This window comes from Georgenia satyanarayanai (assembly GCF_900116375.1).
GTDB lineage: Bacteria > Actinomycetota > Actinomycetes > Actinomycetales > Actinomycetaceae > Oceanitalea > Oceanitalea nanhaiensis.
The window spans coordinates 110664-165284 of the sequence record NZ_UETB01000004.1; the positions used below are offsets into that span (position 1 = coordinate 110664).

A 54621-nucleotide genomic window follows, 5' to 3' on the forward strand; every position below is an offset into this window, starting at 1 on the left:
GCCTTCTTCGAAGACGGTGGAGGTGGTGAAGACGTAGAGGTTGTCGCCGTCGTTCTGGCCGGTGGTGGCTGAGATTCCGTCGCGGGGGCTCTTGCCGGGGCGGGTCCATCCGTGGCCGGGGCCGAGGCGGTGGCCCTTGGTCCAGCCGTGGGGGGTGAGGATGTCGTCCCAGGTGGCGCGGGCGTTGTAGTCGTCGCCGGGCCGGAGGGTGTCGCCGTCGTCGGGGCGCGGGGAAGTGGTTGCGGTGCGCGCGACCGGTGCCGGGGTGTCGTCGGGGGGCATCTGGTCGAACATGGCGGCGACGGCGTGGAGGGCTTCGCGCTCGTCGAGGGTGATGGTGGGCAGGGTGTCGGGGCCGCCGATGAGGTGGGTCCAGGCCTTGCCGGTGGGGTGGGTGCGTCCGGAGCTGGGGGCGAGGACGGTGAAGCCGCCTTCGCCGCGGGTCTCGATGAGGACTTGGGGGACGCGGGCGGGGGTGAGGCGGTCGATGGTGGCGAGGCGGCGGGCGCGGACGTCGTCGTTGGGGTCGGTCTGGGCGTCGGCGCGCAGGCGTGCGATGTGCTCGTCGAACTCTTGGGGGGTGGAGGGGCGGCGGGCGAGCTTGGTGTTGCCGGGGATCTGGCCGTCGACACGGTAGAGCCAGTGGTAGCCGCCGGAAGGGGTGGTCTCGAGGTAGCCGGCGGTGACGCGTCGCCAGAGGTCGGCGAGGCCGTTGTCGGTCATGGCGGTGGCGAGTTCGGCGGCGAGGTGGGTGGCGCGGCCTTCGATCTCGAGCATCTCGATGTTGCCGGACACCACGCCGGTGATGATGCCGAAGCCGTCGTAGTCGCCGGACGCGAACCAGGTGCGGAGCTGCTGCTCGTCGGGGCGTTGCTGCTGGTACTGGGCCCAGAACGCGGCGGGGGCTTTGGAGCCATCGGTGCGGGTGGGTACGACGGAAGCGCCGGCGGCGTGCCAGGCGAGGGCGGTGTCGAGGAGAGCTGGTGGGGTGGTCATCGGTAGCCTCCGGGCATGACTGAACTGGTGACCGTCTGGATCCCTGTGGCGGCTGTGGTGATCTCGCTGGCTTCCGGAGCAGCTGCATGGGTCGCAGTGGCGTACTCGCGGGGGCAAAAGGACGCCACGGAACGGCAAGCGGACGCCGCTGAGGCGCAGGTGGAATACATGCGGCGGCAGGTCGAACTGATGGAGACGAAAGCGACGCCAGGCGCGATCGCTGTCGTCGACGTCCGCAATCGCGTGGCGCCGTGGTCGGTGTCGCACTTCCGAGGGGACACGTACAGCCTGATCAACGGCGCGACGCAGCCTGTGTACGACGTCGTCTTGGAGGCCCCGGAGAATTCAATCCACCGAGGGCCATACCGCTGGGACCGACTCGACCCTCGTGCGTCGGTCACCTTCTTTCTGGCGTTCGGCTTCGGTGGTTCCGGCAGACAGGTGACGATCCGTTGGAAGTGGGACCCGGAGGGGGCCGAAGAGTCGTGGACGACTGCCATGCCCGCGAAGGGCTGAGGGGACCTGTAGCTGCTGCCCGCGCACATCAAGCGGCCTGCCCGGTGATGGCGGAGACGACGGTGGCGATGAGGTCGCGGGCGGCGGGTGGGGTGACGGCGTTGCCGGAGAGCTTGACCTGCTCACGGCGGTTGCCGCGCATGACGTAGTCGGCGGGGAAGGCCATGGCCTGCTTGATCTCGTGGGGCTCGAGCATCCGGAAGTAGACGTCGTCGACGTTCACGGTCGGGCGCTGGGCGGTGAGCACGGACTGGTGGCCGGCGGTGGTGACGGTGCGGACGGGCTCGGTGGCCGGGGTCGTCATCTCGGCGCCGCCGCCGTTGTTCCGGTGGATGAGAGCGTGATGGTTGCCGGAGGCGGTGACGGTCGCGAGCGCCTCGGAGGCTGGTCGGGCGACGGAGCCACCGCCGCGGAGCTCGGCGAAGAACGGCGGGAACGCCAGGCCCTCGGTCTCGCGGGTCGTGCGGGTGCGTGCGACCTCGTTGGTCGGGCGGGCGTCGTCATTCCAGGTGCCGCCAGCAGGGACCATCAGCGGGTCGTAGGCGATGCCCTTGGAGACGGTGGTGTGGACGGCGCGCAGCGGGTCGCTGGCCGGCCACGCGCGGATGTATCCGTCCTCGCGGCCGTAGGCGGGGTGGCGGGGGTTGGTGGCGTCGTAGGTGTTCCCCGCCGCCTCGACGGTGAGGGGCGCCCAGTAGCGGTCGATGCCCATCTGGATGCGGCGCATCGTCTTCTCCGCGAGCGGGCGGCCGCGGTCCCCGATGCGGGTGCCGGGGAGTGACCAGTCGATGATCGAGGACGCGGGGAGCCAGCCGGGCTCGACCTGCTGGCCGCGGCAGGAGACCTTGGGGCAGCGGTAGACGTACTGGGTGCGGTACCGGCCGGTGCGGGTCCCTGGACGCTTCCACGCCTGCATGGCGTCGACGACCTCGTCACAGCTGGGGCAGTACGCGCGGGGGCGCTGCATGCGCTCGAAGTCGGGGGCCCGCTCGCCCTTGCGCCAGAACGCGATGTACACCCGGTCGCGAGACTGCGGCGCGGGGAGGCCCATCACCTGCGCGTGCATGCTGTTGAGGCTGATGATCCGGTGCTGGTAGTCCATCGAGTGCATCGCGGCGAGCCACGAGTCGAAGAGCCCGCCGCGGATGCCGTGGGCGCTCGACCAGTCGACGACCTCGACGACGTTCTCCACCAGGATCGCCCGGTACTCGTGGGCCTCAGTGAAACGCACGACGTCCCACATCGTCGCCCGCGAGCGCTCAGCGGCCTCGTCGGGCAGGACCTCACCGAAGATGTCGGGCTGGCGGTGGAGCTTGCGGCCCTTCGCGCGGGAGTGGTTCGTGCACTCGGGGCTGGCCCAGAGCAGATCGGTCGCCGGGACGTAGCGCGGGTCGGTCTGGGAGATGTCGGCCTGCAGGTGGTCGGTGTCTGGGTGGTTCGCGTTGTGGGTCTCGATGGCGAGGTCCCAGTGGTTCGCGGCGAGGCGGACGGTGACTCCGGGGACGCCGATGGCGCCGGTGGAGGAGCCGCCTGCTCCGCAGAACAGGTCGGTCATGGTGAGGTTCGCGCTCAAGGCCGCGGTCCCTTCGTCGTCGTGATCGTGGGTGGTCGGTGGGTGGTGCCCCGCCCTCGACTCGCACGAGGGGTGTGGCTGCTTCGGGGCGGACGTGCCGTGAGGTTCAGGCGGGCCAGCCGCGGAACAGCGGCGCGGTGATGCCGCCCTCGACCTCGTCGACGACGTCGTTGAACGCCTCCTCGAGGACGTCCTCAGGGCGGTCGAGGGCGTAGCCGAGGAGCAGGTGGCCGTCGTTGATGCGATACCGCAGCCGGGCGGTGACCTTGTAGCCGGCGGAGCCGTCGTAGGGCTGCAGGCCGAGGGTGAACCGCTCGGGGATGGTGAGCTGCCCCTTCTTCCCGGCCTGGGCGTTGACGGTCTCGCGGTACTCGAGGACGACCTCGCCGGAGGAGAGCCGCTGGCTGGACTCGAAGTCGACCTTCTTCGCGGCCTTGAAGGTCTGGACGACCTCGAGCATGTCGGCGGGCTTCGGATCGACGATGTCGATCTGCCGGTCCTCGATGTGCTCGGCGAACTGCGCCTGGCCGAGCATCTTGCCGTTGAGCTGCTCCCACGCCTGCCAGGAAGGGGTCTTGCGCAGCGCGAGGGTGACGCGGTGGTCGCCATGCCCGGGGTTGCCGTCGGCCTTCGGGGCGTGCCCGTTGATGACGCCGACGATCTGGCCGCGCTCGCGGTCGGCCCAGACCTCGGTGTGGACGGTGGAGTGGCGGTCGAGGTAGGCGTTGAAGGAGTCGGCGTCGCGCACGGTGACGATGCCGCGCTTGCGCGACGGGTACGGGTTGAGGGGCTCGCGGAGCTCGTCGAGGTCGACGACGTTGGTGGTGCCACCGAGCGGGGTCGTGATGGCGTAGAACCGGTTCTCGTCCGGCTCACCGATGGGCTGCGGGGTGGTGGCGGCCTGCGCGAGCTCGGCGACGACGTCGCCCTCGACCCGCTCGTCGGTGCTGCCGAGGGCGCGGTCGCGGTTGTCGGTCGTGGTGGTCATGCGTGCTGCTCCTTCGGGTGGGCCTCGGTGTCGGTGAGGCGGGGGGCTGGGACCTCGCGGAGGGAGTCGAACGGCAGGGCCGCGGGGTCGTCCTTGGTGAGGTTGTGGTGCTTGTCGGCGTGGAAGATCGACTTGCGGCGGTCGTGCTGCGGGAGGGAGAGCTTCACGGCGTCGGAGACGATGAGGGCGTCGCCCTCGGCGCGGTCGAACGGGGCGACCGTGATCTGGAGCGTGAGGGTGCCCTTCTTGCCGGTGTCGACGACGGCGCTGACGAGGTCGCGGAGGTTCTGGGAGAGCTCGTCGTGGGTGCGGCCGGACTGCTGTTCGCGGAGCCAGTCGGCGAAGGGGCGGATGACGGGGTCGTCGATCATGGGGTGGTGCTCCTTCCGGGGTGGTGGGGGCGGTGCCGCGGGGAAGTCGGCACCGCCCCCGGGAAACGGGGTCAGGCGGCGTTGCGGATGGCCTGGACGACGGAGAGGTCCAGGCCGGTGGCGGCGGCGATCTGGTCGTCGCCGAGGCCGACGGCGATGAGCTGCTGCGCCTGGGCGGCCGGGTTTGCCGCCGGGGGCGCGGCGGCCGCCGGCGGGGCGGCCGGTGCCGGGGTGGCGGGCTGCTGGGCCGGTGCCGCGGGGGCAGCGGCCGGCGGCGGCGTGGTCGCGGTCGGCTGGTCGGCCATGAGGGCGGCGTTCCCGGCCGGCGTGTACCGGATCTGCCAGAACTTCCGGGACCGCTTGTCCATCGGGTCCTCGCGGTGCGTGAACTCGACGTGCAGCTGGCCGCCGACCTCGAGGCCGGGGGCGCCGGCCTCGCGGATGGCGCCGCGGACGGCCTCCTTGAGGTAGCGGCCCTCGATGTAAAAGGTCCGCTTCCCGTCGTCCTCGGCGTTGTCGCGCTCGTTGGTCTGGACGGTGACGAGGATCCCCATGATGGGGTCGCCCGACGGGTAGAACTTCGGGGAGCCGGCCCCGGGGTTGTTCTTGTCGTAGTCGCGCTCCTGGCGGGCCTGCGGCGGTTCGGTGATGGTGCCGACGCGGGGCTGGCCGGGGTTGGGCTGGTCGAACTTCCAGGCGGGGTTGCCGGCGCCGCCGCCCATGAGGATCGCGTTGGCGTCGTAGGTCGTCTGAGACATCTCGGGTGCTTCTTTCTGGTGTGGTGCCGCGTCAGGCGGCGGGGGTGGCCCCGGCCGCGGGCGCGGTCGGGGAGATGAGGAGTCCGGCGAGGTCGTCGCCGGGGGGTCGGTGGCCGGGCTTGGGGATGCCGGCGCCGTCGGGGAAGCGCGAGCAGTCATGGCAGCCGGGGTCGCGCGGCAGGGCGGTGATCCACGCATCCCGCGCCTCGACGGAGATGGACGCGAGGGCGGTGAGGTTGGTGTGGAGCCGGTTCGCGCGCTCGAGCGCGGCCTCGGCGCGGGCCCGGTCGTGGGGGGCGGTCCACCAGATCGCGTCGTTGAGGGAGACGGCGTTGCGGGGCAGGTAGGCGATGGCGACGTGGTCGACGCGGATGCCGGCGTCGTTCCAGCCCTTGGCGTAGAGGTCGGCCTGTGTGCGGTAGACGGGGGAGGGGCCGCGCTTGGCGGCGCGGAGGGTGGTGACGCCGACGAGCTTCCAGTCGACGGTCATGCCGACGTGCAGGTCGAGGAGGTCGGTGGAGCCCCAGATCTCTTCGCCGCCGATGTGGCCGACCATGACGGGTTGCTCGGCGAGGTACCGGCGGCCGGTGGTGTGGACGGCGTTGCGGTCGTTCTCGGAGCGGATGAACAGCTCCTCGAGCTGGGCGTGCATGGCGGTCCCGACGTAGGGGAGCCAGGGGACGCCGTCGTCGGTGCGGGTCCAGCCGGCGAGCTTGGCGGCGAGGCAGTGGTCGCAGGGGGTGCCGAGCTCGCTCGGGCCGATGCGCTTCTGCAGGGAGCGGGGCTGGTTGACGATCTCGTGCTCGATCGTCTGCCGGAGCTCGCGCAGCGCGGCGGCCGGGTCGCCGCCGACGTAGGGGGCGTGGATCGGGGGCAGCGTCGCGGCGGTCATCGGTGCTCGCCTCCGTTCATGGCGAGGCGGTCGATCTCGGCGGCGATGAGGGCGCCGGCCTTGACGAGCTCGCGGACGCGGTCGTTCGGCGTCGGCTTCCAGTAGTGCCACGGCCACGGCCATACGGGCGCGACCCGGGTGCGGACCGGGCCCTCGGGGGCCGCGTAGCGCACCGCGGCGCGAGCGAGCACGCCGTCGGGGTGCTCGGCGTCATGCTCGGGCGTCCAGCCCTCCTCTTCGACCTGACGGCGACGCTCGGCTGCGATGAGAGCTGCGCCGTCGGTCGTCGGGGTTGCCTCGAGCGCGGTGCGCGCGAGGGCCTCGAGGTCGCGGGCGTACAGGGCGTTCCCGTCGACCTCGTCGATGCGGCCGTCGCCCCACGCGCTGATGAACTCGCGGACGCGCTCGGCGGCCTCGGTCGGGTCAGGCACCTCGTAGTCGTCGGGGTCGATGCCGCGGGGCTGGTCGGTGGTCACTGGACCTTCACCACCGGTGCGCCCTCGACCATGAACGGCTCGAGGTTGACCTCGGCGATGTGCTTGCGCACCGCGGTCGTGTTGATGGCGGGCCGGTACAGCTCGGGCCGCTGGGTGACGGGGAACGCGGCCTCGATGGCCTTCGCGTCGAGCCGGCGGGGCCGGGTGACCGTGACCTTGTAGTCCCCGACCGAGCCGCCGCCGGGGAGGAGCTCGACGAGGAGTGCCTTGATCTGGTCCTGGCGGTCCTTGATGTGGTCGGCCTGCTCGGCGAGCTGGGTGTACTCGTCGGCGAGGATCTTGGCGCGCACGTCGGGCGCGAGGGTGGGGTCGTCGGTGGTGGTCATGCTGCTGTCGTCTCCTTGGTCGGGGTGGGCGCTTCGATGAGGGCCATACGTAGGGCGGTGCGGCCGGCGTCCCCGGTGACGAGGAGGCGGGCGGTCACCTCGGGTCGGGCGCCGTGGGTGACGCCCCACAGCACGTTCCCGATGGCGGTGAGCTGTTCGGCGGCGAGGGTGGCGCGAAGGTCCGCGAGGGCCTGGGCCTTGAGGTCGTCGAGGGACGTGTGGTGCACGTCGGTGATGGGCCAAGTGGCCTCGAGCTCGTAGGTGACGCTCATCGGACGGCCCTGGGGAACATGCCGCGGGTGCGTGCCCGCTGACGTGCGAGCCGGATCGCGGACGGCAGGTTGTTCCTGCGGCGGCCTTCGTTGAGCTGGTCGTCGGCGTCGAGGGTGTCGAGGGTGAGGCGGACTTCTGTGTGCTCGGCGAACCCGGCGCAGTCGCAGTGCTGGCATTCGGTGTCGGGGCCGGTGTGGTCATCGAGGGGGTGGTCGCAGTAGCAGGGCTCGATCTCGCGGTCCTCGGGCTCGGGCGCCACGTAGGTGCGGGGGCGCCGGTCGAGCTGGGAGACGAACGCGGCCACGTTGTTGTGGTGGGCGGTGACGGCGGGGTCGGTGGCGGTCATCGGTCGTTTTCCTTGGTGAAGGTCATGACGAGTGCGAGGCGTGCCACGAGTCCGATACCGGTCCCGGCGATGACGGCGGGCCAGATGGTGCCGTCGGCAGTGCAGATGCCGACCGTGCAGAGAGCAACGGCGACGGCGAGGGTGATGAGGCGGCCGAGCATGGGGGCCTCGGGGGCGGGGCGGCCGTAGAGGCTGTCAGGTGCGTGCCCGAACTCGGTGTCAGCCACGACGGGCCTCCTCGGTGGTGTCGCGAGAGCGGGCGGGGAGGAGCTCGGCGAGGACGTCGGGGTCGATGTCGTCGAGGCCGGACAGGGCGCGGGGGTCGCCGTCACCGCGGTCGAGGTCGCGGATCGCGTGGAGGAGGCCCATCACGCACCACCCGTCGTGCTGCCGGCGCTGGCGGATGCGGCGGCCCACGCGGCGAGGACCTCACCGGTGAGGTCGGGGCGGCCCTGTTCGTACAGCCAGGCGGCATCGGCGAGCGTGAACTGCATGAGCGCCGGGATGTGGGGGTGGTCGGCGCTCTCGACGATGGCACGGAGTGCACTGTCGGCGACGCGCCGCAGCGGGTCATCGCTCGGGACGGGCACGGGACGGGACGCGCGGGGCGCGGCCGGATCGAAGCTGTGTGGCGTCGGCGACGTCTGTGTCGGGTTCATGGGAGGCTTCTCCTTGTCTGGTGGCCCGTCGCTCGGCTGTGGTGGTTGTGGCGAGCGGGCCACTGGTCTGTCTCGGGTCAGGCGGGGCGGCGTCCGCGCCGGCGCCTGTCAGTGGCGAGGCGGTCCCCGCCGGTCTGCTGCTTCTTCCACTGCTCGATGTCGGCGCGGGAGAACCGGCGGTAGCGGCCCGCCTTCCACGAAGGGATACGTCCCTCGCGTGCTGCCTGCTCGACCCACGACTTCGGGACACGGAGCAGAAGCGCGACCTCGCCGCTGAGGAGCACGTCGTCGTTGGTAGCCATGTCAGGCGATCCCCTGGCGAAACCACCCGCGCAGTGCGTCGGACATCAGACAGCCTCCGTCCATGCGCGAGGCACGTAGTCGGTCGTGATGGATCCCGACGGGAGCCCGTAGGCGCCGGCGATGAGGTCGAGCATCTGCTGCGATGCGCCCCTGTGACCGTTCTCGATGGCAGAGATGCCTCCGCGGGTCGGGGGCTTGACCTCAGGAGGCAGTTCCTCCGAGATGCGATCGATCAGCTGATCGATCGTGAGCCCGGCGACCGCGCGAAGGGCCGCAAGTGGGACATGGGGCGGTGTCACGCGCCGCCGTGCGGTTTCGTACTTCGATTGAAGCATCGATGCTGTGGTCATGCTTCGAAGATAGGGCAAACCCAAGTGCAACGCAAGGACGGTTGGGGGCAAACTTGCTCCGACCTGCAGAACCACAGCGCTGTAGTCCAAGGACGGCACTGCTCACGCTGGTGTCGTTTGCCTCGGAGCGCTTGGGTTTGCCAAAGATGTCGGGCAGGCTTTGGTGCATGTCATCCGACCTCAAGCGCTTCGCGCGGATCGTCCTCGACCGGCGCAACACTCTCGGCCTCTCGCAGGTCGACGTGTGGCGCGCCGGCGGGCCATCGAACAGCACCCTCACAAAGATCGAGGGTGGCCTTCCGCCTGAGCCTTCGAACGCCACACTTAGGAAACTCGACGTCGGCCTACAGTGGACGCCTGGCTCTGCACGGTCAGCCCTGTCGGGCGGGGACCCCACGCCCCTGATACAGGAGCCGCGGCCGTTCCGCGAGACGCCCCGACTGCCCGCCGACGAGGTGCAGGTTGATTACGCGGCGAGATGGCTGCACGAGCGCATGGCCGAACTGAGTCGATCCAGCCAGACCATGGACGACGCTCGAGCCATCGCGACTGAGATGTTGGAGCTCCAGACTGAGACTGAGTTGTTCGTGAAAGCGATCGAGCGAGCGATCGAACTCGAGACGCCTCGCGAAGACGTGGAGCAGGCGATCGTGGGCGCGATGGCGCTCTACATGGGAAGCGGCGCCTACGGCGCGCTGTCTCGCACTGACTCCTCTGCGGCGATGCGCATCATCAACCGCCTCGGGGAACTGCGGTCGGTCAACGACCAGCGTCCAAACTCGCCGAGTGCGTTCGCAGTGCTCACAGGCCGAATCAATCGAAAAGAAGGTGAGTCCGGTGGCAACACCGCCCCCAGAACCGAGGCCGGCGGTGCCGGCAACGATGTCCACACCCTGAGCCGGCACGATCAAGTGGCAACCCTTGACCTGTCACGGGTTGCACGCCCCGGCACTCCCGGGAACATGCCCGACACCATCACCGGTGAGGAGTCCCAGGACTCGGGGAACGACGACCCTGCATGACCGGTCGCGACATCTTTGTCTACGCAGACGAGACGGGGAACCTCGACTACGGCGGAGCAGGCAAACAGGGCGCCAGCCCGTACTTCGGCTTCGGGACCGCCATCTTCGACGGCGACCACAGCGTGGAGATGTGGGACGGCCACGTCCTGCGGACCAGCCTCGCTGGTCGTGGTCACGACATGGCCAACGGGTTCCACGCGAAGGACGACCTGTGGGAGGTCCGCAATGGCATGTTCGCGCTCCTTCGCACGCAGGAGCCTCGGATCGACACGACCTTCCTGTTGAAGGCGAACGCCTACCCCAACGTGAAGGCCGCCGGCGAGATGCGGCTGTACAAGATGGCCTGGTACCTCCACCTCAAGTACATCTGCCAGAACGTCACCACGACCGACGATCGCCTCTACGTGATCGTCGGCTCGATGGGCACTAAGAAGCGCAAGGTCGCGGCTCAGGAGGCCGTCGCCGACGTGTGCAACCAGATGCATCGCGACATCACCCTCTGTATCTGGCCCGCGGCCACAACCTGGGGCCTGCAGGTCGCCGACTACGCGCTATGGGCCGTTCACCGGCGACTCGTGGGAGGCAAGCTCACAAACTACGAGGAGGATGTGGAGCCGCTGGTGAAGTCGATCTTCCGACCATGGGGCACGGCATAAAAATGGCCGGCTATCCACAAGGGGAAGAGATCACTCTGACCTCTTGTCGCCGGCAAGTCCAGCATGTCACAACTGGGCACCACTTGTCATGGCTTGGCGCCACTTGTCGCGACACGGCGCTGCCCAGCCTGGCTTAGCGCTGCTCAGCGTTGCATGTCGGACCTCACGTCTACGGTTGCCGATCATGTGGCATCCCTGGCGTCGGCTCCGTGCCCTCACGCACGTCGACCTGCATTAGCGCCCTCTTGACGGGCTCCTCGGCGCCACCAACGGCCGGGACCTCATCGTCATGGACCCGCGCCAGTCCCAGGTTCAGCGGCGTTGCACGATCGCCCACGAGGTCGCCCACATCGAGCTCGGCCACACCGGCGGGTGCACCCCGTTCGAGGAGGAAGCGGCACGCCGGCACGCGGCACGCCGGCTCATCGCCATGCCGGACCTCCTCGACGTCCTGTGCTGGACGGAGGAACTCGAGGAGGCCGCGGACGAGCTGTGGGTAGACCTCGACACGCTCAAGGCGCGCCTCGACGCGCTGACGGCGGGGGAGCGCGCCGCGCTGTGCGACCTCTACGAGCGATTGGACCGCGGGGCCTAGGCCTCGAGCTCGGGCAGGGCCCCGACCATCGACAGGGCAGCGGCGCGCGCGGCGCCCGCGTGCGCGTCCGGGGCGAGGTGCCCGTAGATGTCGCTGGTGGTCTTGATGGACTCGTGCCCCAGGCGGCGCTGCACGACCGTGAGCGGGATCCCGGCCCTGATGAGGTTCGAGGCGTGCGAGTGGCGCAGCGAGTGCAGGTCTGGGCGCTTCGTGATGCCCGACGCCTCCACGGCCCGCTGCCACACCCGGGGGCGGAACGCCTGCTCCCACACTCTGCCGCCGCCCTGTGCGGTGAATGCGAACTCCACCGGTCGGCGCCCGGCCAGATGGTCGCGCAGGAGGTCTACGAGGGGGCCCTCGATGGAGATGGTGCGTAACGCGCGCCTCGACTTCGGGGCGCCCAGGTAGTCGCCCTGCTCACCGCGCTTCCACGCCTGCCGCACGTGCACCAGGCCTTGGTCGCCATCGAGTTCGATGGACCCGACGAGGAGCGCGGTGGCCTCACCCCACCGCATGCCGGTGCCGTACAGGGTGGCGACGAGCGGCCGGTAGTGGTGGGGGATGTGGGCGTAGATGGCGGTGAACTCGTCCGGGAGGAGGAACACGCGGCCACGGTCGGCGTGGTCGGAGGGGACGCGGATGCCGCGGGCCACGTTCCCGGGCACGTGCCCGTCCTCGACGGCCGAGGCGAGCACGGCGGACAGGAGGGAGTGGGCGTTGCGGATCGACTTGGGGGAGTAGGTCACCGCGGCCGGCTCGGCGTGGCCTGCGCGGGAGGCGCGCACGCGGGCGCGGCGGGACCGGTCGGTCTCCTGGCCGCGCTGCCAGGTGATCCACTCGGTGACGTGGTCACGGGTGAGGGCGTCGAGGGGGTAGTCGCCCAGGCGGGGCAGCCAGGTGCGGGCGGCCTCGCGGCGGTACCCGGCGACGGTGCCGGGAGTGGCGTGGGCGGCGACCCGGCCAAGGTGGGTGTCCAGCTGCGTGGCGAGCGTGGGCGCGGTGGTGGTGCGGGAGCGGGCCTCGAGGATGGCGTACCCGGCGGCGGGGCCGTGGCGGTCGAGGATGTCTATGGCGTCCTGCGCTGCGGCGGCGGTGCCGTAGGTGAGGGGCTTCTGGCGGCCGTCTAGGCGGAAGACGACGCGGTAGGACGTCGATCCGTCGCGGTTGGTGCGGGTCTGTAGTGATGCCATCGGGGCTCCTCCTGGGTGCTCCTGACGGTCCTATCAGGCCCCTCAGACATCCCCGGTGTTACCCGGTGGTGTTACCTGAAAGAGAAGGACCGGCGGTTTCCCTTGGGATTCCGCCGGTCCTACTGGGGTGAGTGACGGGACTTGAACCCGCGACATCCGCGACCACAACGCGGCGCTCTACCAGCTGAGCTACACCCACCATGCACGCCTCAGCGAGGCGCAGCAGTCACCCACTGTAGCCGCTGGACCCCGGCGGTGTGGAATCCGGGTGGCTCAGGGGGCGGTGATGCGTGTCTCACCAGACCGCTCGGCCGCCTTCGCGGCCAGCGTCGCGACCTCGGCCGCGGTCGGGCTCGACGTCACCGCCTCGGCGGCAGCCTTGACCGTGGGCGTGTCCGGGCCCTCGCCCTGGGGCCACAGGACGGCGCGGTAGTAGCGCAGCTCGTCGATGCTCTCGAGGATGTCCGCCAGCGCCCGGTGACCACCGTGCTTCTGGGGGGAGTGGAAGTAGGCACGGGGGTACCAGCGGCGAGCCAGCTCCTTGATCGAGGACACGTCGATGATGCGGTAGTGCAGGTGCTCGACGAGCTGGGGCATGTCGCGCTCGAGGAAGGTGCGGTCGGTGCCCACCGAGTTGCCCGCCAGCGGTGCCTTGCGCGGCTCGGGCACCCAGCGGCGCACGTAGGCGAGGACCTGCTCCTGGGCGTCGGCCATCGTCAGCCCGGCGTCGAGCTCCTCGAGCAGACCGGAGGTCGTGTGCATCTCGCGCACGACGTCGCCCATCTGCTCCACGGCGCCGGCGGGCGGCGCGACGACGAGGTCGATCCCCGCGTCCACCGGCCGCAGCTCGGAGTCGGTGACGACGACGGCGACCTCGATGAGCGCGTCACGGCTGAGGTCCAGCCCGGTCATCTCGCAGTCGATCCAGACGATCGGGTCCTTGATGGTTGCAGGCACCGTCCCACTCTAGGTGGACGTCTGCGAAAGCCACCCCTTGACCCGCATTGAACGAGCGTTTAATCATGCTGAACATGAGTTCAACGCCCGGCGAGGAGCTCACCGCCCGCTCCCGGATCCTCCGTGCCGCCGTCCGCCGGTTCGCCGCGGACGGCATGGCGGCGCCACTGCGCGCGGTCGCCGCGGACGCCGGTGTGAGCGCGGGCCTGATCATCCACCACTTCGGCTCGCGCGACGGGCTGCGGGAGGCGTGCGACGCCCACGTCCTGGCGGTGGCCCGCGAGAACAAGGCCCCGGTGCTCGGCGGTGGCGGCGGAGCGGCGGCGATGCTCACGCAGCTGGCGCAGGTCGAGGGGTATGCGCCGGTGGTCGGTTACGTGCTGCGCCGGCTGCAGGCGGGCGGCCCACTGGCCACCCAGCTCGTCGACGGCTTCGTCGGCGACGCCGTCGAGTACCTCCGGCAGGGGGAGGCGGCCGGCGTCGTGCGGCCCAGCAGGTATCCCGAGGCCCGTGCGCGGGTCCTCACCGAGCAGGCGCTCGGCGCCCTGCTCCTCCAGCTGCCCGCCCAGCAGGAGCACCTCGACCTCGACGAGCTGCCCGCCTGGCTGCGCGCCTACTCCGAGCGCATCGTCGGCCCGCTCCTCGAGGTCTACACCGAGCCGTTGCTCACCGACCGGTCCCTGCTCGACTCCTACGTCGAGAGCCGCACCGGCCACACACCCGAACCCTGACAGGAGACACGATGTCGGACACCGCCATCCTCGCGCGGGACCTCGTCAAGACCTTCGGTCCCACCCGCGCCCTCGACGGCTTCTCGCTCCACGTCCCGGCGGGGCAGGTCACCGGCTTCCTCGGCCCCAACGGGTCGGGCAAGTCGACGACCATCCGCGTCCTGCTCGGCATGCTCCGCGCGGACTCGGGCACCGCGCAGGTCCTCGGCCGGGACCCGTGGAGCGACGCCGTCGCCGTCCACCGGCGCCTCGCCTACGTCCCGGGCGACACGAGCCTGTGGCCGAACCTCACGGGCGGCGAGGCGATCGACGTCCTCACCCGGCACGAGACGGGCACCGCCCACCGCCACCGGCGCGCCGAGCTGCTCGAGCGCTTCGAGCTCGACCCCACCAAGCGGACGCGCACCTACTCCAAGGGCAACCGTCAGAAGGTCGCGCTCGTCGCGGCACTGTCCCGCGACGCCGAGCTCTACCTGCTCGACGAGCCGACCTCCGGCCTGGACCCCCTCATGGAGGCCGTCTTCACCGAGGAGGTCCGACGCCTGCGGGACCGGGGGCGCACCGTGCTCCTCTCCAGCCACATCCTCGCCGAGGTCGAGAAGCTCTGCGACACCGTGACGATCATCCGCGCGGGCCGCGACGTCGAGAGCGGCACCCTGGCCGAGCTGCGCCACCTCACCCGCTCCACCGTCACGGCCACGACGACGGCGGACCTCGACCGCGTCCGGCGGGCACCGGGGGTGCACGACCTCGCCGTCGACGGCGGCCGGCTCCGCTTCGACGTCGACGACACCGCCGTCCCGCAGCTGCTCCCCGTGCTCGCTGAGCTCGGCGTGCACAACCTCACCATCACCCCGCCCTCGCTCGAGGACCAGTTCCTGCGCCACTACGGCGACGAGCCCGAGCACCAGACCACAGGGCGGAGGGCCGCACGATGACGACGACGAGCACCGCCCCGGCCACCACCGCGCACGCGAGGGCCGACGGCGGTGAGCTCCTCACCGGCACGGGCCGGCTGCTGCGCCTGTTCCTGCGGGTCTCGCGCCGGCAGATCGTCATCTGGGCGCTCGCCTTCGCCGCCCTCGTCGCCGGCTCGGTGGCCACGCTCGAGGACACCTACCCGGACGCGCAGGCGCTGCAGGCCCGCGCCGCCCTCATGGACAGCCCCGCCGCCGTGATGATGACCGGGCCCGCGTTCGCGCTGGACGACTACACCTTCGGCGCGATGCTCGCCAACGAGCTCTCGCTGTGGGTGTTCCTGCCGGCCGCGATCATGAGCGTGCTCCTCGTCGTGCGTCACACCCGCGGCGAGGAGGAGTCCGGCCGCCTGGAGATGCTGCGCTCACTGCCCGTGGGCCGCTTCGCACCGGCGCTGGCCGCCGTGCTCACCGTCACGGTCGCCAACCTCGCCGTGGGTGCCGCCGTCACGGGCGCGCTCGTGGGGACCGGGATGGCCGTGGCGGACTCCGTGGCGTTCGGCGTCGCTACGGCACTCACCGGGCTCCTCTTCGGCGCGGTCGCCGCGGTCACGGCGCAGCTCACCGAGCACGCCCGGGCCGCCTCCGGCATGGCGCTGGGGACGGTGGCCGTCGCGTTCCTCCTCCGCGGGATCGGCGACGTCATCGAGCCGCAGGGCTCCTGGCTGTCGTGGCTCTCGCCCTTCGCGTGGGCGCAGCAGACCCGCCTCTACGTCGACCTGCGCTGGTGGCCGTTGGCGGTGTCGGCCCTCGTGACCGTCGTGCTGCTCGGCCTCGCGGTCTCCCTCGCGCGGCAGCGCGACCTCGGCGCCGGGCTACGGCCCGCCCGGCCGGGCCCGGGCGCCGCGTCCCGGTCGCTGCTCGCACCCACCGGCCTCGTCCGGCGCCTTGTGTCCGGCACCTTCGTCGGCTGGGCCGTAGCCCTGTTCCTCTTCGCGCTCGCGTTCGGGACGCTCGCGAGCTCCCTCGAGGGCATGGTCGCCGACACCCCCGCGGTGGGGGAGTGGATCGACCTCGACCTCAGCGACCTCACCCGCTCCTTCGCGGCGGTCATGCTCGGGTTCCTCGCCGTCGGGCCCGCCGCGCTCGTCGTCTCCGGGGTCCTGCAGCTGCGCGCGGAGGAGCGGGCGGGCCGGGTGGAGGGACTGCTCGTCTCGGGCAGCTCGCGCACCGCCCTCCTCGTCCGGTGGGTCACCGTCGTCCTCGTTGCGACCCTCCTCGTCCAGGTGCTCATCGGGCTCGGCGTGGGAGCCGGCGTCGCACTGGCCACCGGTGAGACCGGCTGGGTCGGTGAGCTCGTCCTCGCCGCCCTCGCCCACCTGCCCGCGGTCCTGCTCGTCGGCGCGCTCGCGGTGGCGCTGTACGGCCTCGTCCCGCGGGCGGCCGGCCTCGCGTGGGCGCTGGTGGTGTGGGCGGCGGTCGTCGCCGTCCTCGGGGACCTCCTCGGGCTGCCGGGCTGGGCCCGCGACGTCTCACCGCTCGCCCACACCCCCGCGGTGCCCGACGCGGACCCCGCCGTCGCCCCGCTGCTCGTCATGTCCGGGCTGGCCGTCCTGCTCCTGCTCGCCGGCCTGCTCGGGCTGCGCCGCCGGGACGTCGGGAGCGCCTGACGCCGCCCCCGGCGCAGGTGCGCGTTCACCGTCCGGACACCCGGTGGACCTACCGTGGGCGGCCGGGCCGCGCACCGCGCCCGGCTGGAGGAGGAGACGGCCGTGAACAGCGCAGGTGAGGACCGCCTGGCCCGACGGCTGGGCACGGGGGACGCCGTCGTCATCGGGCTGTCCTCGATGGTCGGTGCCGGGGTCTTCGCGGCCTTCGCGCCGGCGGCGGCCGCGGCCGGCTCCGGGCTCCTCCTCGGGCTCGCGGTCGCCGGGCTCGTCGCCTGGTGCAACGCGACGGCCTCCGCCCAGCTCGCCGCGCAGTACCCCACGTCCGGGGGCACCTACGTCTACGGCCGCGAGCGGCTCGGACCGTGGCCCGGCTTCCTCGCCGGCTGGTCCTTCGTCATCGGCAAGACCGCGAGCTGCGCCGCCATGGCGCTGACCTTCGCCGCCTACGCGGCCCCGCCGGGGTGGGAACGACCGTTCGCGGCGCTCGCGGTCCTGGCCCTCGCCGCCGTCAACTACGCCGGCGTCACCCGGACCGCCGCGCTCGCCCGCGCGGTCGTCGCCGTCGTCGTCGTGGTGCTTCTCCTCGCCGTGGGCGTCGGGGCGGGCACGGCGGGCGGCGGCGGGCAGCAGCTCGTGCCGGGCGACCTGTCCTGGTCGGGTGTCCTGCAGTCGGCGGGCCTCCTCTTCTTCGCCTTCGCCGGCTACGCGCGAGTCGCGACGCTGGGGGAGGAGGTGCGCGACCCGGAGCGGGCGATCCCCCGGGCGATCCTCGCGGCGCTGGGCCTGGCGCTCGTGCTCTACGCGCTCGTGGCCGGCATGCTCCTGCTCGCCCTGGGCCCGGAGCGGCTGGCGGCCTCCACGGCGCCGGTGGCCGAGGCCGTCGCCGGGACCTGGCTCGCGCCGCTCGCGCGCGTCGCGGCGGCGCTCGCGGCGCTCGGCGCGCTGCTCGCCCTCCTCGCCGGGATCGGCCGGACGAGCCTGGCCATGGCCCGGAACGGGGACCTGCCCCGGTGGCTCTCCGCTGTGCACCCGCGCTTCCGGGTGCCGCACCGCGCCGAGGTGGTGCTCGCCGTCGTCGTGGCCGTCCTCGTGCTGCTCGTCGACCTGCGGGAGGCGATCGGCTTCTCCTCCTTCGGGGTGCTGCTCTACTACACCGTGGCCAACGCGGCGGCCCTCACCCAGCCCCCGGAACGGCGGCGGTTCCCGCGGGCGCTGCAGGTCCTGGGCGTGGCGGGCTGCCTCGCGCTCGTCGCGACCCTGCCGGTGACGGCGGTGGTGGGCGGCGCCGTCGTCCTCGTCGCCGGGGCCGCCTACCGCGCCGTCGTGCAGCGGTCCCGGCCCGGTCAGGAAGGACGCGGACGGCGGGTGACCCGCCGGTAGGCGCGGTCCCACCAGTGCTCCGTCTGCGGGACGACCACACGCTCCCCGCGGGCCATCCGCTCGAGGATGTCCGCCCGCACCCCGAGGAGCGTGAGGAGGAGCGCGAGCGTGGACACGACGGCGATGAACCCGATGGAGGCCACCGCCCACCGGTAGTCGAGCAGGCTGGGGTCGGCGCCACCGGAACGCAGGTCCAGGACGCGTCCGACGACGATCGCCGCGATCATCGCTCCCGCGAACCCGCCGGCGTTGACCAGGCCCGTCGCCGTCGAGATCCGCACCGGGGCGTTGTAGTCGCGGGCGATGTGGAAGCCGATCTGGGACCCCGGGCCGCCGACCGCGAGCATGACGAAGGCGATGGTGACGACGCCGTGGGGCGGCTGGCCGCCCGGCCACAGGACGAGCAGGGCGATGGCGCAGATCCCCAGGACGGCGACGACGACCGCCATGGGGGAGCGCCACGTCGGCCGTCGTCCGGCGAGCGGACCGACGACGAAGCTCATCGCGAGCGTGCCGAGGACGAAGATCGACAGCTGGGAGGCGGCGGCGGCGTCGGAGTACCCGAGCCCTGCGGTGAGGTAGGGGTAGCCCCACACCAGGGAGACGACGACGCCGGGCGCCATCGTGGCCTGGTGGGTCCAGAAGCCCAGTCGTGTCTCGCGCCGTGCCCACGCCTCGCGCACCTCTGCGACGGCCCGCCGGGGCACGGTCGGGACGTCCGTGGCGGCAACCGTGCGGTACGGGGCGGCGACGGCGGGCCGGAGCAGGAGCAGCGCGTAGACGAGCGAGGCACCGGCGGTGATGGCGAAGGTGCGCGTCCACCCGAGCCAGCCGAGTGCGGCCACGAGCGGGACGGTGGCGGCGAGGTTGCCGGCCATGCCGATGAGCCCGGTGAGCATCGTGAGCACGGCGTAGCGGTGGTGGGGGAACCACATGGCGGCCAGCCGCAGGACGGCGATGAAGACGGCGGCGTCGCCGATGCCGAGCAGCCCGCGGGCCGCGAGCGCGAGGGGGTAGGTGGTGGCGAGCGCGAAGCCCAGCTGCGCCGTCCCGAGCACCAGCGTGGCGACGAACAGGACCCGGCGCGGACCGAACCGGTCGATCGCGAGTCCGGCGGGCACCTGCATGACGGCGTACAGGCCGAGCTGGACCATGACGAACGAGCCGAGCTGGGTGGCCGTGATGCCGAGACGGTCCACCGCGTCCGGGCCGGCGACGCCGAGGGAGGCGCGGTGGAGGAGGGCGAGGAAGTAGACCCCGCCGCCGGTCAGCCACACGGCCCACGCCGAGCGGCGGGCGCGGTCACCGAAGCGGGACAGGGGCGTGGTCACGATGGACCATGATCCCACTCGGCCGTGACGGTCGTAGCATCGGAGCACACCAGCAGATGAGAGGCGGTCACCCTGAGCCCGGCGGACGACGGCACCACTCCCGACCCGCGGCGCTGGCGCATCCTCGCGGTGCTGCTCGTGGCGATCTTCATGTCGCTCGTGGGCGTGAGCATCATCAACGTCGTCCTGCCCTCGATCCAGCGTGGGCTCGGGGCCTCGGACTCCGAGCTCCAGTGGGTGCTCACCGGGTACGCGCTCACGTTCGGCGTCGTCCTCGTCGCGGCCGGCCGGGCGGGGGACATCCTCGGTCGGGGCCCGCTGTTCATCGCCGGCGTCGCCCTGTTCACGCTGTCCTCGGTCGCCGGCGGCCTCGCCCCCGACCCGCTGAGCCTCAACATCGCCAGGGTGGTCCAGGGGCTGGCCTCGGGCCTGCTCAACCCCCAGGCCGTCGGGATGATCCAGCAGTACTTCCGCGGTCCTGAGCGGGGGCGGGCCTACGGCGCGCTCGGCAGCGTCATCGGGGTGTCCGTCGCGATCGGCCCCGTCATCGGCGGGCTCATCGTCCAGCTCGCCGGGGAGGCGCAGGGCTGGCGGTGGACCTTCCTCGTCAACGTGCCCGTCGGCGTCGTCGCCATCGTCCTGGCGCTGCGCTGGCTGCCCCGGCCGCTGTGGACCCCGCGCGGCCCCGGCTCCCGCTCGGTGGTCCGCGACCTCGACCCGGTGGGGGCCGTGCTCCTCGGCCTCGCGGTGCTCGCGCTGCTCCTGCCCTTCGTCGAGCGCAGCATGGGACCGGCGGGCTGGCTCGTGCTGCCCGGCGGCGTCGTGCTGCTCGCGCTGTGGGCGTGGTGGGAGCGGCGCTACCGGGACGGCGGGCACGCACCGATGGTCGACCTCGCCCTGTTCCGGGTCCGCAGCTTCACCACCGGCACGCTCATCGCCGGCCTGTACTTCATGGGCGTGACGAGCGTGTGGGTGCTCGTGGCGCTCTACGTCCAGGACGGCCTGGGCCGCAGCGCCCTCGAGGCGGGGCTCATCGGGATGCCGGCCGCCGTCCTGTCCGCGTTCACGGCGAACTGGTCCGGCAGACGGGTGACCCGCCTCGGTCGGACCATCGTCGTCGCCGGGATCTGCAGCGCGATCGTCGGCCTGGGGCTGAGCATCGCCCTCGTCCAGCTCGTCGACGCCGGCCACGCGAGCGTGTGGTGGATGCTCCTCACGCTCGCGTTCATCGGCGGCGCCCAGGGGCTGGTCATCACCCCGAACCAGACGATCACGCTGGGGGAGGTGCCCCTCGAGTACGCGGGCAGCGCCGGCGGCGTGCTCCAGACCGGCCAGCGCATCGGTACCGCGATGGGGCTGGGCATCATCACCGCCGTCGCCTTCGCGGTGCTCGACGGCTCGGGCTGGCCGCTCGCCGTCACCGCCGGGTTCGGGACGACGGCGGCACTGCTGCTCGTCACCCTCGTGGTCGCCGTCCTCGACGTCCGGAGGGGGACGGCGACCGACGCGTCCTAGGACTCCCCGGCGAGGTGCCCGGCGAGGCGCGCGTGACGCTCGGCGCTGGCCTCGTTGAGCCCGGTGATGGTGACGTTCTTGCCCTTGGCGGCGTACTTCGTCGTGATCGCGTCGAGCGTCGCGACGGTCGACGCGTCCCAGATGTGCGACTGGGACATGTCGATGACGACGTTCGTGGGGTCGCCGGTGTAGTCGAACTGGTAGACGAGGTCGTTGGACGAGGCCCACAGCAGCTCACCCACGACGGCGTACACGCGGGTGTCCTCGTCCGGGTGGGCCACCTCGACGACCTCGGTGAAGTGCGCGACCCGGTTGACGAACATGACGGCCGCGACGACGACGCCGGTGAGGACCCCGTAGGCGAGGTTGTGGGTCACGACCGTGACGAGGACGGTCGAGAGCATGACGGTCGTCTCGCTCTTGGGCATGCGGCGCAGCGTGGCGGGCTGCACGGAGTGCCAGTCGAAGGTGGCGACCGAGACCATGACCATGACCGCCACGAGGGCCGCCATGGGGATCTGGGCGATGACGTCGCCGAAGCCGACGACGAGGATGAGCAGGAAGAGGCCGGCGAGGAAGGTCGAGATCCGCGTGCGGGCACGGGAGGCCTTGACGTTGATCATCGTCTGGCCGATCATCGCGCAGCCACCCATGCCGCCGAAGAAGCCGGTGATGACGTTCGCGGCGCCCTGGCCCCAGGCCTCACGGGTCTTGTTGGAGTGGGTGTCGGTGACGTCGTCGACGAGCTTGGCGGTCATGAGCGACTCCAGCAGGCCGACCAGCGCCATCGCCACGGCGAAGGGACCGATGATCTGCAGCGTCTCCAGGGTGAGCGGGACGTCCGGGAGGAACAGCGAGGGCAGGGAGTCGGGCAGCTCGCCCTGGTCGCCGACGTTCGGGACGTTGACGGCGAAGGCCACCGTCACCGCGGTGAGCACGACGATCGCCACGAGCGGGGCGGGGACAACGGTGGTGAGCCGGGGCAGGAGGACCATGACGGCGATGCCCACCGCGACCATGGCGTACACCGCCCACGGCACGTCGGTGAGGTAGGGCAGCTGGGCGGTGAAGATGAGGATGGCCAGCGCGTTGACGAAGCCGACCATGACGCTGCGCGGGATGAACCGCATGAGCCGCGCGACGCCGAGCACCCCGAGGAGCACCTGGATGACACCGGCGAGGATGACGGTGGCGATGAGGTAGTCCATCCCGTACTCGCGCACGACCGGTGCGATGACGAGCGCGATCGCACCGGTCGCCGCGGAGATCATGGCCGGACGGCCACCGAGGAAGGCGATGGAGACGGCCATCGTGAAGGAGGCGAAGAGGCCCACGCGGGGGTCCACGCCGGCGATGATCGAGAAGGAGATGGCCTCCGGGATGAGCGCCAGCGCCACGACCAGGCCGGCCAGGACCTCGGTCCGCAGCCGCCGGGGGTCGCGCAGGGCGCCGAGCACGGAGGTGACGTCCTGGGTGCGGACCATCCGGCGTTCCATCGGGCCGCGGTCGGGTCGGCGCATGCCGGCGAAGGGTGAGGTCACGAGGTCTCCCGTGGTCGAAGGCGCGCACGCCCGGTGGTCAGGGTCGGGTGGCGCGCCGTCGGGCCAGGTCGGTGAGCGGCGAGGGGCAGGACGGTCGTCCGTGCCCGCACGCGCTGTGCTCCGTGGACAACCCTAACGTAACGTCAGAGTGCTGCCCACATGATCTCGCTCACCACGCGTCCGCCGGGTCGTGCGGCCTCGATAGAGTCGGGGCTCGAACGCAGGAGAGGACGTCCGCGATGGGTCGCATGCAGATCGGTGAGGTGGCCGAGAGGACCGGGCTGTCCCTGCGGACCATCCGCTACTACGGCGAGGTGGGTCTCGTCGCGCCGTCGGGCCGGACCGAGGGCGGCTTCCGCCTCTACACCGACGGCGACGTCGCCACGCTCGAGCTCATCAAGACGATGAAGCCCCTCGGCTACACCCTCGAGGAGATGAGCGAGGTCCTCGAGGTCCTCGGTGCGCTCGACCGCGAGACCGCGCCGGGCCGGCGGGCCGAGCTCGTCGAGCAGCTGGCGGTGATCCGCGCCTCGGCCGCCACCCGCCGCGACCGCCTGCGCGAGCAGCTGGCCGCCGCAGAGTCCTTCATCCTGCGGCTCGACGAGCGGGCCGGCGACGGCGGTTAGCCAGGCCGGCGTGCCGTCGCCGCGCAGCGGCGGGTGCGCGGCGACGGCACGGCGGGAGGTCAGCTCGTCGGGACCTCGCTCGCGCCGTCGTCGTCCGCGGTGCGGCGCCCCACGCCCACGGGCTCGGGCTGCTGCCCACCGCTCGTGCGGCCGCGGACGAGCTCGAGCAGGTCGATCCCGGTCTGGGCCTTGAGCAGGGTGGCGAGCTCCTGGACCCCGACGGACACCTGGTCGGTGAGCCGCCCGGCGCCGTCCTTGTCGATGACGGTGATGTCGTCGATGCTGCCGAGCGCGTCGGCGTAGGGCTGGGCCATACGGGGCAGCGCGTCGAGGACCATCTGGAGGCGGGCCGACTCGGGGAAGGCCTGGTAGGCGTCGGACTCCGCCTTGATCGCGGCACCGCGGGCCTCACCCTTGGCGCGCTCGGCGGCGGCCTCCGCCTCGCCGCGTGCCTGGACGCCGTCGGCCTCCGCGCGGGCCACCGCGAGGGCACCCTCGGCGCGGCGCTGCTGCTCGATGAGGTCGGCCTCGGCGCGGGCGCGGGCGGCGGACGCCTCCGCGTCGGCCTGCGCCATCGTCCGCTGGGCCTCCGCCTCGGCCTTGCGGATCGCGGCGGTCTTCGACGCCTCCGCCTCCTGCTCGGCGGCGTACTTGCGGGCGTCGGCCTCCTGCGCGGCCTCGTACTTGCGCGCCTCGGCGGGCTTGCGGACCTCGGTCTGCAGCTCCTGCTCGCGCAGCGCCGCCCGGCCCTGGGCGACCCGCTCCTGCTCGATGAGGACGGCCTGCTGCGCCTCCGCCTCGGCACGCTCCTGCGCGGCCTCCGCCTCGGCCTCGGCCTGGGCGGTCTCCCGGGCGATCTGCGCGTTGCGCAGCGCGAGGGCCTTGTTCGACTCGGCGATCTGGACGGCGGACTCGTTGGACCGCTCGGTGCTCTCCTGCCGGGCCTGCGCCTCCGCGATCTCGGCGTCACGGGCGACGGCGGCGGCCCGGGGACGCCCGAGGTTGCGGATGTAGTCCCCGGAGTCCTCGACGGTCTGGATCTCGAAGTTCTCCAGGACCAGCCCGCGCTCGGCGAGCATCGGCACGGCGATGTCCTTGACCTCCTTGGAGAAGTCCTGGCGCTCGTAGAGGATCGACTCGACGGTGAGCGTTCCGGCGATGGTGCGGAGCACGCCGACGAGGACCTCGCTGGTCTGCTGCTCGATGACCTGCTCCTGGCTGCGGCCCGCGAAACGCTGGGCGGCGGCGCGCACCATGCGCTCGGTGCCGCCGACCTTGACGACGGCGATGGAGCGCAGCGTGACGCCGACACCGCTCTTCGTCGTCGCGTCCTCGGCCGCGACCGAGAAGCTCTGGGAGGCGAGCGACAGACGCACGACCTGCTCGAAGACGGGCTTGACGAAGGTGCCGCCACCGATGACGACGCGCTGACCGGACAGGTCGGTGGTCTCGTCGCCCGTCTCGGGGTTGATGACCGGCTTGCCGCTCTTGCGGCCGGTGATGATGAGCGCCTCGTCAGGGGTGGCGATCTTGAAGCGCACCTTGGCGTAGATGAAGCCGACGATGACGAGGACGATGAGGGCAACGACCGCCACGACGACGATCAGGGCGGTGCCGGCGAGTTCCATGGGGCTCCTATGCAGGTGAGCGGTACGGCCGTGCGCAGCCACCCGCCGGCGAGCACTGCAGGCGGTGACCGGTGCCCGCCGGGTCGACCGACGGACACCGCCACCCTACCGACGGCAGTCGCGACAGTTGTCGCTTTCCCCCGCCCTCATCCCACGCCGTCAGCCCCCGTCCTCATCGCCGACAGCGCACTTACCGCCGACAGTGCACTTACCGCCGACAGCGCACTTACCGCCGAGACTCTCGCCCGGCCCCGTCCGTCAGCCGGCGTCGAAGCGGTCCTCGCCGTCGGCGTCGGGGTCGTCCCTCGGCTCTCCCTGCGCCGGCACGGCGCCGGTGAGGTCGGGGGTGTCCTCCCTGGTCTCCGGGGCGGCGCGGTCGGGGGTCTCCGGTGCGGAGGCGTGCTGCGGGTTCTCCACGGGCACGTCTCCGGCGGTGCTCTCGCTCATCGTGATGCTCCTCGTCCTCGTCCTCGTCGCGTGGTCAGGCCGGTCCCTGCTGCGGTGACGTCTGGTCGGTCCCGCCACCGAGCTGCCGGAGGAACTCGTGGCACTTGTGCGCCCGCTCGGAGTCCTCCCTCATCACCTGCTCGAAGAACTGGGCGATGTCCTCCTTGCCGGCGTTGCGAGCGTCGCGGACGTACTGGCCGTAGTCGTGCCCCGCCTTGAGCGCGTGGTACTGCACGGAGATGAGGTCGAAGGTGACGTCGTCGAAGCCGGTCTCCCCGGTGGCCATGATGAACTCCCTCGTCGGTGAACCATGCGGACCCTCCTAGTGTGTGACCCGCAACACTGCGGGTGCATCTCGGGCCGCAGGCGGTGACGTCCCCGCCGCCCCGAGGCGAGCCGAGCCGAAAGCGGCACCTCGGCGTTGAGCGCTGTGGCACGGTGTCGAGGTGCGTCGAGTACTGAGCAGCGTCGCGGTCCTGTCCGTCGTCGTCCTGGCCGCGTGCTCGCAGACGGGGCCGTCTCCCGCGGCCGAGAGTCTGCGCGAACCCGCGACCGCCGTGGACGAAGCGGCGCCCTCGGCCGGCAGTGAGTTGGCGGAGACGACCCTGTGCGCCGAGCTCCCCTCCCGGGAGACACCCTTCGCGGCGGACCGGCTGGAGGGCTGGTGGAACGCGACCCCAGCCGATGCGCTGACGGGTGGCGCCCTCGCGGATCCGGCCGACTGGGGCGACGCCCGGATGCGTGAGCACCCACGGGTGGCGGTCGTCGACACCCAGTCCGGGTACTGGGTGACCTGGGACCGGACGATCTGCGGCGCGACCGACGAGTACGCGCCGACGATCGAGCCGGACTGGCCACCGCTGTCCTACGTGGTCGTCGACATCGACTCGGGGGAGCTGCTCGAGTCCGTGGAGATCGCCGACGTCGACGGCGGTGAGGGCCTGGCCACGACGAGGAGCGTGCTGGCCACGGTCCTCGAAAGCGGCTGGGTCGAGCTCGACGAGGACGACACCGTCCGGTACTCCGCCCTCGTGGCGCCGGAGGACCCCTACGGGCTCGAGCTCGTGGGAGGTGCGCGTGTGGACGAGCCCGACGTCGCCGGAGGTGTCTTCGAGTCCGACGGCGGGACGGGCTTCAGCTTCCGCGTCCAGCGCGGCCCGGACCTGGTCCTCGGCGAGCTGTTGGTGTTCGTGGCAGAGCCGCTCGAGGTCGACGGCGGGGAGGGCCAGACCGTCGGCGCGCCGTCGTGGGGGTTCATGGCCGAGGCGCTGGCCACCGGCGGGGAGTGTTCTGTCTCGGTGACGGCGCTGCCCGCCGGCACCGACGTGCCGCCGTGGCCCGAGGGCTACGCGGACTACCTCTCCACCACCGTGCTCCAGCGGCTGCTGGCCACCTGCTAGCCGTCGGCGCCGCTCACGGTGCCCGCGGGGCCGGCCGTGCCGCGGGCCGCGCTCGCCCGGAGGCGGTCGACGAGGGCGAGGACCTCCTCGCGCAGGGCGTCGGGCGTGAGGACCTCGAAGTCCCAGCCGAGGCCGGCGAGCATGCGGGCCATGCCGTCGAGGCGCTCGGCGCGCGTCTCGAGCAGCACGCCGTCGGGATGCTCGCTCAGGCGTCCGACGCTCGGGGGCAGTCGCTCGGCCGCCTCCGCCCGGGTGGTCCGCAGGAGGACGCGGACCTCGTGCGCCCACCGGACCTCCGCGATGCCGGAGGTGACCCGCGTCCTGGCGTCGAAGTCGGCGGGCACGTCGTAGGAGCCCTGGCCCTGCGCGACCGAGGCGATGCGGTCCAGCCGGAAGGTCCGCACGTCGTCGCGGCCGTGGTCGTGCCCGGTGACGTACCACCGGCCGGCATGGAAGACGAGGCCGTAGACGTCGAGCTCGCGCTGCGACTCCCGCCCGTCCCAGGCGGTGTACGCGACCGTCACGGTGCGCCGCGCCTGCGCCGCCGCGGCGAGTGCGAGCAGGGTGTCGGCGCCGGCCGGGGCAGCCGCCCGTGCCGGGCTGGTGAACTGTGCGCTCGCGAGCAGGCTGTCGAGCCGCTGGCTCAGGGCGCGCGGCAGGACCCGCGACACCTTGGCCAGCGCGCTCGCCGTCGCCGCCGGCGCGGTGGTGGCGAGCCCCGCGCGTTCCGCGGCCTGCAGGCCGAGGACGACGGCGACGGCCTCGTCGTCGGTGAGCATCAGCGGCGGCAGCTTGTAGCCCGGGAGGAGCCGGTACCCGCCGTACCTGCCCCGCTGGGCCTGGACGGGGATGCCGAGGTCGGCGAGGTGCTCGGCGTACCGCCGGACCGTGCGCTCGTCGACCCCGAGCCGGTCGGCCAGCTCACCGACGGTGCGCTGCCCACCCGTCTGGAGCAGCTCGAGCATGGCGAGCACGCGAGCGGTCGGGCGCGTCACTGCCGTGGCCGTCCGGAGAAGTCGCCCACGAATACCGGGCGGGTTGTGTCCACAATGCACTCTAACGTCGTCGACATGGAGACCACCACCACCTACGTCCTCGTCCCCGGCTTCTGGCTCGGCGCCTCGGTCTGGCGCCCCGTCGCCGACGCGCTGAGCGCGCGCGGCCACACCGTGCACGCTGTCGACCTCCCGGGCATGGGCGAGCGCGCCCGTCTCGCCTCCGCCCAGACCGACCTGACGACACACATCGACGACGTCGTGAATCTGCTCGAGGAGCAGGACCTGCACGACGTCGTGCTCGTCGGCCACAGCTACGGCGCCCTCGTGACGACCGGCGCGGCGGACCGCGTGCCCGAGCGCGTGGCGCGCCTGGTCTACATCGACTCGGGGCCCCTGCCGGACGGCACTGCGCAGGCCGACTTCGAGGGACCCGAGGCGCGCGCGGCCAACGAGAGCCGCGTCATGACGCACGGCCAGGGCTGGAGGCTCCCGCCGCCGGACTGGGCCGCGCTGGCGGCCGACGTGCCCGACGTCGACGACGCCGCCGTCACCACCCTGGCCGAAGGCGCGCGGCCGCAGCCCTGGCGCACCGCCACCGAGCCCGTCTCGCTCACCGGCGCCTGGCAGCGGATGCCGCGGACGGGCGTGCTGTGCAGCTTCAGCCTCGAGCAGCTGCGGCAGATGGCGCCCCATGCACCGGTGTTCGCGCACATGGTCGACGGCGACTGGAGCTACGTCGAGCTCCCCACGTGGCACTGGCCGATGGTCAGCCGGCCGGTGGAGCTCGCCGAGGTGCTGGCGTCGGTCGGTCCCTAGTGCACGACGGCGTGGCGCACGTAGACCACGCCGTTGCCGAACCGGCGAAGATCCAGCAGCTCGAGGTCGAGCCGGCTGCCGAGGGGCAGCGCGGGCTTCCCGCCGCCCACGACCACCGGGTACAGGAGCAGCACGCACTCGTCGACCAGGCCGTGCCGGAACGCCTCGGCCCCGAGGGCGGCACCGCCGATGCTCAGGTCCGCGCCGGAGGACTCCTTGAGCCGGCGTACCGCCTCGGGGTCGAAGTGCCGCTCGATCCTCGTCCGCGCCGTCGTCACCTCCTCGAGCGTCGAGGAGTAGACGACCTTGTCGGCGGCACGCCAGATCCCCGCGTACTCCTGGATGACGGCCGGCTCGCCGGCCAGCCAGTCGTCGCTCTCCCAGACGCGCATCGTCTCGTACATGCGCCGCCCGTAGAGCGAGGTGCCGATGCGACGCTCGTGCTCGTTCCAGAACGCGTGCACCTCGTCGTCGGGCTCGGACCAGTCGAAGGCCCCGGCTGCGTCCTCGAGGTAGCCGTCGAGGGAGATGTTGGCTGCGTAGACGAGCGTGCCCATGATGTGCCTCCGGCCGGACGGGGCTCCAGCGTCCAGCGTCCCGGAGGTGCCCGTCAAGAGCGCTGCGAAGCGCGTGAGCAGCGGCGCCCCAGGCAGGACTCGAACCTGCAACCTACGGATTAGAAGGCCGTTGCTCTATCCATTGAGCTACTGGGGCCCGGCACGCCGGCCAGGGACAACGGTAGTGCCTCCGTGCGACACGCACTCCGACACGTGACGTCGAGGCTTGGACAGCCCGTGCTGACCAGGGAGGATGAGGGGGTGACCACCGCCCCCGACCCCCGCGCTGCCCGCTCGGCACGCCACGTGCGGGGCAGGTCACCGATCCTCGACGTCGTCACCGACCTGCTCGAGGACGTCACCTCCGCCCGCTTCCCCCTCGACCTGCCCGGTACCGAGACGCTGCGCGAGCTGCGCGACCGGGTCGAGACGCAGATCGGTGCCCACCTGCTGCCGCGCCTCAAGCGCGAGGCTGGGCCCGCCGTCGTCGTCCTCGGGGGCTCGACGGGCGCGGGGAAGTCCACCCTCCTCAACTCCGTCGTCGGCCGCGAGATCTCGGCCGCCGGCGTCATCCGGCCCACCACCGTCAGCCCCGTCCTCGCCGTCCGCCCCGAGGACACGTGGCTCGTCGCCGAGCACCCCGTCTCCGAGCTCGCCGACGTCGTCCCCGACGACGGTGTGCCCGCCGGCCTGGCCCTGCTCGACGCGCCCGACCTCGACTCCGTGCTCGAGGGCAACCGCGCCCTGGCCAACCTCCTGCTCGAGACCGCCGACCTGTGGCTCTTCGTCACCACCGCCGCGCGCTACGGCGACGCCGTGCCGTGGCGGGTGCTGCGCCAGGCGCAGGAACGCGGGATCACGGTGGCCGTCGTCCTCAACCGGGTGCCGCGACGCGTGCTCCCCGAGGTGCGCGCCGACCTCATGCGCCGGATGACCGACCTCGGCCTGGGGGAGGCGCCGCTGTTCGTCGTCCGGGACGTCGGGCCGCACGAGGGCCTCCTCCCGGCCGACGTCGTCGAGCCCGTCCGCACCTGGCTCGCGCTCCTCGGGGGCCGCAACACTGCCCGCGGTGTCGTGCGACGCACCACCCAGGGTGTGTGGGGGACGCTGCGCGAGGAGCTGCTGCGGCTGGCCGACGGCGTCACCGAGCAGGCCATGGCCGCCGGAACGCTGCGCGCGCGCGCCGAGCAGGCCGTCGGGGAGGCCGCCGACGCGCTCGTGGCCCGTCTGCGCACCGGCGTCGCCACCCAGGGCGCGCCGACCACCCGGTGGCTGTCCGCGGCCAGTACCGGCGGCGTGCTCGCCCCGCTCGCCGGGGACGTCGCCCGCATCCGCAAGGGTTGGCGGGGCGGCGGCGTGCGCGACCGCAGCCGCGCCGCCGTCGCCATCGGCGCCGAGACGCGCCAGGCGCTCGCCCCGCTCCTCGTCGACGCCGCGGCCGACGCCGCCGCGGGCCTGCGCCGCGCCTGGTCCGAGCCCGGCCGCGGCGGGGAGAGCCTGCTCGTGGCCGACGACGGCGCACGGGACTCCCGCGCCGGGTCCGCCGTCGCCGCCTGGGCCGCGCGCACCGACGCCGTCGCCGAGCGGGTGCTCGGTGACAGTGACCGCGTGCTGGACGCCGCCGGGCTCAGCGGTCTGCTCCAGGCGGCCGCCGCGGGCCTGGAGGGCGCCGTGCGCGCCGTCCGGGCGCTCGTGCCGGGGGAGGACGTCGTCACGGCGATCGCCGAGGATCTGCACGCCACCGCGGCCGAGGTGGTCCGGGACGAGGCTCGTCCCGCCCTCGACCGCCTCGCCGCCCTCGGGCTGCGCAGTGAGGCCGGCGCCGGACTGCGGCTGCGCGCCAGTGAGCTGAGAGGACACCGATGAGGCACCACGGCGCCCACGCCGCCCCCGCCCACGACGACGAGCGGCTGAGCGCGCACGTCCAGCGGATCGCTGCCGCGCTCGAGCAGGCCGGTGACGAGGTCGCCCCCGAGCTCGTCACCGCGTCTCTCGCCGACATCGCCCAGGTGGAGAAGCGGCTCGCGCTCGGCGTGGACCGGACGGTCGTCGCGCTCGTCGGCGGCACCGGCTCGGGCAAGTCCTCCCTCTTCAACGCCATCTCCCGGCTGCGCTTCGCCGACGTCGGCGCGATCCGGCCGACCACCGACCGGGCCGCGGCGTGCGTGTGGGGCGGCCCCGCCACCGAGCTCCTCGACTTCCTCGAGGTGTCCGAGCACCGACGCATCGGCCGCGAGAGCGTCCTGGACGCCGACGAGGAGCAGGCCCTGCACGGGCTCGTGCTCCTCGACATGCCCGACCACGACTCCGTCGCGGAGGCCCACGCCGACCAGGTCGACCGGCTGCTGCCGCTCGTCGACATGCTCATCTGGGTGGTCGACCCGCAGAAGTACGCCGACCACGCCCTCCACGACCGCTACCTGCGTGCCCTGGCCGACCGCCAGGAGGCGATGCTCGTCCTCGTCAACCAGGTCGACACCATCCCCGCCGCTGCCGTGCCGCGGGTGGTCGAGTCCGTCCGGGGCCTGCTTCGGGCCGACGGTCTGGAGGGCGTGGAGATCATCACGACCTCCGCCGTCACCGGTCAGGGCGTGGCGGACGTGCGCGAGCTCCTCGCGCTGACGGTGGCACGGTCCTCGACCGCCGCCCGCACCGCCGACGCGGAGATCGGCGCCGTCGCCCGCCGGCTCCGGGTCGCTGTCGGGACGGTGGAGCCGCCGCTCGGCAGCACCGAGGTGGAGGCCGCCGCCCGAGAGCTGAGCCGGGCCGCCGGCGTCGCCTCCGTCGCCGACTCCGTGCGCGCCGCGGTCGTCCGCATGCGGTCCAGCGCGCTGGCCCGCCCCGAGCCGCCGGCCGCGGGGGCCGTCGAGGCCGTGCGGGGCCGCTGGCTGGCCGCCGCGACCGCCGGTCTGCCCGAACGGTGGGTGCGGGCCGTGACGCAGGCCGTGCCCCGCACCGACTCCCTGCGGGCGTCCGTCTCCTCCGCCGTCGACGGCGTGCCGCTGCCGGAGGTGCGCCGGCCGGGGCTGCTCGCCCTGCAGGTCGCCGGTCTTGCGCTGATCACGCTCGGCGGGGTCGCGCTCGTCCTGGGCGTCATCGGTGCCGTCGGGGCCGTCGACCTGCCCGGACCGACGCTTCTCGCCGTCGGGGCGGGGCTGCTCGTCCTCGGCGCCGGCGCCGGCATCACCGCGCGGGTGGTGCGTGGCTCACAGGGGGAGCGGGCGGCGGCGCGCTACCGCCAGGAGGTCGAGGAGCGCGTCGGTGAGGTCGTCCGGCGCGAGCTCGCCGCGCCGACGGTCGGCGTCCTCGAGCGGCACCGGACGCTGCGTCACGCGCTGGACGCGGCTGCCGCACAGGACGGCTGAACGACAGCTTCCTCCACAGCAGGCGGCTCGGGCGCACCCGGGTGACGGCGCCGGGCGGCATCGTCGTGCTCGAGTACCGGCACCCCGCCGGCTCGGAACCAGGGAGCACTGCGATGAGCGACACCAACCAGATCACCGTCCGCGGACGCGTCGGGACCGACCCGGAGATCGTCGTCACGGCGAACGGCAGGGAGGTGACGCGGTTCCGCCTCGCGTGCACACGCAGCTACCGGGACTCCGCCGGTGAGTGGCGCGAGACCGCCACCGAGTGGTTCACCGTCAAGACGTGGGGGCCGGGCGGGACGATCGTGCAGCGGTCCGTCCGCCGCGGCATGCCCGTCCTCGTGCAGGGCACCTTCAGCTCGGAGGAGTGGACGGGGCCGGACCGCACCAGCCACACCAACGTCATCACCGCCGGTGTCATCGCCGTCGACATCAAGTACGGGCTCGTCACCTACGCGAAGGTCGTGCGGGAGACGCCGGCGGAGGGCGGTGCCGCCGGCGAGGGCATGACCGGGGCGGACGAGGAGCGGAAGCCGGAGGACAGCGGCACGCCGCCGGCGGAGGGCCTGGAGCCCGCGGACCCGTGGGAGAAGGCGCCGGCCGAGGTGTGATCGCCTCGAGCGAAGCCCACGCGGCGGGCGTACGACTCCCGGGCGGCCGTGGCCTACCCTGGAGGACGCAAGTGGCCGGGGGTCCGGCCCGCATCCTCGAGCACTGGGAGAGTTGTGGCCGAGTACATCTACTCGATGGTCAGGGCACGCAAGGCGCACGGCGACAAGGTCATCCTCGACGACGTCTCCATGTCCTTCCTGCCCGGCGCCAAGATCGGCATGGTCGGTCCGAACGGCGCGGGCAAGTCGACGATCCTCAAGATCATGGCCGGGCTGGAGCAGCCCTCGAACGGTGAGGCGCGGCTGAGCCCGGGCTACACCGTGGGCATCCTCCTGCAGGAGCCGCCGCTGGACGAGACGAAGAACGTGCTGGAGAACGTCCAGGACGGCGTCGCGGAGATCAAGGCCAAGCTCGACCGCTTCAACGCCATCGGCGAGGAGATGGCGAACCCGGACGCCGACTTCGACGCCCTCATGGCCGAGATGGGCACCCTCCAGGGCGAGATCGACGCCGCCAACGCGTGGGACCTCGACTCCCAGCTCGAGCAGGCGATGGACGCCCTGCGCCTGCCCCCGCCGGACGCCGACGTCTCCGTCCTGTCCGGTGGTGAGCGCCGCCGCGTGGCGCTGTGCAAGCTGCTGCTCGAGGCGCCGGACCTCCTGCTCCTCGACGAGCCCACCAACCACCTCGACGCCGAGTCCGTCCTGTGGCTCGAGCAGCACCTGGCCAAGTACGCCGGTGCCGTCATCGCCGTCACCCACGACCGGTACTTCCTCGACCACGTGGCCGAGTGGATCGCCGAGGTCGACCGCGGGCGCCTGTACCCCTACGAGGGCAACTACTCGACCTACCTGGAGAAGAAGGCCTCGCGCCTGGAGATCCAGGGCAAGAAGGACGCCAAGCTCCAGAAGCGCCTCAAGGACGAGCTCGAGTGGGTCCGCTCCTCGGCCAAGGGCCGCCAGGCGAAGTCCAAGGCGCGCCTGGCCCGCTACGAGGAGATGGCCGCCGAGGCCGACCGCATGCGCAAGCTCGACTTCGAGGAGATCCAGATCCCGCCGGGCCCGCGCCTGGGCTCGGTCGTCATCGAGGCGAAGGACCTGGAGAAGGGCTTCGGGGACCGCGCCCTCATCGACGGCCTGTCCTTCTCCCTGCCGCCCAACGGCATCGTCGGCGTCATCGGCCCCAACGGTGTCGGCAAGACGACCCTCTTCAAGACGATCGTCGGCCTCGAGCCGCTCGACGGCGGTGACCTCAAGGTCGGCGAGACCGTGCAGATCTCCTACGTCGACCAGTCCCGTGAGGGGCTGGACCCGAAGAAGACCCTGTGGGAGGTCGTCTCCGACGGCCTGGACTTCATCCAGGTCGGCAAGGTCGAGATCCCCTCGCGCGCCTACGTCTCCCAGTTCGGGTTCAAGGGCGCCGACCAGCAGAAGCCGGCCGGCGTGCTCTCCGGTGGTGAGCGCAACCGGCTCAACCTCGCGCTCACGCTCAAGCAGGGCGGCAACCTCCTGCTCCTCGACGAGCCGACCAACGACCTGGACGTCGAGACCCTCGGCTCGCTGGAGAACGCGCTGCTCGACTTCCCCGGCTGCGCCGTCGTCGTCTCCCACGACCGGTGGTTCCTCGACCGCGTCGCGACCCACATCCTCGCCTGGGAGGGCACCGAGGAGAACCCCGCGAGCTGGTACTGGTTCGAGGGCAACTTCGCCGCCTACGAGGAGAACAAGGTCGAGCGCCTGGGGCCGGACGCCGCCCGCCCGCACCGCATGACCTACCGCAAGCTCACGCGCGACTGATGGCCCGACTGACCGTTCCCGTCAAGCTCCGCTGGTCGGACATCGACGGCTACGGGCACGTCAACAACGCGGCGATGCTCACCCTCCTCGAGGAGGCGCGCATCGCCGCGTTCTGGGCGAGCCCGGAGGACCCGGACGTCACCGGCGGCAGGATCCTCGCCGCCGGTGACGGCGCGCAGACGGCCACCTTCATCGCCCACCAGGAGATCGAGTACCTCGCGCCGCTGGAGTACTCGACGGCGCCGCTCCAGGTGGAGATGTGGCTGGCCCGCATGGGCGGGGCGAGCATCGACGTCTGCTACGAGGTGCCCGGGCCCGACGGCGTCGCCGTGCGGGCCATGACCACCCTCGTGCTCGTCGACCGCGCGACCGGGCGCCCGCGCCGGATCACCGACGAGGAGCGCACCGCCTGGGCCGAGCTCGTCGAGGCCCCGGTCACCTTCCGCCGCAACCTCTCCCGCTGAGGGTCCCGGCGCGCCGTCCACCCCTTCCGCCGAGCGCTGAGTTGTTACCGGCAAGAGGAGTAACAACTCAGCTCTCGGCGGAAGGGGGATGGGGATGGGGGATGCGGGAGCCGTAGGGTGGGGCGGTACGTGGCCACGGACGGACGAGCAGGGACGACGATGAGAGGCAGGCTCCTCGCAGCCGTGGCAAGCGCTGCCCTCGCGCTGACGGGGGCCGCCGTGCCCCCGCCCGACGCCTACGAGGCCCAGCTCGACCACTCCTACGCCAACTTCGCGATCCACGCGCCCGTCCACGCCGGCGCGCAGACCTTCGTCCCCGAGGACGGGGAGCTGCACACCGTGGCGGCGTGGCTCGTCAGCCGCGCCACGAGCGGGCAGGTCACGGCCTCGGTGCGCACGGACGCCACCGACCCGGCGACCGAGGTCGCCCGAGCGCAGGTGGACCTGGCCGGTACCGGCCGCGGGTGGCTCGAGATCGACCTCGGCGGTGTCCCGGTCACGCCGGGGGAGGAGTACGCGCTCGTGCTCCAGGCCACCGACACCGACGGGGCCGTGGAGTGGTGGGGCTCGCGGTCGGCCGCGCCCGGCACGCCGCCGAGCTGGAACTACGACCGCGACCACTGGGCCGGCTGGGTGCAGCAGGGCGCGGGCGCCGCGGCACGCTTCGCCGGCTGGGACCTCGCCTTCTACGTCGACGACGCCCACGGCGGCTGCGCGGCCGACAACTCGTGCTGGCGCCACCTCGCCGGTGAACAGCTCGGCGTGCAGCCCGCCGGCATCCTCGGCACGCCGGGCCACCCCTACGCCCTGTCGGCCTTCGAGACGGCAGGCGCACGTTTCGTCCCCGGCTCCAGCGTCCTCGAGCTCGCCGACGGGAGCTGGCTCTACCTGCCCGACGGCGCCGACGCGCCCGTCGTCGTCCCCGCCGAGCACCCCGACGCCCTCGCGCAGGTGGAGGAGAGCCGGACCTGGCTCGCCTCCGGCAGCGTCCCGGGACGCACGGAGACCGAGCGCGAGATGGCCGAGCGGGCGCTGCTCGACATGCGGCTGCTGCTCCAGGACAACGGTGCCGTCGCCGCGGCGTGGCACACGATCTGGCGCTACTCCTGGCCACGCGACTCGGCCTTCACCGCCGTCGCCTTCGCCCGCGCCGGCTTCACCGAGGAGGCGCTGCGGATCCTGCGGTACAACGCGGGCACCCAGCGTCCGGACGGCACCTGGGAGGCCCGCACCCTGCTCGACGGCTCCGGGCCCCCGGACGCTCGTGGCTGGCAGCTCGACGCGAACGGCTGGGTCCCGTGGGCGACCTGGCAGTACCTCCAGACCGCGTCCGCCGCCGAACGGGACGCGGCGCTCGGCGAGCTGTACCCCACCGTCCGGGCTGCTGCCGACTACGCCGCCGGCAGCCTCGACGAGAACGGCATCCCGCCGGCCCGGCCGGACTACTGGGAGAGCGACTACCCGGCACCGAACCTCGGCACGGCCGCACCCCTGCTCGCCGGTCTGCGCTCGGCCGCCGCCGTCGCCGAGCTCGCCGGGGAGGAGGACGACGCCGCACGCTGGTTCGCCGCCGCGGACCGCCTCCAGCGGGGCATCGACCTCTCCTTCGGGGTGATCGGGTACCAGCGCACCGTCGTCAGGGGCAGCGGCAAGGACTCCGCCGTCACCTGGCTCGCGCCGCCGTTCAACCCCGTCACCCCGGCCGTGCGCGCCGAGCTCGACACGACGTGGCAGGTGCTGGTCCAGGACACCGGTGGCGTGCAGCCCGGCGAGCGGTGGGGCGACGACATGACGTGGACCCCGGAGACGATGTTCTTCGCGCTCGCCTGGGCCGCCGACGGGCAGGACGCCAAGGCCGAGCGGGTCGTCGAGTGGATGGACGCCCACCGGACCCCGGTGGGCGCCTACCCCGAGAAGGTGGGCCCGGACGGGAACCCGGCAGCGGTCTCCACCCTCGGCTGGACGGCGTCCCTCACCGTGCTCACCCTGGAGGCGCTCGAGGGGTCCGTCGCCACCCCGCCCGCCGGCACGAGCAACGTCGGGGACGACGACGGCGCAGCCACCGACCCGCGGTCCGCCGCTCCCGCCGTGGTCACCGTCCCGGACTCGGTCGCCCCCTGGCTGCTCGTGCTCGCCCTCGGTGCTGCTGCTGCCGCCGGTCTCGGCCTGAGCCGTCGGCGTCGGCGTCGCTGACCGCGACGCCTCCCGTGGACGTCCGGTCGGGGAGGGTCAGGACAGCAGGTCGATGACCGCCTGCTCGGCGGGGGCCAGGCCGGTGCGGACCTCGATCTCGCCGGGCGCGGCCGCGTCGGGCGGGATGGTGGTGCCGCGTTCGAAGCTGTCGATGACCTGCGGGTCGATGTACGACGCGCGGCTCACCGCCGGGGTGTTGCCCAGGTCCTCGGCCACCCGCTTGACTGCCTCACGGACGGCCGCCTGCCGCTTGCGCGCGGTCGAGACGTCCTCGGCGCGGGCGAGGTGCACGGCGGCGATGACCGTCCCGCGCCACGTGCGGAAGTCCTTGGCGCTCGCGTCGGGTCCGAGGAGCTCCTTGAGGTAGGCGTTGATGTCCGCCGTCGACAGGTCCACCCAGCGGCTGCCGTTGCGGTAGGCGAGGAGCTCCACGCCGCCCCCGCGCCGACGCCGCAGGGTGGTGAGCGGGCCGGTGAGCTCGGGGTCGTGCAGCTCCAGGGAGCGGGGCAGCCCGGACTTCGCCGTGTACTGGAAGCTGAGCGTGCCGTCGGCGCGGATCCGCAGGTGGTCCTTGCGCAGCGTCGCCAGGCCGTAGGTCTCGTGGCGCGCGGCGTAGGTCTCCCCGCCGATGCGGAAGGCGCCGCGGTCCAGCAGCCGGAAGGCGATGGCCAGCGACTGCTCCCGGGTGAGCCGGGGCAGTGCCAGGTGCTCGGCCACCTGCCCGCGCGCCTCGGGCAGCCGGGTGGCGACCTCGAGCACGTGCCGGTACTTCGCCCGCTCCCGGCGCGCGCGCCACACGTCGTGGTACAGGTACTGGCGCCGCCCGGCGTCGTCGATGCCGACGGCCTGGATGTGCCCGGCCGGGTCGGGGCAGATCCACACGTCGCGCCAGGCAGGCGGGATGACGAGGGAACGGCACCGCTCGACGACCTCGGGGTCGGTGACCCGCCGGCCGTCCGCGTCGAGGAACATGTACCCCTTGCCGGCGCGCCGCCGGGTCAGACCGGGGGAGTCGACGCGGACCTTGCGCAGCCTCACCTGGTATCCCTCACGGCCCCAAGTCTGGAAGGCGCGCGCCGAGTTCGCGCGGGGAGGGACGCCCGGGCGGCGGCGGACCCCGCCCGGGCGCCGCCTCAGCCGCGCGTGTGGCGACGCCGCAGCAGACGCGCGCCGGTCCCGACGAGAGCGGCGACGCCGAGCAGCACCAGCGCGACCGGTGCGCCCGTGGCCGGCAGCTGCCCGCCGCCGGGTGTGGTCGGCGGGGCCACCGGCGTCGTCACGCTGGGCGTGGGTGTGGGGGTGGGGGTGGGGGTGGGCTCCTCGCCCAGCACGGTGACGGTGAACGGCGCCGTCGTCGTGCCGTTCGGGGCGGTGACGCTGAGGACCGCGCTGTAGGTGCCGGGCTCGGCGAAGGTGTGCTCGAGCTCCAGGAGGTACTCCCCGTTGACGGTGAGCTCCTCGCCCTCACGGGTGGCGACCACGGTCGCGGGTACCGGCTCGCTCCCGTCACCGAGGTCGACGCTCGCGGAGACCTCGTCCGCGGAGGTGCCCGGCGCCGTGACGACGCCGACAGTCAGGGCAGCGGTCCCCGGGGCCCGGAGGTGCTGGTCGGTGCCGGCCGCGTCGACGGCCCACTCGACCTCCGGGGTGGCGTAGAAGTTGTGGTCCTGGAGGGTCAGTCGTCCGCCGAGCGTGGCGAGCCGGCCGAAGAAGTCCTCCAGCTCGCGGTCCTCCTGCGGGGTCCACCCGATCTCGAGGACCGTCGCGGCCCGCGGCAGCACGAGCCACTGCGCCTGGGCGATGCCGCGGACCGTCTCCGACCACAGCGGCCCCTCGACCCCGAGGAAGCCCTCGGTGTTCACGTCGGGGAAGAGCTCCTGAGGGTCCCAGTCGTAGTACCGCTCGACGGTGCACTCGTCCGGGCACGCCCACGAGAGCCCGATGGGGGACACGGAGTCGTCGGGGTCCTCGGGGTCGTCACCGTCGTACCGCTGGTCGAGGTAGGCGCGCGGGGCGTCGGAGACGACCATCCGGGCGCCGTTCTCGTTGACCCGCTCGGGGGCGACGGCGGCGCCGGCCGTGCCCGCGCTCCACATCTGCAGCACGTTGCCCTCGTGCACGTCGGCCAGGGCGAGCTCGTTCCAGCCGAAGGGCTCCTTGCCGAGGTCCTCGACGACGTCGATCATCCGCTCCATGAAGAAGATGTAGTCCTCCTCCTCGGTCACGTGGGACTCGTCGCCACCGATGTGGAGGTAGGGGCCGGGCGTGAGCTCGGCGATCTGGGACCACACGTGCTCGAGGAACGTGTACGTGACCTCGTTGCGCGTGTCGAGCGTCGAGTGGCCGACCTCCCCGGTGCCGTGCGCCGGCGGCACGCCCGTCTGCGGGTCCGGCTCGGGTGCCGCTCCCTCGGTGTTGAGCTGGGGGATCGCGTGGAGCGCCGCCTGCGTGTGCCCGGGGGTGTCGATCTCCGGGACGACGACGACGTGCCGCTGGGCGGCGTAGTCGACGATCTCGGCGTAGTCCTCCTGGGTGTAGAAGCCGGTGCGGCCCGGCTCGTCCTCGTAGCCCTGCTCCGTCATCGCGGTCTGGCCGGACACCGAGGTGAGGCGCGTGTAGTCGATGTCGTCGCCCTCGACCCGGCCCTCGTTGGTGATCTCGATGCGCCAGCCCTGGTCGTCGGCGAGGTGCAGGTGCAGGTGGTTCATCTTGAGCTGGACGAGGGAGTCGATGAACTGCTTGACCTCGTCCACGGTCTGGAAGCTGCGCGCGACGTCGAGCATGATGCCGCGGTAGTCGAAGCGGGGGGAGTCGAGGACGCTCACCGCGGGCACGGTCCACGGTCCCGCCGTCACCTCGTCGTGCTCGACGAAGGCGGGGAAGAGCTGGCGCAGCGTCTGGACGCCGTTGAAGACGCCGTGCGCGCTCGCGGCGGAGACGACGACGCCGTCGGCGCCGGAGCCGAGGGTGTAGGCCTCGGCGGAGTCCTCGTAGCCCTCGACGGCGTGCTCCGCGCCGACCTGCAGCGTGATGTCGGCGCCGTGGCCGCCCTCCGTCACGACCGGCAGCTCGTAGCCGGTGGACGGGCGCAGCACGCTCGCGAGGAACGCGCCCGCCTCCGCGGCCTCACCGGCCGCGACGATCCGCGAGTCCGGGGTGAGGACGAAGGGATCGGCGTCGGCGTCGTGCTCGACCGAGACGGGCCGGGGAAGGACCGTCGGGGACTCGACGGGTGGGTCCACGGGTGCCATGGCCCCCAGGGTGCCACCGACCGCGGCGGTCGGGAGGCCGAGCAGCGTGAGCGGCAGCAGGAGCGCGGCCGACACCACGCTGCCGATGCTGCGAGCCCGTCGCCTGTGGGGGCGGGCGGTGGTGGACGGTTCGGGCACGACGACGCGCATGGCACACTCCCCCAGGGTTGCGGCCGCGGGAGGCTCGCCACGCCCGCCCCACCGCGAGTGACGCCGTCATGCTACGACCGGCGTCAAGATCCCTCGTGGACGCGCACCATGCCTTCCTGGGCGAGCGTGGCGACGAGCGCACCGGCACGGTCGTAGACCTTCGCCAGGCCCAGCCCACGTCCACCCTGGGCGCTGGGCGCGTCCTGGACGTAGAGCAGCCACTCGTCCACGCGCACGTCGCGGTGCCACCACATGGCGTGGTCGAGGCTGGCGACCGACAGGCCGGGGGAGGTCCACACGAGCTCGTGACGGCGCAGCACCGGCTCGAGCATCACCTGGTCGCAGGCGTAGGCGAGCAGTGCCCGGTGGGTGAGCTGGTCCGCCTCGACACGGCCCCGGGAGCGCATCCACAGCGCCTGCCGGCTCAGCGGGGAGTGGCCGCGCGGCACGTAGATGGAGCCCTCGACGTGCCGGATGTCGAAGGCGCCCGTGCGGGCGTAGAAGCTCGCCGCCGGGTGGTCGTAGCGGGAGAAGAGGTCCGCGGAGCTCTCCAGCCCCTCGGGGCCGGGCACCTCCGGCGGGTCCTCGGCGTGGTCCAGGCCGGGCTGACGCTCCTGGAAGGAGGTGATCATCGAGAGGATCGGCCTGCCGTCCTGGATCGCGTGGGTGCGGCGGGCGCTGAAGGAGCCGCCGTCGCGCATCCGCTCGACCTCGAAGGTGATCGGCCGGTCGAGCTTGCCGGGGCGCAGGAAGTAGCCGTGTACGGAGTGGGGCAGCCGCTCGGCGGGCAGCCCGGCGTCGGAGACGGTCGCGGCGGCCGCGATGAGGGACTGGGCGAGCACCTGCCCGCCGTACACGCGCCCGCTGAGGTGCTCCAGCGACGTGCCCGAGCAGGTGTCGTGCCCGGTCCGCTCCAGGCGCAGGAGCTCCAGGACCGAGGTCAGCGCCTCGCTCTGCTCACCGGCGTCGGCCACGGTCACGGCTCCTCCATCGTGTTGACGAGCGAGAACGCGGCCCGCTCGAGGTAGGTCCACAGCATCGTCTCGAGCTCCGCGGGCAGGCCGAGCTCGTCGACGCCGTCGCGCATGTGCTGCAGCCACCGGTCACGGGCCAGCGGGCTCACGGCGTAGGCGGCGTGCCGCATCCGCAGCCGCGGGTGGCCGCGGGTCTCGGAGTACGTCGTCGGGCCGCCCCAGTACTGCTCGAGGAACATCGTCAGGCGCTCGACGGCGCCCTCCATGTCGTCCTCCGGGTACATCGGCGCGAGGACGTCGTCGGTGCGCACCCCCTCGTAGAAGCGCCGGACGAGGCGCTCGAAGGTCGCCCGGCCGCCGAGCGCCTGGTACGCGGTGACCTCGTCGGGGCTCGCGCTCACAGGCCGAGCTCGTCGAGGACGGGCAGCTGCCCCCGCACGAGGGCCCGCGCCTGCTCGGCGGACTCCGCGCCGAGCGCGAGCTGGGCGAGCTCCTGGCAGCGCTGCAGGCTCGTCGCCGCGAGCACGGCCGCGACGTCCGGCAGGGAGCGCGGGGACATCGACAGCGAGGACACACCCAGGCCCACGAGGACGACGGCGGTGGCCGGGTCCGCGGCCGCCTCACCGCACACGCCCACGGGCCGGCTCTGCTGTGCGCCACCGCGGCAGGTCTCCTCGATCATCCGGAGCACGGCCGGGTGGAAGGCGTCGGAGAGGGACGCGAGCGAGCCGAGGAGACGGTCGGCGGCCATCGTGTACTGGGTGAGGTCGTTCGTGCCGATCGACGCGAACGCGGCCCGGGCGAGGATGGGCCCGGACATGAGCGCCGCGCTGGGCACCTCCACCATGACCCCCGCGGTGGTGAGGCCGTGCTTGGCGCAGGCGGCGACGAACTCCTCGGTCTCGTCCACCGTGGCGACCATCGGGGCCATCACCCACACGTCGGCGCTCTCGGCGGACGCCGCCTCGGCGATCGCGGTGAGCTGGTTGTCGAGGATCCGCGGGTTGCGCCAGGAGGTGCGCAGTCCCCGCACGCCGAGGGCCGGGTTCGGCTCGGCGGTGTCGGTGAGGAAGGGCATCGGCTTGTCCGCGCCGGCGTCGAGCGTGCGCACGACGACCTTCTTGCCCGGGAAGGCGGCCAGCACGGTGCGGTAGGCCTTGACCTGCTCGGCGACGCTGGGCTCCTCGGCGCGGTCGAGGAAGCAGAACTCGGTCCGGAACAGGCCCACGCCCTCGGCGCCGGCCTCGGCGGCCTTGGCGGCACCCGCGGGCTCCCCGACGTTGGCGAGCAGGTGGACACGGTGGCCGTCGCTGGTGCGGCCCTCGCCGTCGAAGGTGCGCACCTGCGTCGCGAGCGCCTCGGCCGCGGCGACCTCCTCCGCGCTCGGGTCCAGGACGGCGGTGCCGGCGGCGCCGTCGACGAGGACGGTGCGGCCCTCCTCGAGCACCTCCAGGGCGTGCGGCGCCCCGACGACGGCCGGGATGCCGAGCGAGCGGGCGAGGATCGCGGTGTGCGACGTCGGGCCGCCCTCGGCGGTGACGATGGCGCGGACCTTGCTCGGGTCGAGCAGGGCGGTGTCGGCCGGGGCGAGGTCGAGGGCGACGAGGACGAAGGGCTCCTCGAGCTGGGGGATGCCCGGCATGGCCACGCCGAGGAGGCTGGCGACGACGCGGTCGCGCACGTCGCAGACGTCGCGTGCCCGCTCGGCCATGTACCCGCCGAGCGCGCTGAGCTGCTCGGCGACGGCGTCGGCGGCCTCCCAGACGGCGAGTGCGGCGGTCTTGCGCTCCTCGCGGACCTTCGCCTGGGCGGACTGGACGAGCGTGGGGTCGGCCGCCATCTGGGCGGTGGTGGCGAGGATCTCCGCGGCCTCGCCCTCGGCGCTCTCCGCGGCGGTGCTCAGGCCCTCGGCGACCGTGGCCGCGTGCGCGGCGACGGAGGCGGCGGCCGCCTCGACGTCGTCACCGGCGTCGAGGCGCTCGTGCGGGGAGGGGGCGGGGACGGCGCCGGCGAGCTGAGCCACCGGGCCGGCGGCCCGTCCGGGGCTCACGCCGATGCCACGGACGTGTGTGCGGCGTGCGTGCTCAGTGCTCAAGTGGGTGCTCCCGTCACGTGGTGCCATGCTGTGCCTATTGTGCGCCCTCACCGGCGGTGCTCGTGCCGGTCCGGAGGGGTGACCGACCTGCAGGCGGGCCGGTCGGCGGCCGCGCACCGGCCCTCGTGGCGCAGTCCTGCGGTCACCCGCACCGGGCCGCTGCCCGTCGACCCTATCGTCCGGCCCGCCCCGAGCGTCGCCGCCCGCCCGCGCCGGGCCCCCGCAGGTCTGGCAAGATCACGCGGAGACCTGGGTGCTGAGGCAGCCATGACCGCGAGCCGAGGAGCAGCTAGCACGTGAACACCACATCGCCGTCCGCGCAGGACGCCGGGCTCCCGAGCGAGGCCCTCCAGCGACTGGCAGCGGCGTACGGGGTGGCGACGGACTTCTGGGACTACACCGGCAACCACCGGACCGTCCCCGCCAGCACGATCCGCGCCGTCCTGGCGGCGCTGGGCGTCGTCGTCGAGAGCGAGGAGGACGTCGCCGACGCGCTCGTGGACGTCGAGCTCGCGCCGTGGCGCTCGGTGCTCCCGCCCAGCCTCGTCGTGCGGCGCGGCCGCGGCGGACAGGTGCCTGTGCACCTGCCCCACGGCAGCACGGTGGCCGTCCACGTCGCCCTCGAGGACGGCGGCGAGCGGGTGCTCGAGCAGCTGCCCGTGTGGGTGGACCCCCGCGACGTCGACGGCGTGCGCACCGGCCGGGCGACCTTCGGCGTGCCGGCCGACCTCCCGCTCGGCTGGCACGAGGTCGTGGCCGTCGTCGAGGGGCAGGAGCCTGTGCGGTGCACCCTCGCGGTCACCCCCGACGTGCTGAGCGTCCCGGCAGCCGTCCCCGAGCGCGCGTGGGGCCTCATGGCGCAGCTGTACTCGGTGCGCTCGCGCACGTCCTGGGGAGTCGGTGACCTCGCCGACCTCGCCGAGCTCGGCAGCTTCTTCGGGGACCAGGGAGCCGACTTCCTCCTCATCAACCCGCTCCACGCCGCGGAGCCGGTGGGTCCGATGACGCCGTCGCCGTACCTGCCGGTCACCCGGCGCTTCCACAACCCGCTCTACATCCGCCCCGAGGACATCCGTGAGTGCGCCTACCTGCCGGGGCCGCAGCGTGCCCTGGTCGAGTGGGCCGCCGAGGAGGTCCGCGCCGCGGCCGCCGACCCGAGCCCCATCGACCGCGACGCCGCGTGGTCGGCCAAGCGCCAGGCCCTCGAGGTCATCCACAAGGCCGGCCGCTCCCCGGCGCGCCAGCGCCAGCTCGACGCCTTCCGTGCCGAGGAGGGCCAGGGGCTGGAGGACTTCGCGCTGTGGTGCGCCCTCAGCGAGAAGTACGAGGGGCAGCAGTGGCCTGCCGAGCTCGACGACGTGTCCTCCCCGGCCGTCTACCGCGCCCGCGTGGAGCTGTCCGACCGCGTCGACTACTACGTGTGGCTCCAGTGGGTCGCCGACACCCAGCTCGACACCGCCCAGCGCGCCGCCCGCGAGGCGGGCATGGCGATGGGGATCATGCACGACCTCGCCGTGGGCGTGCACCCGAGCGGCGCGGACGCGTGGAGCATGGGCGACGTGCTGGCCCGCGGCATCGGCGTGGGCGCCCCGCCGGACATGTACAACCAGCAGGGCCAGAACTGGTCCCAGCCGCCCATGCGCCCCGACGCGCTGGCCCGTTCCGGCTACGCGCCCTTCCGCGACATGCTCCGCACGGTGCTGCGGCACGCCGGCGCGCTGCGCATGGACCACATCCTCGGCCTGTTCCGCCTGTGGTGGATCCCCGACGGTCACGGCGCCGACGAGGGCACCTACGTGCGGTACGACCACGAGGCGATGGTCGGCGTGCTGCTCCTCGAGGCGCAGCGCGTGGGCGCCGTCGTCATCGGCGAGGACCTCGGCACCGTCGAGCCCTGGGTGCGCGACTACCTCGCCTCCCGCGGCGTCCTCGGCACCTCCGTGCTGTGGTTCGAGAAGGACGGCGACGGCGGGCCGCTGCGTCCCGAGGAGTACCGCGAGCTCGTGCTCGCCACCGTCAACACCCACGACCTGCCGCCGACGGCGGGCTACCTCGCCGAGGAGCACGTCGACCTGCGCGAGCGGCTCGGCCTGCTGACCGACCCCGTGCCCGTCGTGCGCGCCGAGGCGCGGCGCGAGCGGGAGAAGATGGTGGCCCGGCTGCGCGAGTACGGGCTGCTGCCCGACAGCCCCACCGAGCGTCAGCTCGTCGAGGCGCTGCACGCCTACGTCGCCCGGACGCCCTCGCGGTTCGTGGGCGTCGCCCTCGTCGACGCCGTGGGGGAGCGGCGCGCGCAGAACCAGCCCGGCACGGACACCGAGTACCCGAACTGGAAGCTGCCGCTGGCTGACGGCTCGGAGAAGGTCGTCCTGGTCGAGGACCTGCCCGGAACAGCCCGTCTACGCTCCCTCGTGGCCGTGGTGGAGAAGTCCCTCCGCGCCTGACCGAGACTGCCCCCACCCCACCCCACCCCACCCCACCTCTCGAGTACGCACATACGGTCACCGTCGGGTGACGTCCGAGGCCCGGCGCTGACCGTAGGTGCGTACTCGGCATGGGGGGACGGGGCGCGGGACGACGACGAAGGCCCCGGCACCTTGCGGTGCCGGGGCCTTTCTCACGTCGGGGGCTAGCGCTTGCGGCCCCTGGCGTCTCGCGCAGCCTCCTCCTCGGCGGCGCGCTTGCCGCTGGTGACGGCGGCCGCCTCCTGCGCCTCGTCGAAGACCGACGGGGCGGCGACGCCACCCTCGCCCTCGTCCTCGCGACCGGGGGTCTTGAGGTTGAACTTCGTGATGGCGAAGCGGAAGAGGAAGTAGTAGATGACGCCGTAGATGAGCCCGAACACGAGGATCATCAGCGGCTGCTCGGCGATGCGGAAGTTGAGCAGGAAGTCGATCGCACCGGCGGAGAAGCCGAAGCCGGAGCGGTACTCCAGCGCGTTCATCAGGGCGAGTGAGCTACCGGTGAGCAGCGCGTGGACCACGTACAGCGGGAAGGCGACGTAGGCGAAGGCGAACTCGAGGGGCTCGGTGATGCCGGTGAGGAACGCGGTGAAGGCGACGGAGACCATGATGCCGCCGGTGAGCTTGCGGCGGGCCGGCTTGGCGGTGTGCCAGATGGCCAGGGCCGCGGCGGGCAGCGCGAACATCATGATCGGGAAGAAGCCGGTCATGAAGATCCCTGCGGTCGGGTCACCGGCGAAGAAGCGGGCGATGTCGCCGTGGACGGTCTCACCGGCCGCGTTCTCGAAGGAGCCGAACTGGAACCACGGCAGGTTGTTGAGCAGGTGGTGCAGACCGAAGGGGATGAGCAGACGGTTGGCCGTACCGAAGACGAAGCCGCCGAGCACCGAGTTGCCCGGGTCGGTGACCCAGTTGCCGAACCCGGTGATGACGGTGTCGAAGACCGGGTAGATGAAGGCGAGGATCACAGCGGCGACGATGGCCGTGACCGCCGTGATGATCGGGACGAACCGGCGTCCGCCGAAGAACGCGAGGTACGTCGGCAGCTTGATCCGGTAGTACTTCTGGTAGAGCACCGCGGCGATGATGCCGATGATGATGCCGCCGAGGACGCCGTAGTTGATGGTGTAGGTGAGGATCGGCTCGCCGGTGTCAGCGGCCACGGTGCCGCTGTCGGCCTCGGCACCGAAGGTGCCGCCCCACGGCGCAGTCATCGGGGCGATGGCGCCGAGGACCCGGGTGAGGACGAGGTAGCCGATGACGGCGGCGAGGGCCGTGGAGCCGTCGGACTTCTTGGCGAAGCCGACGGCGACACCGACGGCGAACAGGAGGGGCAGGTTGGCGAAGAGCGCGTCACCGGCCGCACCGATGACGGCTGCGACGGGCTCCATCCAGCCCATGCCCGACCAGCCGGCCACGCCGTCGGCGCCGAGCATGTCGGGCTGGCCGAGGCGCAGCAGGAGCGCGGCGGCCGGGAGGGAGGCGATGGGCAGCATGAGGGAACGGCCCACACGCTGAAGCTGGGCGAAGCCGGGGATCGGCTTCTTTTCCTTCTTGGCCGGGGCCGCGCCGGCGGTGGCTGCTGTCACGTCAGGCTCCTCGTCGAGGGCGACGGTGGAGGACCGTCGCAGGTGGTCCGGCCCGGAGGTACCGGCCGGGCAGGGTGGTGTGAACATCCCGTGCAGGATGTCTGGACCAGTTGCGCATACTAGACCGCCATATGATCGTGCGTGTCAAGCATCACCCGGGCGTGGCCCCGGGCACGTCGGTCACGGTTCGGTGACGGGAGGGTGGACCTTGAAGTACCTCACCGTGCGCGACCACCTGCGGGCCCTCATCGAGGACGGCCTGGGGGTCGGGCACGCCATCCCCTCCGAGCGTGAGCTGTGCGAGCAGTTCGGGGTCTCGCGCATGACCGTGCGCCAGGCGGTCGACGCGCTCGTCGTCGAGGGTCTCCTCGAACGGGTGCAGGGCCGTGGCACCTTCGTGGCCCAGCCCAAGGTCGACCTCCAGCTGCGGCTCGTCTCCTTCCCCGAGGAGATGCGTCGGCGCGGTATGGAGCCGTCCCTCCGGGTGCTGGCCGCCGAGAGCGTCCCCGCGCCGCCGCACGTCGCCGACGCCCTCGACCTGCCGCCCGGCGCCGAGGTCCACTACCTGCGGCGCCTGCGCCTGGCGGACGGGCTGCCGATGGCGGTGGAGGAGAACTGGGTCCCGGCCATGCTCGCCCCCGAGCTCCTGGGCGCCGAGCCGGCGCCCAGCGTCTATGACGCGCTGACCGCCCGCGGCCTGGCACCCACGTGGGGCGAGGACGTCATCGAGGCGGTGCTGCTCGAGGCGGAGGTCGCCGGGTACCTGGGCCTGACAGAGGCCACGGCGGGACTGCAGATCCGTCGTCGGACCTTCAGCGGTGATCTCGCCGTCGACTACGCCGTCTCGATCTACCGCGCCGACCGCTACTCGCTCTGGGTGCCGGTCAGCGCTCCCGGACCGACACTCGTGCCCTCCCGCCGTCCTCTGGAGTCGACGGCGAGCGGGCACACCCCACGTGAGGAAGGACTGGCGTGAAGGACATCCACGCGATCCTCGCCGGACTCGGCGGCGTCGAGAACATCCGGGAGATCGAGCCCTGCGTCACCCGGCTGCGGGTCGAGGTCGAGGACCCGGCGCAGGTCGACGCCGCCGCGCTCCGGGCCGCCGGTGCCCACGGTTCGGTCCAGCGCGGCAACGTCGTCCAGGTCGTCGTGGGCCCCGAGCTCGACGCGCTGCTCGGTGAGCTGAGCGAGGAGACGTGGCGGCGCGCCGACGACGAGTAGAGCCGTCACGCCGAGCACGTCTGGACCAGTTAAGGTTTCGGTACGAGACGGCGCCGTCCGTCACCGACCAACGGCCGCGGCCGTGGATGAGGAGCAGAACATGAGCAAGGCAGAGTCCATCCTCGCGGCTCTCGGCGGCGACGAGAACATCGTCGACCTCGAGGCGTGCATCACCCGTATCCGTGTCGAGGTCGAGGACTCGGGCAAGGTCGACGAGGCCGCGCTGCGTGCGGCCGGCGCCTTCGGCGTCGTCCAGCAGGGCACGGCCGTGCAGGTCGTCGTCGGTCCCGAGGCGGACAACATCGTCGAGGACATCGAGGACCTTCGGTGAGCCTGCGGGTCCTCGCACCCGTCGCCGGCACCGTCGTCGCGATGGCCGACGTCCCCGACCCCGTCTTCGCGGGATCGATCGTGGGACCCGGTATCGCCATCGAGCCCGACGGCGAGGGGGAGGTCCACGTCGTCGCGCCCGTCGACGGCACCGTGGCCAAGCTCCACCCCCACGCCTTCGTGCTCGTCACCGAGCAGGGCCGGGGGGTGCTCGTGCACCTCGGTCTGGACACCGTCCAGCTCGAGGGCGAGGGCTTCACCCTCCACGCGCAGGAGAAGGACACGGTCAGCGCGGGCCAGCGACTGGTCAGCTGGAACCCGGCCCAGGTCCGGGCCGGCGGGCGCTCACCCGTCAGTCCCGTCGTCGCCCTCGAGGGCACGCAGGAGGCGCTGACGCTCGCGGTCGAGCCGGGGGCGCAGGTCGCCACCGGCGACGAGCTCTTCGCGTGGGAGTGACCTCCACCCACGACCTGCGGGTCCGGGCCGGCGAGTTCCTCAGCCGGCCCGGAGCCGCCGTGCTGCTCGACCTCGACGGCACGCTCGTCGACTCCGAGCCCATGCAGCGGGCCGCCTTCGCCGCCTACTTCGCCTCACGCGGGTGGGACGTGCCCGAGACCGTCGTCCGTCAGTTCATGGGCCGGCGTGGCCGGGAGTCCTTCGCCGCGATCCAGGGGCCGTGGGCCGGGGAGGACCCGGTTGCCCTCACCGACGCGGTCATCGCGCTGACCGACCCCCTCACCCACCCGCCCGTCGCCGTCCCGGGCGCCGCGGAGGCCATCCGCGCCTGGCGGGAGCGAGGCCTGCCGGTGTCGCTCGTGACGTCCGCGTTCCGCACCTGGGCCGAGGAGGCGCTCGAGCTGCTCGGCGTCGTCGGTCTCGGCGTGCGGCTCGTCACCGCCGAGGACACCCCGGTGGGCAAGCCGGCACCCGCACCGTTCCTGCTCGGCGCCGAGCGGCTGGGCGTGGACCCGGCCGACTGCCTCGCCGCCGAGGACTCCGTGGCCGGTCTCGCCTCCGCGCGGGCGGCCGGGGTGGGGCTCGCGATCGGCGTGACGACCAGCCTGGACGCCGACACCCTCACGGGGGCCGGCGCCGACGCCGTCGTCCCCGACCTCACCGCCCTCGCCCCGTAGCCCCCGCCCTCGCCCCGTCCCTCCTCCACCGACAGGTGAGTTGTGACGCGTCCCGGTAACAACTGAGCTGTCGGCGATGGAGCCGGGCGGGTGGCCCCGCCCCCGCCGACAGGTGAGTTGTTAGCCGTCCCGGTAACAACTGAGCTGTCGGCGATGGAGCCGGGCGGGTGGCCCCGCCCCCGCCGACAGGTGAGTTGTTACCCGTCCGGTAACAACTGAGCTGTCGGCGAAGGAGTGGGGTGGGTGGCCGGGGGAGGGGCCTCAGCGCTGGGCGGCGCGGTCGGCGTCCTGGGCGGCCAGCGCGCGGCGGACGGCGTCGCGGTCCTCGCTCACCAGGCGGCGCAGCGCTGCCGGCGCGTGGGGGTGCGCGGCGAGCCACTCGTCGGTGCGGGCCAGCACGTCCACCCCGTGCTCGTCGGTGAGGCCGGCGAGGGCGAAGGGGTAGAGCCCGATGACGATGTTCTGCGCCATCTCGTTGGTCCGCTCGCGCCACACCCGCTCGAGGGAGTCGAAGTAGCGGTCGACGAAGGGCACGAGCAGCGAGCGGTCGTGGACGTCGGTGAAGCCGTCGATGACGGCGTCCTGCAGCGCGTTGGGCAGCTCGTCGGACTCGACGACCGAGTCCCACACCCGCTCCTTCGACTCGGCGCTCGGGACGATGGCGCCCGCGCGTGCGGCCGCCTGGCGACCGGCGGCGGTGTCGTCGCGGCGAGACTCCGCAGCGATCTCCTCCTGCCCGGCGCGGCCCCCGGCGGCGAGGGCGGTGAGCAGCGCCCAGCGCAGGTCGGTGTCGACCTCCAGGCCCTCGAGCACGCGGCTGCCGTCGAGCAGACCGGCCACGACGTCGAGGTGGGTGTCGGTGGCGGCCTCGTCGGCAAAGGCGCGGACGAGCTGGAGCTGGGCGTCGGACCCCGCCTCGGCCTGCTCGGCGAGCTGCCACAGGCGGTCGACCACCCGCGGGGTGAGCTCTGCCCGGACCTCGGGGGCGGTGTAGGCGCGCAGGGTGAGGCTGAGCTGGCGCAGGAGCACGAGCAGCACGGTGGAGTCGCGCTCGGCCCCGACGTTGGCCAGGACCAGCTCGAGGTACTCGCGCGCCGGCAGCTCGCCGTCGCGCGTCATGTCCCAGGCCGCCGCCCAGACGAGCGAGCGGGGCAGGGACTCGGTGAAGTCCGCGAGGTGGGCGACGGCGGTGCGCAGCGACTGCTCGTCCAGACGCACCTTGGCGTAGGCGAGGTCCTCGTCGTTGACGAGGAGGAGGTCCGGGCGCGGGCGGCCGACGAGCTCGGGGATCTCGGTGCGTGCGCCGTCGACGTCCGTCTCCACGCGCAGCACCCGCTCCAGGCGCGTGCCGCCGTCGTGCTCGACGACGTCGTAGCCGCCCACGACGAGGCGGTGCGGGCGGAGCACGGGGTGCTCGTCCGGGGCCTCCTGGGTGACGGCGAAGGAGGTGATGACGCCGTCGTCGTCCGTCAGCTCGGGACGCAGGAGGGTGACGCCGGCCTGCTCCAGCCACACCTGCGACCACGCGGCGAGGTCGCGCCCGCTCGTGGCCTCGAGCTCGGTGAGGAGGTCACGCAGCTCGGTGTTGCCCCACTCGTGCGTGGCGAAGTAGCGGCGCACGCCGGCGAGGAAGGCGTCCTGGCCCACCCAGGCGACGAGCTGCTTGAGCACCGAGGCGCCTTTGGCGTAGGTGATGCCGTCGAAGTTCACCTCGACGTCCTCGAGGTCGTTGATCTCCGCGACGATCGGGTGGGTCGAGGGGAGCTGGTCCTGGCGGTAGGCCCAGGACTTCTCCAGCGAGGAGAAGGTGGTCCACGCGTCGGTCCACGAGGTGGCCTCGGCGGTGGCGAGGGTGGACATGTACTCGGCGAAGGACTCGTTGAGCCACAGGTCGTTCCACCAGCGCATGGTGACGAGGTCGCCGAACCACATGTGGGCCAGCTCGTGGAGGATCGTCACGACCCGGCGCTCCACGGTGGCCTCGGGGACCTTGGAGCGGAAGACGTAGCTCTCGAGGAAGGTGACCGCTCCGGCGTTCTCCATGGCGCCGGCGTTGAACTCCGGCACGAAGAGCTGGTCGTACTTCTCGAAGGGGTAGGGCCGCCCGAAGGCCTCCTCGAAGAACGCGAACCCGGACCGCGTGATGTCCATGACGTTCTCGGCGTCGAGGTGCTCGGCGAGGGAGGCGCGGCAGAGGACGCCGAGGGGGATGGTGCGTCCGTCGCTGCTCGTCAGCTCGCCGGACACCCGGTGGTAGGGGCCGGCGACGATCGCGGTGATGTAGCTCGAGATGCGCGGGGTCGGCGCGAAGTGCCAGACGGCGGCGGCGTTGTCACCGTCCACCGGCCGCGGCTCGGGCGTGGGGGAGTTGGACACGACGGTCCAGTGCCGCGGAGCCCGGACGGAGAAGCGGAAGGTGGCCTTGAGGTCGGGCTGCTCGAAGACGGCGAAGACCCGGCGGGAGTCGGCGACCTCGAACTGGCTGTAGAGGTAGACCTCGCCGTCGACGGGGTCGACGAAGCGGTGCAGGCCCTCACCGGTGTTCATGTACCGGGCGTCGGCGACGACGACGAGCTCGTTGCGCTCGGCCAGGCCGTCGACGGCGATGCGGGCGCCGTCCCAGGCCCGGGGGTCCACGGGGTGCCCGTTGAGACGGATGTCGTGGACGGCCTCGGCGAGGAGGTCGACGAAGGTGCTCGCGCCGGGCTCGGCGGTGAAGGTGATCGTCGTGCGGGAGGCGAAGACCTTGTCGCCACGGGTGAGGTCGAGGTCGACGTCGTAGGACTCGACGGCGACGAGCGCGGCGCGCTCGGCGGCCTCCTGGCGGGTGAGGTTCTCTCCGGGCACGGTCTGCTCCTTGTCGCGTGGGTCGGCGGTCGGTCGGACCGGCCGCCCCGATCCTGCCACGCCGCTCGACGCGGGCACACGCCGAATTGTCTGACGCGTGCGGGTGCCGGGGTGCCATGCTGGCGGCATGCGCTGGCTCTGGCTCCCCATGCTCGGCGGCACGGTGTACCTCGTCGTCGACGCCCTTCGGGCGGGCAGTGTGCAGGCGGCTGTCGGCTACGGCATCGTCGGCCTGGCCATCACGTGGTGGCTCAGCCCGTGGCAGGGGGCGGGCCGGGCGCGGCACGCGGACGTCGTGGCCCGGCCCCTGGCCGAGCGGCCGGTCGTCATCTACTGGCGCCCCGGATGCACCTACTGCGCGCGGCTGCGGGCGCGGCTCGGGCGCGCGGGCCGCCGCGCCACCTGGGTCAACATCTGGCAGGACGAGGACGCGGCGGCCTTCGTGCGGAGCGTCAACGGCGGGAACGAGACGGTCCCGACCGTCGTCGTCGACGGGGAGCCACTGACCAACCCCGATCCCGCCCGGGTGCTCGCCCGCCTGGCCGCGGCCTAGTCTGGCCGGGGCGGCGCGCCCAGGCGCCGCAGAGCACTCGAGGAGGACGTACATGGCCGAGCACGCCACGAAGGATGTCGCCGACTTCTGGTTCGACCCGATCTGCCCGTGGGCGTGGATGACCTCCCGCTGGATGGGTGAGGTCGAGCAGGTCCGCCCCGTGACGGCGCGCTGGCACATCATGTCGCTGGCCGTGCTCAACGAGGGGCGTGACCTGCCGGAGGACTACCGGGCGATGATGGACAAGGCCTGGGGGCCGGCGCGTCTGGTCAACGCGGCTCGCGAGCTGCACGGGCAGGACGTCGTCAAGCCGCTCTACGACGCGCTCGGCACCCGCTTCCACCCGGGCGGCCGGGAGATCGACGACGTCTCGGTGTTCACCGAGGCGCTCGTCGAGGTCGGGCTGCCCGAGGAGCTCGTGCGCTACACGACCTCCGACGAGCTGGACGACTCCCTGCGTGCCTCCCACCGCGAGGGCATCACCAAGGTGGGCGAGGACGTCGGCACCCCGGTGGTGGCCTTCAACGACGTCGCCTTCTTCGGCCCGGTCATCACCCCCGCCCCCAAGGGCGAGGAGGCCGGCCGGCTGTGGGACGGCTGCGTCCTCGTGGCCGGGGTCCCGGGCTTCTTCGAGCTCAAGCGCACCCGTACCCAGGGCCCCGTCTTCGACTGAGGGCAGAAGCCCGAAGTGCTCGACCGTACGGCCTAGGTGTGGAGTTGTGGACCTCTGACGTCCACAACTCCACACCTAGCTG

At 72.7% G+C, this 54621-nt stretch carries 56 protein-coding genes, 2 tRNA genes and 1 pseudogene (1 of these 59 cut by a window edge); 26 read left to right on the plus strand and 33 right to left on the minus strand.

Going from position 1 to position 54621, the window contains the following annotated elements:
• Positions 1-996, minus strand: the 5' end (the start) of a protein-coding gene (locus DSZ44_RS07755; RefSeq protein ID WP_110852047.1) for a phage/plasmid primase, P4 family. It extends 1635 nt beyond the left edge of the window; the window shows 996 of its 2631 coding nt (coding positions 1-996); the start codon lies at positions 994-996; the stop codon falls past the left edge of the window.
• A gap of 15 nt (positions 997-1011) precedes the next feature.
• Here DSZ44_RS07755 and DSZ44_RS07760 point away from each other — a divergent pair, with 15 nt between their 5' ends.
• Positions 1012-1512 (plus strand): hypothetical protein, encoded by a 501-nt coding sequence (locus DSZ44_RS07760; RefSeq protein WP_110852048.1) that lies wholly within the window; start codon positions 1012-1014, stop codon positions 1510-1512.
• 28 nt (positions 1513-1540) lie between these two features.
• On the opposite strand, the gene DSZ44_RS07765 is transcribed toward DSZ44_RS07760, so the two are convergent.
• The 14 genes from DSZ44_RS07765 to DSZ44_RS07825 all read right to left on the minus strand — a co-directional run bounded on the left by DSZ44_RS07765 (position 1541) and on the right by DSZ44_RS07825 (position 8848).
• A complete protein-coding gene (locus tag DSZ44_RS07765; protein ID WP_258369308.1) occupies positions 1541-3085 on the minus strand; it encodes a DNA cytosine methyltransferase in 1545 nt (514 codons plus the stop codon).
• Between the two features lie 106 nt (positions 3086-3191).
• The gene (locus tag DSZ44_RS07770; protein ID WP_110852050.1) at positions 3192-4073 is read right to left on the minus strand and encodes a YfdQ family protein; all 882 of its coding nucleotides are present in this window, start codon (positions 4071-4073) and stop codon (positions 3192-3194) included.
• On the minus strand, positions 4070-4444 hold the full coding sequence (locus DSZ44_RS07775) for a YfdP family phage-associated protein (RefSeq protein ID WP_110852051.1): 375 nt from the start codon (positions 4442-4444) through the stop codon (positions 4070-4072). Before DSZ44_RS07775 ends, DSZ44_RS07770 begins: the two co-directional genes overlap by 4 nt.
• A 71-nt stretch (positions 4445-4515) precedes the next feature.
• Positions 4516-5202 (minus strand): hypothetical protein, encoded by a 687-nt coding sequence (locus DSZ44_RS18070; protein ID WP_146237500.1) that lies wholly within the window; start codon positions 5200-5202, stop codon positions 4516-4518.
• 31 nt (positions 5203-5233) lie between these two features.
• Positions 5234-6094 carry a hypothetical protein gene (locus DSZ44_RS07785; protein WP_110852053.1) on the minus strand — a complete coding sequence of 287 codons (861 nt, stop codon included), beginning with the start codon at positions 6092-6094 and terminating at the stop codon, positions 5234-5236.
• Positions 6091-6570 carry a hypothetical protein gene (locus DSZ44_RS18535; RefSeq protein ID WP_220035132.1) on the minus strand — a complete coding sequence of 160 codons (480 nt, stop codon included), beginning with the start codon at positions 6568-6570 and terminating at the stop codon, positions 6091-6093. The genes DSZ44_RS07785 and DSZ44_RS18535 overlap by 4 nt, the downstream gene beginning before the upstream one ends.
• Positions 6567-6917, minus strand: coding sequence for a hypothetical protein (locus tag DSZ44_RS07795; RefSeq protein WP_110852054.1), 351 nt, complete (start codon positions 6915-6917; stop codon positions 6567-6569). Before DSZ44_RS07795 ends, DSZ44_RS18535 begins: the two co-directional genes overlap by 4 nt.
• Positions 6914-7189, minus strand: coding sequence for a hypothetical protein (locus DSZ44_RS07800; RefSeq protein ID WP_110852055.1), 276 nt, complete (start codon positions 7187-7189; stop codon positions 6914-6916). The genes DSZ44_RS07795 and DSZ44_RS07800 overlap by 4 nt, the downstream gene beginning before the upstream one ends.
• Entirely contained in the window at positions 7186-7536 is a 351-nt protein-coding gene (locus DSZ44_RS07805; protein WP_110852056.1) for a hypothetical protein, read from the minus strand. The genes DSZ44_RS07800 and DSZ44_RS07805 overlap by 4 nt, the downstream gene beginning before the upstream one ends.
• Entirely contained in the window at positions 7533-7763 is a 231-nt protein-coding gene (locus DSZ44_RS07810) for a hypothetical protein (protein ID WP_110852057.1), read from the minus strand. The genes DSZ44_RS07805 and DSZ44_RS07810 overlap by 4 nt, the downstream gene beginning before the upstream one ends.
• Positions 7756-7905, minus strand: a complete 150-nt coding sequence (locus DSZ44_RS18250; protein WP_181424569.1) for a hypothetical protein — start codon at positions 7903-7905, stop codon at positions 7756-7758. Before DSZ44_RS18250 ends, DSZ44_RS07810 begins: the two co-directional genes overlap by 8 nt.
• On the minus strand, positions 7905-8195 hold the full coding sequence (locus tag DSZ44_RS07815) for a hypothetical protein (RefSeq protein WP_110852058.1): 291 nt from the start codon (positions 8193-8195) through the stop codon (positions 7905-7907). The genes DSZ44_RS18250 and DSZ44_RS07815 overlap by 1 nt, the downstream gene beginning before the upstream one ends.
• Before the next feature lie 77 nt (positions 8196-8272).
• Complete coding sequence (locus tag DSZ44_RS07820) at positions 8273-8497, minus strand: helix-turn-helix domain-containing protein (protein ID WP_110852059.1); 225 nt, start codon at positions 8495-8497, stop codon at positions 8273-8275.
• Between the two features lie 45 nt (positions 8498-8542).
• The gene (locus DSZ44_RS07825; protein WP_220035133.1) at positions 8543-8848 is read right to left on the minus strand and encodes a helix-turn-helix domain-containing protein; all 306 of its coding nucleotides are present in this window, start codon (positions 8846-8848) and stop codon (positions 8543-8545) included.
• Between the two features lie 167 nt (positions 8849-9015).
• On the opposite strand from DSZ44_RS07825, the gene DSZ44_RS07830 reads away from it, so the two are divergent.
• The 3 genes and pseudogenes from DSZ44_RS07830 to DSZ44_RS07840 form a co-directional block, all read left to right on the plus strand.
• A complete protein-coding gene (locus tag DSZ44_RS07830) occupies positions 9016-9870 on the plus strand; it encodes a helix-turn-helix domain-containing protein (RefSeq protein ID WP_181424570.1) in 855 nt (284 codons plus the stop codon).
• On the plus strand, positions 9867-10526 hold the full coding sequence (locus DSZ44_RS07835) for a DUF3800 domain-containing protein (RefSeq protein ID WP_110852061.1): 660 nt from the start codon (positions 9867-9869) through the stop codon (positions 10524-10526). The genes DSZ44_RS07830 and DSZ44_RS07835 overlap by 4 nt, the downstream gene beginning before the upstream one ends.
• A gap of 277 nt (positions 10527-10803) precedes the next feature.
• Positions 10804-11121: pseudogene (locus DSZ44_RS07840) on the plus strand (ImmA/IrrE family metallo-endopeptidase); the annotation flags it as partial.
• Here the strand turns inward: DSZ44_RS07840 and DSZ44_RS07845 are convergent.
• The 3 genes from DSZ44_RS07845 to orn form a co-directional block, all read right to left on the minus strand.
• Positions 11118-12311, minus strand: coding sequence for a tyrosine-type recombinase/integrase (locus DSZ44_RS07845; RefSeq protein WP_110852063.1), 1194 nt, complete (start codon positions 12309-12311; stop codon positions 11118-11120). The pseudogene DSZ44_RS07840 and the gene DSZ44_RS07845 sit on opposite strands and share 4 nt — an antisense overlap.
• Before the next feature lie 123 nt (positions 12312-12434).
• Positions 12435-12510: transfer RNA gene (locus tag DSZ44_RS07850), tRNA-His, on the minus strand.
• 74 nt (positions 12511-12584) lie between these two features.
• Complete coding sequence (gene orn, locus DSZ44_RS07855) at positions 12585-13268, minus strand: oligoribonuclease (RefSeq protein WP_220035134.1); 684 nt, start codon at positions 13266-13268, stop codon at positions 12585-12587.
• Between the two features lie 74 nt (positions 13269-13342).
• Here orn and DSZ44_RS07860 point away from each other — a divergent pair, with 74 nt between their 5' ends.
• The 4 genes from DSZ44_RS07860 to DSZ44_RS07875 all read left to right on the plus strand — a co-directional run bounded on the left by DSZ44_RS07860 (position 13343) and on the right by DSZ44_RS07875 (position 17966).
• Positions 13343-13999 (plus strand): TetR/AcrR family transcriptional regulator, encoded by a 657-nt coding sequence (locus tag DSZ44_RS07860; protein ID WP_110852188.1) that lies wholly within the window; start codon positions 13343-13345, stop codon positions 13997-13999.
• Positions 14000-14010: 11 nt separating this feature from the next.
• The gene (locus DSZ44_RS07865; RefSeq protein ID WP_110852064.1) at positions 14011-14937 is read left to right on the plus strand and encodes an ABC transporter ATP-binding protein; all 927 of its coding nucleotides are present in this window, start codon (positions 14011-14013) and stop codon (positions 14935-14937) included.
• Entirely contained in the window at positions 14934-16586 is a 1653-nt protein-coding gene (locus DSZ44_RS07870; protein ID WP_258369310.1) for an ABC transporter permease, read from the plus strand. The genes DSZ44_RS07865 and DSZ44_RS07870 overlap by 4 nt, the downstream gene beginning before the upstream one ends.
• 102 nt (positions 16587-16688) lie before the next feature.
• Positions 16689-17966, plus strand: coding sequence for an APC family permease (locus DSZ44_RS07875; protein WP_258369311.1), 1278 nt, complete (start codon positions 16689-16691; stop codon positions 17964-17966).
• On the opposite strand, the gene DSZ44_RS07880 is transcribed toward DSZ44_RS07875, so the two are convergent.
• A complete protein-coding gene (locus DSZ44_RS07880; RefSeq protein ID WP_181424571.1) occupies positions 17930-19297 on the minus strand; it encodes an MFS transporter in 1368 nt (455 codons plus the stop codon). The two genes, DSZ44_RS07875 and DSZ44_RS07880, sit on opposite strands and share 37 nt — an antisense overlap.
• A gap of 138 nt (positions 19298-19435) precedes the next feature.
• Between DSZ44_RS07880 and DSZ44_RS07885 the strand changes: the two genes are divergently transcribed.
• Positions 19436-20812 (plus strand): MFS transporter, encoded by a 1377-nt coding sequence (locus DSZ44_RS07885; RefSeq protein ID WP_258369313.1) that lies wholly within the window; start codon positions 19436-19438, stop codon positions 20810-20812.
• Here the strand turns inward: DSZ44_RS07885 and DSZ44_RS07890 are convergent.
• Positions 20809-22308, minus strand: coding sequence for a SulP family inorganic anion transporter (locus DSZ44_RS07890; RefSeq protein WP_181424579.1), 1500 nt, complete (start codon positions 22306-22308; stop codon positions 20809-20811). The genes DSZ44_RS07885 and DSZ44_RS07890 overlap by 4 nt on opposite strands.
• Positions 22309-22601: 293 nt before the next feature.
• On the opposite strand from DSZ44_RS07890, the gene DSZ44_RS07895 reads away from it, so the two are divergent.
• Positions 22602-22979 (plus strand): MerR family transcriptional regulator, encoded by a 378-nt coding sequence (locus tag DSZ44_RS07895; protein WP_110852194.1) that lies wholly within the window; start codon positions 22602-22604, stop codon positions 22977-22979.
• Between the two features lie 59 nt (positions 22980-23038).
• Here the strand turns inward: DSZ44_RS07895 and DSZ44_RS07900 are convergent, their stop codons facing one another.
• The 3 genes from DSZ44_RS07900 to DSZ44_RS07910 form a co-directional block, all read right to left on the minus strand.
• Positions 23039-24607, minus strand: coding sequence for an SPFH domain-containing protein (locus tag DSZ44_RS07900; RefSeq protein WP_110852065.1), 1569 nt, complete (start codon positions 24605-24607; stop codon positions 23039-23041).
• 258 nt (positions 24608-24865) lie between these two features.
• Positions 24866-25054: a hypothetical protein gene (locus tag DSZ44_RS07905; RefSeq protein WP_110852066.1), complete on the minus strand. Its 189-nt coding sequence runs from the start codon at positions 25052-25054 to the stop codon at positions 24866-24868.
• 34 nt (positions 25055-25088) lie between these two features.
• Entirely contained in the window at positions 25089-25340 is a 252-nt protein-coding gene (locus DSZ44_RS07910) for an acyl carrier protein (RefSeq protein ID WP_110852067.1), read from the minus strand.
• A gap of 160 nt (positions 25341-25500) precedes the next feature.
• Between DSZ44_RS07910 and DSZ44_RS07915 the strand changes: the two genes are divergently transcribed.
• Positions 25501-26454: a hypothetical protein gene (locus tag DSZ44_RS07915; protein ID WP_146237501.1), complete on the plus strand. Its 954-nt coding sequence runs from the start codon at positions 25501-25503 to the stop codon at positions 26452-26454.
• Here DSZ44_RS07915 and DSZ44_RS07920 read toward each other — a convergent pair.
• On the minus strand, positions 26451-27449 hold the full coding sequence (locus DSZ44_RS07920; protein ID WP_110852069.1) for a helix-turn-helix transcriptional regulator: 999 nt from the start codon (positions 27447-27449) through the stop codon (positions 26451-26453). The genes DSZ44_RS07915 and DSZ44_RS07920 overlap by 4 nt on opposite strands.
• Before the next feature lie 75 nt (positions 27450-27524).
• On the opposite strand from DSZ44_RS07920, the gene DSZ44_RS07925 reads away from it, so the two are divergent.
• Entirely contained in the window at positions 27525-28268 is a 744-nt protein-coding gene (locus DSZ44_RS07925; RefSeq protein WP_110852070.1) for an alpha/beta fold hydrolase, read from the plus strand.
• Here DSZ44_RS07925 and DSZ44_RS07930 read toward each other — a convergent pair.
• The gene (locus DSZ44_RS07930) at positions 28265-28825 is read right to left on the minus strand and encodes a dihydrofolate reductase family protein (protein ID WP_110852071.1); all 561 of its coding nucleotides are present in this window, start codon (positions 28823-28825) and stop codon (positions 28265-28267) included. The genes DSZ44_RS07925 and DSZ44_RS07930 overlap by 4 nt on opposite strands.
• Positions 28826-28909: 84 nt before the next feature.
• Positions 28910-28982: transfer RNA gene (locus DSZ44_RS07935), tRNA-Arg, on the minus strand.
• A gap of 104 nt (positions 28983-29086) precedes the next feature.
• On the opposite strand from DSZ44_RS07935, the gene DSZ44_RS18255 reads away from it, so the two are divergent.
• The 6 genes from DSZ44_RS18255 to DSZ44_RS07965 all read left to right on the plus strand — a co-directional run bounded on the left by DSZ44_RS18255 (position 29087) and on the right by DSZ44_RS07965 (position 37258).
• The gene (locus DSZ44_RS18255) at positions 29087-30691 is read left to right on the plus strand and encodes a GTPase domain-containing protein (RefSeq protein ID WP_110852072.1); all 1605 of its coding nucleotides are present in this window, start codon (positions 29087-29089) and stop codon (positions 30689-30691) included.
• Positions 30688-32190 (plus strand): GTPase, encoded by a 1503-nt coding sequence (locus DSZ44_RS07945; protein ID WP_110852073.1) that lies wholly within the window; start codon positions 30688-30690, stop codon positions 32188-32190. Before DSZ44_RS18255 ends, DSZ44_RS07945 begins: the two co-directional genes overlap by 4 nt.
• A gap of 113 nt (positions 32191-32303) precedes the next feature.
• Positions 32304-32804, plus strand: a complete 501-nt coding sequence (gene ssb, locus DSZ44_RS07950; protein WP_110852074.1) for a single-stranded DNA-binding protein — start codon at positions 32304-32306, stop codon at positions 32802-32804.
• A gap of 114 nt (positions 32805-32918) precedes the next feature.
• Positions 32919-34601, plus strand: coding sequence for an energy-dependent translational throttle protein EttA (ettA, locus tag DSZ44_RS07955; RefSeq protein ID WP_110852075.1), 1683 nt, complete (start codon positions 32919-32921; stop codon positions 34599-34601).
• Positions 34601-35065, plus strand: coding sequence for an acyl-CoA thioesterase (locus tag DSZ44_RS07960; RefSeq protein ID WP_110852076.1), 465 nt, complete (start codon positions 34601-34603; stop codon positions 35063-35065). The genes ettA and DSZ44_RS07960 overlap by 1 nt, the downstream gene beginning before the upstream one ends.
• A gap of 183 nt (positions 35066-35248) precedes the next feature.
• The gene (locus DSZ44_RS07965) at positions 35249-37258 is read left to right on the plus strand and encodes a glycoside hydrolase family 15 protein (protein ID WP_110852077.1); all 2010 of its coding nucleotides are present in this window, start codon (positions 35249-35251) and stop codon (positions 37256-37258) included.
• Positions 37259-37294: 36 nt separating this feature from the next.
• Here the strand turns inward: DSZ44_RS07965 and DSZ44_RS07970 are convergent, their stop codons facing one another.
• From DSZ44_RS07970 to ptsP, 5 genes are all read right to left on the minus strand, one after another.
• Positions 37295-38296: a DNA topoisomerase IB gene (locus DSZ44_RS07970; protein WP_258369316.1), complete on the minus strand. Its 1002-nt coding sequence runs from the start codon at positions 38294-38296 to the stop codon at positions 37295-37297.
• A gap of 95 nt (positions 38297-38391) precedes the next feature.
• Complete coding sequence (locus DSZ44_RS07975; protein WP_110852078.1) at positions 38392-40659, minus strand: family 20 glycosylhydrolase; 2268 nt, start codon at positions 40657-40659, stop codon at positions 38392-38394.
• An 83-nt stretch (positions 40660-40742) separates the two neighbouring features.
• Positions 40743-41639 carry an acyl-CoA thioesterase gene (locus DSZ44_RS07980; RefSeq protein WP_110852079.1) on the minus strand — a complete coding sequence of 299 codons (897 nt, stop codon included), beginning with the start codon at positions 41637-41639 and terminating at the stop codon, positions 40743-40745.
• Complete coding sequence (locus tag DSZ44_RS07985; protein WP_110852080.1) at positions 41636-42034, minus strand: globin; 399 nt, start codon at positions 42032-42034, stop codon at positions 41636-41638. The genes DSZ44_RS07980 and DSZ44_RS07985 overlap by 4 nt, the downstream gene beginning before the upstream one ends.
• Positions 42031-43728, minus strand: coding sequence for a phosphoenolpyruvate--protein phosphotransferase (gene ptsP / locus DSZ44_RS07990; RefSeq protein WP_258369317.1), 1698 nt, complete (start codon positions 43726-43728; stop codon positions 42031-42033). Before ptsP ends, DSZ44_RS07985 begins: the two co-directional genes overlap by 4 nt.
• Positions 43729-44024: 296 nt before the next feature.
• Between ptsP and malQ the strand changes: the two genes are divergently transcribed.
• Entirely contained in the window at positions 44025-46172 is a 2148-nt protein-coding gene (gene malQ, locus DSZ44_RS07995; protein WP_110852082.1) for a 4-alpha-glucanotransferase, read from the plus strand.
• Positions 46173-46357: 185 nt separating this feature from the next.
• Here the strand turns inward: malQ and DSZ44_RS08000 are convergent, their stop codons facing one another.
• Positions 46358-47866 (minus strand): PTS transporter subunit EIIC, encoded by a 1509-nt coding sequence (locus DSZ44_RS08000; protein WP_110852083.1) that lies wholly within the window; start codon positions 47864-47866, stop codon positions 46358-46360.
• Positions 47867-47987: 121 nt separating this feature from the next.
• On the opposite strand from DSZ44_RS08000, the gene DSZ44_RS18760 reads away from it, so the two are divergent.
• The 5 genes from DSZ44_RS18760 to DSZ44_RS08025 all read left to right on the plus strand — a co-directional run bounded on the left by DSZ44_RS18760 (position 47988) and on the right by DSZ44_RS08025 (position 50466).
• Entirely contained in the window at positions 47988-48755 is a 768-nt protein-coding gene (locus DSZ44_RS18760; protein WP_110852084.1) for a GntR family transcriptional regulator, read from the plus strand.
• Positions 48752-49003 (plus strand): PTS sugar transporter subunit IIB, encoded by a 252-nt coding sequence (locus DSZ44_RS08010; RefSeq protein ID WP_110852085.1) that lies wholly within the window; start codon positions 48752-48754, stop codon positions 49001-49003. The genes DSZ44_RS18760 and DSZ44_RS08010 overlap by 4 nt, the downstream gene beginning before the upstream one ends.
• Before the next feature lie 100 nt (positions 49004-49103).
• A complete protein-coding gene (locus DSZ44_RS08015; RefSeq protein ID WP_110852086.1) occupies positions 49104-49334 on the plus strand; it encodes a PTS sugar transporter subunit IIB in 231 nt (76 codons plus the stop codon).
• A complete protein-coding gene (locus DSZ44_RS08020; protein WP_110852087.1) occupies positions 49331-49789 on the plus strand; it encodes a PTS sugar transporter subunit IIA in 459 nt (152 codons plus the stop codon). Before DSZ44_RS08015 ends, DSZ44_RS08020 begins: the two co-directional genes overlap by 4 nt.
• Positions 49780-50466 carry an HAD family hydrolase gene (locus tag DSZ44_RS08025; RefSeq protein WP_146237502.1) on the plus strand — a complete coding sequence of 229 codons (687 nt, stop codon included), beginning with the start codon at positions 49780-49782 and terminating at the stop codon, positions 50464-50466. Before DSZ44_RS08020 ends, DSZ44_RS08025 begins: the two co-directional genes overlap by 10 nt.
• Positions 50467-50727: 261 nt before the next feature.
• Here the strand turns inward: DSZ44_RS08025 and pepN are convergent, their stop codons facing one another.
• On the minus strand, positions 50728-53313 hold the full coding sequence (gene pepN, locus DSZ44_RS08030; RefSeq protein ID WP_110852089.1) for an aminopeptidase N: 2586 nt from the start codon (positions 53311-53313) through the stop codon (positions 50728-50730).
• Positions 53314-53440: 127 nt separating this feature from the next.
• Here pepN and DSZ44_RS19010 point away from each other — a divergent pair, with 127 nt between their 5' ends.
• Positions 53441-53866, plus strand: a complete 426-nt coding sequence (locus tag DSZ44_RS19010) for a glutaredoxin domain-containing protein (protein WP_373681241.1) — start codon at positions 53441-53443, stop codon at positions 53864-53866.
• Positions 53867-53918: 52 nt separating this feature from the next.
• On the plus strand, positions 53919-54539 hold the full coding sequence (locus tag DSZ44_RS08040) for a mycothiol-dependent nitroreductase Rv2466c family protein (RefSeq protein WP_110852090.1): 621 nt from the start codon (positions 53919-53921) through the stop codon (positions 54537-54539).
• Positions 54540-54621 lie beyond the last annotated feature (82 nt).

What these genes read in the sequence shown, in the direction of transcription:
- DSZ44_RS07925 (WP_110852070.1), top strand. Translation starts at nt 27,525, where the DNA reads ATGGAGACCACCACCACCTACGTCCTCGTCCCCGGCTTCTGGCTCGGC.
- DSZ44_RS07805 (WP_110852056.1), bottom strand. Translation starts at nt 7,536, where the DNA reads ATGACCGCCACCGACCCCGCCGTCACCGCCCACCACAACAACGTGGCC.
- DSZ44_RS07895 (WP_110852194.1), top strand. Translation starts at nt 22,602, where the DNA reads ATGCAGATCGGTGAGGTGGCCGAGAGGACCGGGCTGTCCCTGCGGACC.
- DSZ44_RS07775 (WP_110852051.1), bottom strand. Translation starts at nt 4,444, where the DNA reads ATGATCGACGACCCCGTCATCCGCCCCTTCGCCGACTGGCTCCGCGAA.
- DSZ44_RS07845 (WP_110852063.1), bottom strand. Translation starts at nt 12,311, where the DNA reads ATGGCATCACTACAGACCCGCACCAACCGCGACGGATCGACGTCCTAC.
- DSZ44_RS08015 (WP_110852086.1), top strand. Translation starts at nt 49,104, where the DNA reads ATGAGCAAGGCAGAGTCCATCCTCGCGGCTCTCGGCGGCGACGAGAAC.
- DSZ44_RS18250 (WP_181424569.1), bottom strand. Translation starts at nt 7,905, where the DNA reads ATGGGCCTCCTCCACGCGATCCGCGACCTCGACCGCGGTGACGGCGAC.
- DSZ44_RS07770 (WP_110852050.1), bottom strand. Translation starts at nt 4,073, where the DNA reads ATGACCACCACGACCGACAACCGCGACCGCGCCCTCGGCAGCACCGAC.
- DSZ44_RS19010 (WP_373681241.1), top strand. Translation starts at nt 53,441, where the DNA reads ATGCGCTGGCTCTGGCTCCCCATGCTCGGCGGCACGGTGTACCTCGTC.
- DSZ44_RS07960 (WP_110852076.1), top strand. Translation starts at nt 34,601, where the DNA reads ATGGCCCGACTGACCGTTCCCGTCAAGCTCCGCTGGTCGGACATCGAC.
- DSZ44_RS08000 (WP_110852083.1), bottom strand. Translation starts at nt 47,866, where the DNA reads ATGTTCACACCACCCTGCCCGGCCGGTACCTCCGGGCCGGACCACCTG.
- DSZ44_RS07945 (WP_110852073.1), top strand. Translation starts at nt 30,688, where the DNA reads ATGAGGCACCACGGCGCCCACGCCGCCCCCGCCCACGACGACGAGCGG.
- DSZ44_RS07870 (WP_258369310.1), top strand. Translation starts at nt 14,934, where the DNA reads ATGACGACGACGAGCACCGCCCCGGCCACCACCGCGCACGCGAGGGCC.
- DSZ44_RS07800 (WP_110852055.1), bottom strand. Translation starts at nt 7,189, where the DNA reads ATGAGCGTCACCTACGAGCTCGAGGCCACTTGGCCCATCACCGACGTG.
- DSZ44_RS07760 (WP_110852048.1), top strand. Translation starts at nt 1,012, where the DNA reads ATGACTGAACTGGTGACCGTCTGGATCCCTGTGGCGGCTGTGGTGATC.
- DSZ44_RS07890 (WP_181424579.1), bottom strand. Translation starts at nt 22,308, where the DNA reads ATGGAACGCCGGATGGTCCGCACCCAGGACGTCACCTCCGTGCTCGGC.
- DSZ44_RS07835 (WP_110852061.1), top strand. Translation starts at nt 9,867, where the DNA reads ATGACCGGTCGCGACATCTTTGTCTACGCAGACGAGACGGGGAACCTC.
- DSZ44_RS07930 (WP_110852071.1), bottom strand. Translation starts at nt 28,825, where the DNA reads ATGGGCACGCTCGTCTACGCAGCCAACATCTCCCTCGACGGCTACCTC.
- DSZ44_RS18070 (WP_146237500.1), bottom strand. Translation starts at nt 5,202, where the DNA reads ATGTCTCAGACGACCTACGACGCCAACGCGATCCTCATGGGCGGCGGC.
- DSZ44_RS07900 (WP_110852065.1), bottom strand. Translation starts at nt 24,607, where the DNA reads ATGGAACTCGCCGGCACCGCCCTGATCGTCGTCGTGGCGGTCGTTGCC.
- DSZ44_RS07825 (WP_220035133.1), bottom strand. Translation starts at nt 8,848, where the DNA reads ATGACCACAGCATCGATGCTTCAATCGAAGTACGAAACCGCACGGCGG.
- DSZ44_RS07860 (WP_110852188.1), top strand. Translation starts at nt 13,343, where the DNA reads ATGAGTTCAACGCCCGGCGAGGAGCTCACCGCCCGCTCCCGGATCCTC.
- DSZ44_RS07820 (WP_110852059.1), bottom strand. Translation starts at nt 8,497, where the DNA reads ATGGCTACCAACGACGACGTGCTCCTCAGCGGCGAGGTCGCGCTTCTG.
- DSZ44_RS07910 (WP_110852067.1), bottom strand. Translation starts at nt 25,340, where the DNA reads ATGGCCACCGGGGAGACCGGCTTCGACGACGTCACCTTCGACCTCATC.
- DSZ44_RS07795 (WP_110852054.1), bottom strand. Translation starts at nt 6,917, where the DNA reads ATGACCACCACCGACGACCCCACCCTCGCGCCCGACGTGCGCGCCAAG.
- ssb (WP_110852074.1), top strand. Translation starts at nt 32,304, where the DNA reads ATGAGCGACACCAACCAGATCACCGTCCGCGGACGCGTCGGGACCGAC.
- DSZ44_RS07975 (WP_110852078.1), bottom strand. Translation starts at nt 40,659, where the DNA reads ATGCGCGTCGTCGTGCCCGAACCGTCCACCACCGCCCGCCCCCACAGG.
- DSZ44_RS07830 (WP_181424570.1), top strand. Translation starts at nt 9,016, where the DNA reads ATGTCATCCGACCTCAAGCGCTTCGCGCGGATCGTCCTCGACCGGCGC.
- DSZ44_RS07865 (WP_110852064.1), top strand. Translation starts at nt 14,011, where the DNA reads ATGTCGGACACCGCCATCCTCGCGCGGGACCTCGTCAAGACCTTCGGT.
- DSZ44_RS07905 (WP_110852066.1), bottom strand. Translation starts at nt 25,054, where the DNA reads ATGAGCGAGAGCACCGCCGGAGACGTGCCCGTGGAGAACCCGCAGCAC.
- DSZ44_RS08040 (WP_110852090.1), top strand. Translation starts at nt 53,919, where the DNA reads ATGGCCGAGCACGCCACGAAGGATGTCGCCGACTTCTGGTTCGACCCG.
- DSZ44_RS07785 (WP_110852053.1), bottom strand. Translation starts at nt 6,094, where the DNA reads ATGACCGCCGCGACGCTGCCCCCGATCCACGCCCCCTACGTCGGCGGC.
- DSZ44_RS07815 (WP_110852058.1), bottom strand. Translation starts at nt 8,195, where the DNA reads ATGAACCCGACACAGACGTCGCCGACGCCACACAGCTTCGATCCGGCC.